General features: G+C 39.8%; 60 protein-coding genes, 1 tRNA gene and 1 riboswitch (2 of these 62 cut by a window edge). Of the genes, 48 read left to right on the top strand and 13 right to left on the bottom strand.

Annotated features, from left to right (window positions below; all coding sequences use genetic code 11):
* Positions 1-2276 carry the 5' portion of a cation-translocating P-type ATPase gene (locus I6G50_RS08650; protein WP_197908586.1) on the bottom strand. The gene continues 331 nt to the left of window position 1, outside the view, so only the first 2276 of its 2607 coding nucleotides appear in the window; the start codon lies at positions 2274-2276; its stop codon lies beyond the left edge, outside the window.
* A gap of 133 nt (positions 2277-2409) precedes the next feature.
* Between I6G50_RS08650 and I6G50_RS08645 the strand changes: the two genes are divergently transcribed.
* From I6G50_RS08645 to I6G50_RS08625, 5 genes are all read left to right on the top strand, one after another.
* Positions 2410-2886, top strand: a complete 477-nt coding sequence (locus I6G50_RS08645) for a DUF536 domain-containing protein (protein WP_003136122.1) — start codon at positions 2410-2412, stop codon at positions 2884-2886.
* Between the two features lie 207 nt (positions 2887-3093).
* Positions 3094-4104 carry a type I glyceraldehyde-3-phosphate dehydrogenase gene (gene gap, locus I6G50_RS08640; RefSeq protein WP_003136123.1) on the top strand — a complete coding sequence of 337 codons (1011 nt, stop codon included), beginning with the start codon at positions 3094-3096 and terminating at the stop codon, positions 4102-4104.
* A gap of 173 nt (positions 4105-4277) precedes the next feature.
* The gene (locus I6G50_RS08635) at positions 4278-4619 is read left to right on the top strand and encodes a zinc ribbon domain-containing protein YjdM (RefSeq protein WP_003136124.1); all 342 of its coding nucleotides are present in this window, start codon (positions 4278-4280) and stop codon (positions 4617-4619) included.
* Between the two features lie 114 nt (positions 4620-4733).
* Positions 4734-6740, top strand: coding sequence for an ATP-dependent DNA helicase RecG (recG, locus tag I6G50_RS08630; protein ID WP_197908585.1), 2007 nt, complete (start codon positions 4734-4736; stop codon positions 6738-6740).
* Between the two features lie 2 nt (positions 6741-6742).
* Positions 6743-7447, top strand: coding sequence for a hypothetical protein (locus I6G50_RS08625; RefSeq protein ID WP_197908583.1), 705 nt, complete (start codon positions 6743-6745; stop codon positions 7445-7447).
* Positions 7448-7733: 286 nt separating this feature from the next.
* Here I6G50_RS08625 and mnmE read toward each other — a convergent pair whose 3' ends face one another.
* Complete coding sequence (mnmE, locus tag I6G50_RS08620; RefSeq protein ID WP_081167440.1) at positions 7734-9098, bottom strand: tRNA uridine-5-carboxymethylaminomethyl(34) synthesis GTPase MnmE; 1365 nt, start codon at positions 9096-9098, stop codon at positions 7734-7736.
* Between the two features lie 134 nt (positions 9099-9232).
* On the opposite strand from mnmE, the gene I6G50_RS08615 reads away from it, so the two are divergent.
* From I6G50_RS08615 to rpiA, 4 genes are all read left to right on the top strand, one after another.
* Positions 9233-9943, top strand: coding sequence for a pseudouridine synthase (locus I6G50_RS08615; protein WP_197908581.1), 711 nt, complete (start codon positions 9233-9235; stop codon positions 9941-9943).
* Between the two features lie 2 nt (positions 9944-9945).
* On the top strand, positions 9946-10671 hold the full coding sequence (locus I6G50_RS08610; RefSeq protein ID WP_197908579.1) for an ABC transporter ATP-binding protein: 726 nt from the start codon (positions 9946-9948) through the stop codon (positions 10669-10671).
* Positions 10661-11752 carry an ABC transporter permease gene (locus I6G50_RS08605; protein WP_197908577.1) on the top strand — a complete coding sequence of 364 codons (1092 nt, stop codon included), beginning with the start codon at positions 10661-10663 and terminating at the stop codon, positions 11750-11752. Before I6G50_RS08610 ends, I6G50_RS08605 begins: the two co-directional genes overlap by 11 nt.
* Positions 11753-11826: 74 nt before the next feature.
* The gene (gene rpiA / locus I6G50_RS08600) at positions 11827-12498 is read left to right on the top strand and encodes a ribose-5-phosphate isomerase RpiA (RefSeq protein ID WP_197908576.1); all 672 of its coding nucleotides are present in this window, start codon (positions 11827-11829) and stop codon (positions 12496-12498) included.
* Between the two features lie 43 nt (positions 12499-12541).
* On the opposite strand, the gene I6G50_RS08595 is transcribed toward rpiA, so the two are convergent.
* On the bottom strand, positions 12542-12994 hold the full coding sequence (locus I6G50_RS08595; protein WP_197908574.1) for an NUDIX domain-containing protein: 453 nt from the start codon (positions 12992-12994) through the stop codon (positions 12542-12544).
* 118 nt (positions 12995-13112) lie between these two features.
* Between I6G50_RS08595 and mreC the strand changes: the two genes are divergently transcribed.
* The 6 genes from mreC to I6G50_RS08565 all read left to right on the top strand — a co-directional run bounded on the left by mreC (position 13113) and on the right by I6G50_RS08565 (position 19311).
* Positions 13113-13970: a rod shape-determining protein MreC gene (mreC, locus tag I6G50_RS08590; protein WP_197908572.1), complete on the top strand. Its 858-nt coding sequence runs from the start codon at positions 13113-13115 to the stop codon at positions 13968-13970.
* A 2-nt stretch (positions 13971-13972) separates the two neighbouring features.
* The gene (gene mreD, locus I6G50_RS08585; RefSeq protein WP_003136136.1) at positions 13973-14476 is read left to right on the top strand and encodes a rod shape-determining protein MreD; all 504 of its coding nucleotides are present in this window, start codon (positions 13973-13975) and stop codon (positions 14474-14476) included.
* A gap of 145 nt (positions 14477-14621) precedes the next feature.
* The gene (locus tag I6G50_RS08580) at positions 14622-15974 is read left to right on the top strand and encodes a CHAP domain-containing protein (protein ID WP_197908570.1); all 1353 of its coding nucleotides are present in this window, start codon (positions 14622-14624) and stop codon (positions 15972-15974) included.
* Positions 15975-16158: 184 nt separating this feature from the next.
* Positions 16159-17370: a coiled-coil domain-containing protein gene (locus I6G50_RS08575; protein ID WP_197908568.1), complete on the top strand. Its 1212-nt coding sequence runs from the start codon at positions 16159-16161 to the stop codon at positions 17368-17370.
* 210 nt (positions 17371-17580) lie between these two features.
* Complete coding sequence (gene dnaJ / locus I6G50_RS08570; RefSeq protein ID WP_197908567.1) at positions 17581-18711, top strand: molecular chaperone DnaJ; 1131 nt, start codon at positions 17581-17583, stop codon at positions 18709-18711.
* 72 nt (positions 18712-18783) lie between these two features.
* Positions 18784-19311, top strand: coding sequence for a YqeG family HAD IIIA-type phosphatase (locus I6G50_RS08565; protein WP_003136140.1), 528 nt, complete (start codon positions 18784-18786; stop codon positions 19309-19311).
* 172 nt (positions 19312-19483) lie between these two features.
* Here the strand turns inward: I6G50_RS08565 and zwf are convergent, their stop codons facing one another.
* A complete protein-coding gene (gene zwf, locus I6G50_RS08560) occupies positions 19484-20971 on the bottom strand; it encodes a glucose-6-phosphate dehydrogenase (RefSeq protein ID WP_081167469.1) in 1488 nt (495 codons plus the stop codon).
* Positions 20972-20994: 23 nt separating this feature from the next.
* Positions 20995-21174, bottom strand: coding sequence for a hypothetical protein (locus I6G50_RS08555; protein WP_003136142.1), 180 nt, complete (start codon positions 21172-21174; stop codon positions 20995-20997).
* A gap of 110 nt (positions 21175-21284) precedes the next feature.
* On the opposite strand from I6G50_RS08555, the gene I6G50_RS08550 reads away from it, so the two are divergent.
* The 6 genes from I6G50_RS08550 to I6G50_RS08525 all read left to right on the top strand — a co-directional run bounded on the left by I6G50_RS08550 (position 21285) and on the right by I6G50_RS08525 (position 25093).
* A complete protein-coding gene (locus I6G50_RS08550) occupies positions 21285-22130 on the top strand; it encodes a sulfite exporter TauE/SafE family protein (RefSeq protein WP_003136143.1) in 846 nt (281 codons plus the stop codon).
* The gene (locus I6G50_RS08545) at positions 22127-22495 is read left to right on the top strand and encodes a DUF1634 domain-containing protein (RefSeq protein WP_197908565.1); all 369 of its coding nucleotides are present in this window, start codon (positions 22127-22129) and stop codon (positions 22493-22495) included. The genes I6G50_RS08550 and I6G50_RS08545 overlap by 4 nt, the downstream gene beginning before the upstream one ends.
* A gap of 47 nt (positions 22496-22542) precedes the next feature.
* Positions 22543-22625 (top strand) — tRNA-Leu (locus I6G50_RS08540).
* Between the two features lie 235 nt (positions 22626-22860).
* A complete protein-coding gene (locus tag I6G50_RS08535; RefSeq protein ID WP_197908563.1) occupies positions 22861-23700 on the top strand; it encodes an aldo/keto reductase in 840 nt (279 codons plus the stop codon).
* A gap of 291 nt (positions 23701-23991) precedes the next feature.
* Positions 23992-24198 carry a hypothetical protein gene (locus I6G50_RS08530; protein ID WP_003136146.1) on the top strand — a complete coding sequence of 69 codons (207 nt, stop codon included), beginning with the start codon at positions 23992-23994 and terminating at the stop codon, positions 24196-24198.
* 10 nt (positions 24199-24208) lie between these two features.
* The gene (locus tag I6G50_RS08525) at positions 24209-25093 is read left to right on the top strand and encodes an NAD(P)-dependent oxidoreductase (protein WP_197908561.1); all 885 of its coding nucleotides are present in this window, start codon (positions 24209-24211) and stop codon (positions 25091-25093) included.
* A gap of 53 nt (positions 25094-25146) precedes the next feature.
* Here I6G50_RS08525 and argS read toward each other — a convergent pair whose 3' ends face one another.
* Positions 25147-26835 carry an arginine--tRNA ligase gene (argS, locus tag I6G50_RS08520; RefSeq protein WP_081167485.1) on the bottom strand — a complete coding sequence of 563 codons (1689 nt, stop codon included), beginning with the start codon at positions 26833-26835 and terminating at the stop codon, positions 25147-25149.
* 422 nt (positions 26836-27257) lie between these two features.
* Here argS and argR point away from each other — a divergent pair, with 422 nt between their 5' ends.
* The 12 genes from argR to I6G50_RS08460 all read left to right on the top strand — a co-directional run bounded on the left by argR (position 27258) and on the right by I6G50_RS08460 (position 38946).
* On the top strand, positions 27258-27704 hold the full coding sequence (gene argR / locus I6G50_RS08515; RefSeq protein ID WP_081167488.1) for an arginine repressor: 447 nt from the start codon (positions 27258-27260) through the stop codon (positions 27702-27704).
* Positions 27694-28035 (top strand): YlbF family regulator, encoded by a 342-nt coding sequence (locus I6G50_RS08510; protein WP_197908559.1) that lies wholly within the window; start codon positions 27694-27696, stop codon positions 28033-28035. The genes argR and I6G50_RS08510 overlap by 11 nt, the downstream gene beginning before the upstream one ends.
* 112 nt (positions 28036-28147) lie before the next feature.
* Positions 28148-30655 (top strand): DNA mismatch repair protein MutS, encoded by a 2508-nt coding sequence (mutS, locus tag I6G50_RS08505; protein ID WP_197908557.1) that lies wholly within the window; start codon positions 28148-28150, stop codon positions 30653-30655.
* 66 nt (positions 30656-30721) lie between these two features.
* A complete protein-coding gene (locus I6G50_RS08500; RefSeq protein ID WP_232252351.1) occupies positions 30722-31417 on the top strand; it encodes a hypothetical protein in 696 nt (231 codons plus the stop codon).
* Between the two features lie 171 nt (positions 31418-31588).
* Positions 31589-33481, top strand: a complete 1893-nt coding sequence (gene mutL / locus I6G50_RS08495; RefSeq protein ID WP_197908555.1) for a DNA mismatch repair endonuclease MutL — start codon at positions 31589-31591, stop codon at positions 33479-33481.
* A gap of 16 nt (positions 33482-33497) precedes the next feature.
* On the top strand, positions 33498-34460 hold the full coding sequence (locus I6G50_RS08490; RefSeq protein ID WP_003136159.1) for a glycosyltransferase: 963 nt from the start codon (positions 33498-33500) through the stop codon (positions 34458-34460).
* Positions 34460-35050 carry a Holliday junction branch migration protein RuvA gene (gene ruvA, locus I6G50_RS08485; RefSeq protein WP_081167501.1) on the top strand — a complete coding sequence of 197 codons (591 nt, stop codon included), beginning with the start codon at positions 34460-34462 and terminating at the stop codon, positions 35048-35050. Before I6G50_RS08490 ends, ruvA begins: the two co-directional genes overlap by 1 nt.
* Positions 35051-35087: 37 nt before the next feature.
* Positions 35088-36086, top strand: a complete 999-nt coding sequence (gene ruvB, locus I6G50_RS08480; protein WP_197908553.1) for a Holliday junction branch migration DNA helicase RuvB — start codon at positions 35088-35090, stop codon at positions 36084-36086.
* 78 nt (positions 36087-36164) lie between these two features.
* Complete coding sequence (locus tag I6G50_RS08475) at positions 36165-36590, top strand: low molecular weight protein-tyrosine-phosphatase (RefSeq protein WP_042753239.1); 426 nt, start codon at positions 36165-36167, stop codon at positions 36588-36590.
* A 95-nt stretch (positions 36591-36685) separates the two neighbouring features.
* Complete coding sequence (locus tag I6G50_RS08470) at positions 36686-37051, top strand: MerR family transcriptional regulator (protein WP_003136165.1); 366 nt, start codon at positions 36686-36688, stop codon at positions 37049-37051.
* 57 nt (positions 37052-37108) lie between these two features.
* Entirely contained in the window at positions 37109-38449 is a 1341-nt protein-coding gene (gene glnA / locus I6G50_RS08465) for a type I glutamate--ammonia ligase (RefSeq protein WP_003136167.1), read from the top strand.
* Positions 38450-38514: 65 nt separating this feature from the next.
* Positions 38515-38946, top strand: a complete 432-nt coding sequence (locus tag I6G50_RS08460; protein ID WP_197908551.1) for a hypothetical protein — start codon at positions 38515-38517, stop codon at positions 38944-38946.
* Here I6G50_RS08460 and I6G50_RS08455 read toward each other — a convergent pair.
* Entirely contained in the window at positions 38939-39208 is a 270-nt protein-coding gene (locus tag I6G50_RS08455) for a chorismate mutase (RefSeq protein ID WP_197908550.1), read from the bottom strand. The two genes, I6G50_RS08460 and I6G50_RS08455, sit on opposite strands and share 8 nt — an antisense overlap.
* A 267-nt stretch (positions 39209-39475) precedes the next feature.
* Between I6G50_RS08455 and I6G50_RS08450 the strand changes: the two genes are divergently transcribed.
* The 4 genes from I6G50_RS08450 to I6G50_RS08435 all read left to right on the top strand — a co-directional run bounded on the left by I6G50_RS08450 (position 39476) and on the right by I6G50_RS08435 (position 44455).
* Complete coding sequence (locus I6G50_RS08450) at positions 39476-39955, top strand: GAF domain-containing protein (protein WP_003136172.1); 480 nt, start codon at positions 39476-39478, stop codon at positions 39953-39955.
* 9 nt (positions 39956-39964) lie between these two features.
* Positions 39965-40588 (top strand): phosphotransferase, encoded by a 624-nt coding sequence (locus I6G50_RS08445; protein WP_003136174.1) that lies wholly within the window; start codon positions 39965-39967, stop codon positions 40586-40588.
* A 12-nt stretch (positions 40589-40600) separates the two neighbouring features.
* Positions 40601-42259 (top strand): DNA polymerase III subunit gamma/tau, encoded by a 1659-nt coding sequence (gene dnaX / locus I6G50_RS08440; RefSeq protein WP_197908548.1) that lies wholly within the window; start codon positions 40601-40603, stop codon positions 42257-42259.
* A 567-nt stretch (positions 42260-42826) separates the two neighbouring features.
* Positions 42827-44455, top strand: a complete 1629-nt coding sequence (locus I6G50_RS08435; protein ID WP_197908546.1) for a DUF6273 domain-containing protein — start codon at positions 42827-42829, stop codon at positions 44453-44455.
* 47 nt (positions 44456-44502) lie between these two features.
* On the opposite strand, the gene I6G50_RS08430 is transcribed toward I6G50_RS08435, so the two are convergent.
* Positions 44503-45966 (bottom strand): amino acid permease, encoded by a 1464-nt coding sequence (locus I6G50_RS08430; protein WP_197908544.1) that lies wholly within the window; start codon positions 45964-45966, stop codon positions 44503-44505.
* 78 nt (positions 45967-46044) lie between these two features.
* Positions 46045-46220, bottom strand: a riboswitch (Lysine riboswitch).
* 223 nt (positions 46221-46443) lie between these two features.
* On the opposite strand from I6G50_RS08430, the gene I6G50_RS08425 reads away from it, so the two are divergent.
* The 6 genes from I6G50_RS08425 to I6G50_RS08400 all read left to right on the top strand — a co-directional run bounded on the left by I6G50_RS08425 (position 46444) and on the right by I6G50_RS08400 (position 50229).
* Complete coding sequence (locus I6G50_RS08425) at positions 46444-46656, top strand: hypothetical protein (RefSeq protein WP_003134955.1); 213 nt, start codon at positions 46444-46446, stop codon at positions 46654-46656.
* 182 nt (positions 46657-46838) lie between these two features.
* The gene (gene rpsF, locus I6G50_RS08420) at positions 46839-47132 is read left to right on the top strand and encodes a 30S ribosomal protein S6 (RefSeq protein WP_003134954.1); all 294 of its coding nucleotides are present in this window, start codon (positions 46839-46841) and stop codon (positions 47130-47132) included.
* 36 nt (positions 47133-47168) lie between these two features.
* The gene (ssb, locus tag I6G50_RS08415; RefSeq protein WP_003134953.1) at positions 47169-47663 is read left to right on the top strand and encodes a single-stranded DNA-binding protein; all 495 of its coding nucleotides are present in this window, start codon (positions 47169-47171) and stop codon (positions 47661-47663) included.
* 74 nt (positions 47664-47737) lie between these two features.
* Positions 47738-47983, top strand: coding sequence for a 30S ribosomal protein S18 (gene rpsR / locus I6G50_RS08410; protein ID WP_003133134.1), 246 nt, complete (start codon positions 47738-47740; stop codon positions 47981-47983).
* Between the two features lie 101 nt (positions 47984-48084).
* A complete protein-coding gene (locus I6G50_RS08405; RefSeq protein WP_042753102.1) occupies positions 48085-49293 on the top strand; it encodes a hypothetical protein in 1209 nt (402 codons plus the stop codon).
* Positions 49294-49461: 168 nt separating this feature from the next.
* Positions 49462-50229: a metallophosphoesterase gene (locus I6G50_RS08400; RefSeq protein ID WP_197908542.1), complete on the top strand. Its 768-nt coding sequence runs from the start codon at positions 49462-49464 to the stop codon at positions 50227-50229.
* A 26-nt stretch (positions 50230-50255) separates the two neighbouring features.
* Here I6G50_RS08400 and I6G50_RS08395 read toward each other — a convergent pair whose 3' ends face one another.
* The 5 genes from I6G50_RS08395 to I6G50_RS08375 form a co-directional block, all read right to left on the bottom strand.
* Positions 50256-50564 carry a DUF960 domain-containing protein gene (locus I6G50_RS08395; protein WP_197908540.1) on the bottom strand — a complete coding sequence of 103 codons (309 nt, stop codon included), beginning with the start codon at positions 50562-50564 and terminating at the stop codon, positions 50256-50258.
* Positions 50565-50596: 32 nt separating this feature from the next.
* Positions 50597-51445, bottom strand: coding sequence for a MurR/RpiR family transcriptional regulator (locus I6G50_RS08390; RefSeq protein ID WP_003134947.1), 849 nt, complete (start codon positions 51443-51445; stop codon positions 50597-50599).
* Between the two features lie 84 nt (positions 51446-51529).
* Positions 51530-52363: a recombination regulator RecX gene (gene recX, locus I6G50_RS08385; protein WP_197908538.1), complete on the bottom strand. Its 834-nt coding sequence runs from the start codon at positions 52361-52363 to the stop codon at positions 51530-51532.
* 158 nt (positions 52364-52521) lie between these two features.
* The gene (locus tag I6G50_RS08380) at positions 52522-53694 is read right to left on the bottom strand and encodes an MFS transporter (RefSeq protein ID WP_081168430.1); all 1173 of its coding nucleotides are present in this window, start codon (positions 53692-53694) and stop codon (positions 52522-52524) included.
* Between the two features lie 15 nt (positions 53695-53709).
* Positions 53710-54528, bottom strand: coding sequence for an aldo/keto reductase (locus I6G50_RS08375; RefSeq protein WP_197908536.1), 819 nt, complete (start codon positions 54526-54528; stop codon positions 53710-53712).
* A gap of 140 nt (positions 54529-54668) precedes the next feature.
* Here I6G50_RS08375 and I6G50_RS08370 point away from each other — a divergent pair, with 140 nt between their 5' ends.
* The 5 genes from I6G50_RS08370 to I6G50_RS08350 form a co-directional block, all read left to right on the top strand.
* Complete coding sequence (locus I6G50_RS08370; protein WP_003134942.1) at positions 54669-55022, top strand: winged helix-turn-helix transcriptional regulator; 354 nt, start codon at positions 54669-54671, stop codon at positions 55020-55022.
* Positions 55023-55050: 28 nt separating this feature from the next.
* Positions 55051-55443, top strand: a complete 393-nt coding sequence (locus I6G50_RS08365) for a VOC family protein (RefSeq protein WP_197908535.1) — start codon at positions 55051-55053, stop codon at positions 55441-55443.
* 120 nt (positions 55444-55563) lie between these two features.
* On the top strand, positions 55564-57069 hold the full coding sequence (rlmD, locus tag I6G50_RS08360) for a 23S rRNA (uracil(1939)-C(5))-methyltransferase RlmD (protein WP_197908533.1): 1506 nt from the start codon (positions 55564-55566) through the stop codon (positions 57067-57069).
* Positions 57070-57125: 56 nt separating this feature from the next.
* The gene (locus I6G50_RS08355; RefSeq protein WP_003134938.1) at positions 57126-57635 is read left to right on the top strand and encodes a GNAT family N-acetyltransferase; all 510 of its coding nucleotides are present in this window, start codon (positions 57126-57128) and stop codon (positions 57633-57635) included.
* 1 nt (position 57636) lies between these two features.
* Positions 57637-57671, top strand: the start of a protein-coding gene (locus I6G50_RS08350) for an MmcQ/YjbR family DNA-binding protein (protein WP_197908531.1). The gene runs 313 nt beyond the window's last position; 35 of the gene's 348 nt are visible here — the first part of the coding sequence; it begins with the start codon at positions 57637-57639; its stop codon lies off the right edge, out of view.

Genomic DNA, 57671 nt, shown 5'->3' with positions numbered 1-57671 from the left:
ATTTCAACAAAGCGTCCGATATAAAAACCGATGAGTGAGATGATAATGAAAGTTGTGGAAGAAGTTACGATACGTTGGGATACACCACGGGAAAAGAGGCTTTCATTTACATCTATAGGTGGTTTTTTCATTATATATTTATCTGATTTTTCACGACTTAAACCAAAGCCTGGGATACCATCAGCTAAAACGTTGATATAAAGTAGCTGCATACCTGTAAGTGGCAGTCCCCAGCCTATAATCGCACCAAAGAGCATGATGAGAATTTCGGCGATATTTGCAGAGAGGAGATAGTAGATTGTGCGTTTGATGTTGATATAAACGCGTCGTCCTTCGGCGATAGCACTTACGATTGTTGCAAAATTGTCATCAGCTAAGATAATGTCTGAAGCATTTTTAGCGACTTCTGTTCCGGCGATACCCATAGCAGTTCCGACATCGGCTGCACGGAGTGAGGGTGCATCATTGACCCCATCTCCAGTCATAGCTACGATATGTTTCTTATCTTGCCAAGCTTTAACAATCCGAAGTTTATCTTCAGGAGAAACGCGGGCATAGACTGAAATTTTTTCGATTTTATCTTTGAGTTCTTCATCTGTCATATTTGACAGAGTAATCCCATCAATGACTAGATCACCTGGACGATAAATATCAAGTTCTGTTGCAATTGCTTTAGCAGTAAGAGCATGATCACCAGTTATCATTACAGGAATGATTCCCGCTCCCCGTGCTTCAGCCACGGCTTGTTTACTTTCAGGACGAGGTGGATCAATCATCCCGATAATTCCTAAGAAAGTTTGATTTTCTTCAAGAGAATCATAATTGTCGGGGATTTTATCAATAATTTTATAAGAAAGTGCGAGAACACGTAAAGCATTTTCCGCAAATTGGTTATGAATATCGTGAGCTTCTTGCAAATTATGTGGAACAAGTCGATCAAAAGCCCCTTTAGTAATTACAAGGTAGCCTCCATTTTCATCAGAAACAACGACAGTCATTTTTTTTCTTGTAGAATCAAAAGGAAGTTCTACAAGACGCTGAGGTGCATGTGAAGGTTGATAAAGATTGTGTGAGATAAGAAAGTTTATAATGGCTGTTTCTGTTGGATCACCATGTGTTTTCCATTTACCGTCCTCTTGGACGGCGGTTGCGTTTGATACTAGACCAAATTTGTAAATCAAATCCTCTTCTTTATCAGAAAGCTGGTTTTTTTGCCAAATAGCTTCTCCTTGCACCCACAAACGTTGAATTGTCATTTGATTCTGAGTTAGGGTTCCCGTTTTATCAGAAGCAATAACCGAAGCATTTCCTAAGGTCTCAACTGCTGGGATATTACGAATAATGGCTTTTTTGTAAGCCATATTTTCAACACCATACACAAGTGAGAGAGTAACAATAACTGGCAAAGTTTCAGGTACAGCAGCAATCCCAAGAATAACTGCTGTCATCATATTTTCGCTAAAAGGAATTCCCCCATGTAAGAGATTAACAAGAAAGATGATAGCACCGGCACCAAAAGCAATGGCAGCTAAGCGCTTTGCTAATGCGTCAATACGCTTTTGCAAAGGTGTTTTTCCTTTAACCTGGTCTTCTAGAAGCTGGGCGATTTGCCCCATCTGACTGTCCATGCCAGTCGCCACAACGATGCCAGAAGCCGTTCCGTTTAGGATATTTGTTCCTGAGAAAACCATGTTAACTTGATCACCTAAGGGGACGTCTTCTAGTATTTCACGTGAAGCATCTTTTTCTATCGGCTCTGATTCCCCTGTAAGTGAAGATTCATCCACCTGGAGACTGTTTGCTGAAAGCAGCCGTACATCGGCGCCGACCTGCTCGCCAGCGTTCAATTGTATCAGATCACCAACGACCAATTCCTCGGAAGGAATAGTACTTAACTTACCTTCCCGTATAACGGTGGAATTAGGGGCAGAGAGTTTTTTTAAGGCCGATAAAGCTGTTTCTGCACGTTCTTCCTGAAGATGAGCCACAATGACATTAATGATAACAATCAGTAGAATAACAATAGGTTTTGTGTAATTTCCCGTATCTAGAGAAAGGTAAAAGGCAGGGATAGAGACGAAGATTAAAACAAGATTCATCACCTCAAGTATATGTTTTACGAGTTTTTGTAAGATACTTTTCTGCTTTGCTTCCTGAAAGGTGTTCTCCCCGTATTTTTCCCGGTGAATAGATACTTGTTCTTTATTTAACCCATCTGAAATATCGACCTGATAGTATTTTTGGATGGTTTTGATATCACTTTTTTTATAATCCATGAGTCCCCGATTCTATTTTTTTTTGACTATTAATAAAATTTGTTTTATAGTACAAGTATAATATTTTTATTATTCATTACAAAACGATTTGGCATTTAGAAAAAGCTGTATAAATAGCTAAAAATATGATATTATGGTAGATATGGAAACGAAAACGGTAAGCGAACTTGCAGAGCTTTTTGGAGTTACTCGTCAAGCGATGAATAAACGGACCAAACAGCTGGACGAGAAATATGTAGAGAAAAATGAAAAAAATGTTACTGTAATTAATGAAGGCGGGATTCATGAACTTGAGCGTCTTTATGGAAAAGTTGTGACAGCTAAGGCAGAAGTTGTTGATGAGAAAGAAATGACTCAAGAGCTTTCAACATCGCCTTCAGACACAGCTGTTTTTGAGCTGGTTTCAAATCTAATGCAAGATAAAAATGCAGAAATTGAACGTCTCAATCAACAATTGATGGCTAAAGATGCACAGATTGCGGAAAAGGATAAACAAATCAATCGTCAACAGGAGTTGATGGAAAAGTCTCTCAGTGATAACAATCAGTTTTTACTTGAAATGAAAGCTGAATCTGAAAAAGGCTTCTTTGCGAAACTTTTCGGAAAATAAATATAACAGCTTAGCTGTTATTTTTTATTAAAAGTAGACAGATGTAAACGTTTTCCTCTCCGTTCCCACGGTTGTGCACATTCTTCCGGCTTTTATGTTTGCAAATTTTAAAAAAAGTGTTAAAATGTAAGAGTAAGTTAAATGATTAACTTAGTGATAGAGATTTTCTCTATAAACAAAATTTTAAACCTATAAGGAGACTTACTCATGGTAGTTAAAGTTGGTATTAACGGTTTCGGACGTATCGGTCGTCTTGCTTTCCGTCGTATTCAAAACGTTGAAGGTGTTGAAGTAGTAGCAATCAACGACCTTACAGATCCAGCAATGCTTGCACACTTGTTGAAATATGACACAACTCAAGGTCGTTTCGACGGTAAAGTTGAAGTTAAAGATGGTGGTTTCGAAGTTAACGGTAAATTTGTAAAAGTTACTGCAGAAGCTAACCCAGCTAACATCAACTGGGCTGAAGATGGTGCAGAAATCGTTCTTGAAGCAACTGGTTTCTTCGCAACTAAAGAAAAAGCTGAACAACACTTGCACGCTAACGGTGCTAAAAAAGTTGTTATCACAGCGCCTGGTGGAAATGATGTTAAAACAATCGTTTTCAACACTAACCACGAAGTATTGACTGGTGAAGAAACAGTTATCTCTGGTGCATCATGTACTACTAACTGTCTTGCTCCAATGGCTGACGCTTTGAACAAAAACTTCGGTCTTAAAGTTGGTACTATGACAACTATCCACGGTTACACTGGTGACCAAATGACTCTTGATGGCCCTCACCGTGGTGGAGACTTCCGTCGTGCACGTGCTGCAGCTGAAAACATCGTACCTAACTCAACAGGTGCTGCTAAAGCTATCGGTCTTGTATTGCCAGAATTGAATGGTAAACTTCAAGGTCACGCACAACGTGTACCAGTTCCAACTGGTTCATTGACAGAACTTGTATCAGTTCTTGATAAAGAAGTTACTGTTGAAGAAGTAAACGCAGTTATGAAAGCAGCTGCTAACGAATCTTACGGTTACAACGAAGATGAAATCGTTTCATCTGATATCGTAGGTATCTCTAACTCTTCACTCTTTGACGCTACTCAAACTGAAGTTACTACAGCTGACGGCGTTCAATTGGTTAAAACAGTTGCTTGGTACGATAACGAAATGTCTTACACATCTAACCTCGTTCGTACACTTGAATACTTTGCAAAAATCGCTAAATAATTCTGTTATTTAACGTTATAAACAGAGAAGCTTGGCTCCTCTGTTTTTTTATGTCTTTAGATATTGAAGAAATTTGTATAGAAATGAACAGCCTATCTTTTAAGGCAATCCTATAGTTTACAACTATAAAATTAACAAAATAAGAATTAAAAATCATAAAATTGGAGAAAATAATGGAAACACCTAAATGCCCAACTTGTTCAAGTGAATACACTTATGAACTCTCAGATACGACATTTGGATGCTCAGAATGTGGTAATGAATTTACACAGGCTGACTTAGAAGCAGATAAATTTATTGTTCTTGACAGCGTAGGCCAACCTTTAACTGATGGTGATTCAGTAATCATTATTCAAGACCTTCCTGTAAAGGGTATGCCTAAACCGATTAAAAAAGGTACGAAAGTAAAAAATATCCGTATTAATGAATTTGGAAAAAATGAACACTTTATTGACTCAAAAATCGAAGGTTTTGGCGCTATTGGCTTAAAAGGGTCAGTAGTCAAAAAAGCTTAAAATTCAAAATATAGAGGCAATCATTTGATTGCTTTTTTATTTTGAGATTATTTAGGTGAACAATAATAAATTGGATAAAAAGCAGCAATAATGCTTTTCTGCTATAATAAAAATATGAAACTAACAGACAGTATACAATATTTGAAGGGTGTAGGGCCAAAATCCTTTGAGAATTATCAGAAACTTGGAATTTCGACGATTCAAGATTTGTTGCTTTATTTTCCTTTTCGTTATGAAGATTTTGCTGGACGTTCAATTTTTGAATTAATAGATGGAGAAAAAGCGACTGTTATTGGAGAAGTTGTTACTCCGGCCAATGTACAGTATTATGGCTTTAAGCGAAACAGGCTCACTTTTAAGTTGAAACAAGGAGAGGCTGTGGTAGCTGTTAGCTTTTTTAATCAACCCTACTTAGCAGATAAGATTGAGGTTGGCAAAGAAGTGGCCGTGTATGGAAAATGGGAGCAAAAGAAACAACAGCTTCTAGGAATGAAAGTTTTGACACAGGCAGAAGATGGTTTTTCTCCAGTTTATCATCTTACGGCGGGGATGAAGCAGTCTAATTTAGTAAAAGCTATTCAGTCAGCATTTGACAGTGGGCTTTTAGCAGATTTAAAAGAAAATTTACCTGATTATTTACTGGAAAAATATCGCTTGATGTCACGTCAAGAAGCAGTCCGGGCTATGCATTTTCCTGAGGATATGGCTGCGCACAAACAGGCCTTAAGGCGCGTGAAATTTGAAGAACTTTTCTATTTTCAGCTGAAGCTTCAAGCATTGAAAAATAAAGAAAAAGCACAGCGCTTTGGCCGTCGTGTGGTTTTTGAACAGGACTTGATGACGGAGAAAATCAACAGTCTTCCTTTTGAACTCACAGATGCTCAGCTCAAATCTCTAAAGGAAATTCTAGTGGATATGTCATCTGCCTATCACATGAATCGCCTGTTACAAGGTGATGTAGGTTCAGGTAAAACAGTTGTAGCCAGTTTGGCTATGTATGCAGCCGTTCTTTCAGGCTTGCAAGCTGCTATCATGGTTCCGACGGAAATTTTGGCCAGACAACATTATGCTAATCTCCAAAATTTATTTCCCGAATTAAAAATTAGTCTCCTTGTTTCAGGTTTAAAAGTAGCGGAAAGACGTGAAATATTGGAGAGCCTAGCAAGTGGTCAAACTCAGATGGTGGTAGGGACGCATGCCTTAATCCAAGATGGTGTAGACTTTCATGATCTAGGACTTGTTATCACAGATGAGCAACATCGTTTTGGTGTTAATCAGCGAAAAGTTCTACGAGAAAAAGGTCAAAATCCTGATGTGCTCATGATGACGGCTACCCCGATTCCTCGTACTCTAGCCATCACAGCTTTTGGTGATATGGATGTTTCTATTATTGATGAATTGCCTAAAGGCCGTCAACCGATTACCACACGTTGGGTCAAGCATGAGCAACTGACAGAAGTTTTAAAATGGATAAAAGATGAACTGGAAAATCAAGCTCAAGTTTACTTTATTTCTCCTCTGATAGAGGAATCTGAAGCCTTGGACTTGAAAAATGCAGTGGCGCTTTATGAAGAACTTAGTGCTTACTTTGGAGCAGATGCTGGGATAGGTTTGTTACATGGTAAGATGAAGAATGAAGAAAAAGACCAAATCATGCAGAGCTTTAAGGCAGGTCTCCTGTCTGTTCTAGTTTCCACGACTGTTATTGAAGTTGGGGTCGATGTACCAAATGCAACTATTATGGTAATCATGGATGCGGATCGCTTTGGACTTTCCCAGCTCCATCAGTTACGTGGACGCGTAGGTCGTGGGAGCAAGAAATCTTACACTATCTTGGTGGCTAATCCCAAGACGGATTCAGGAAAAAATAGGATGAAAATCATGTGTCAAACTCAGAATGGCTTCCGCTTAGCTGAAGAAGATTTAAAAATGCGCGGTTCAGGGGAAATATTTGGTGTTCGGCAATCCGGAATTCCAGAATTTTTAGCAGCGGATATCGTCAATGATTACAATATTTTAGAGGTTGCACGCCAAGAAGCACAAGAGGTCTTCAAGCAGCCAGAGCGTCCTGAGTATCAATTAATGTTAGAGGGTTTAGATGTTGATGGAGGTTTTGACTAAATATGGTTGATAAAATAAAGTTAGAGGAACTTATCAAAGAAGTCTGGTCTGACTTTGATACATTAAAAGAGCAAGAAGAAGTGCACAAACTATTAGTTCCTGAAGCCATGCCCTTGCTTTGGTTTGGCAATCTTCCTGCTTACGAGCAGTCTGCCTTAAAAATATTAACCGTTAGTAAAAATCCTTCATATGCCGAATTTGGAGAAAACCATCGATTTGAAGAAGGTTTATCTTATCAGGAGTCCTTAAATCAATATTTTCAATATAATCCAAGTTCGTGGTTTAATAACTTAGACAAGCTGTTAAAGTATTTTGATGGTGGCTATAGAGGCGCGATAAATACAGCCTTACATGCAGACCTGTTCACTCCTATAGCTACTCATCCTGTTTGGCCGGGTTTAACCAAAGAGGAACAGAAATATTTTCCTATGCGATTTGCACAATTGATAGAAATTTTAAAGCCAGAACTCATCTTGACTTCGCTCTCAGCGAAGAATCTAAAAATCATGCTGAATCAGTTTGAAGAAGATGCCATCAAAATTTTTCATGAAGAAGAGCCAGGTAAATCAGCCAAATATATCCAAGCCTATCGCATTAATGAAAATCTACTACTTATCAATGGGAGAAATTTTCAAGGCACCTATTTTGGTGGGATGTCTTCTGAATTTATCACACATTGTTTGCAAGAAATAAGAAAGGTCGTTTAATATGGGGATGATATTAGCATTTTTAGGTGGTGGCTTGTCCTTACTTAACTTTTCTCTCGAATGGAGAAGTCTTCCTTTGCAGGTTGTTTTTACCATAATCTCTCTGTTGAGCATGATTATCTACAACGGAAAGAAAACACGGAAATCTTACACAAGGGATGGAACAAGAATCTTTACATTCGGTTTTGCTGTATGTTTTATCTCTTTCATTGGTTCGGCTTCAATATTGCTAGCCATTTTCATGCGATGGCAATGAAAAAACATAAGGAGTATCTCCTTATGTTTTTTATTTTCCTAAACAGAATTGGCTGAAAAGCTGAGTAATCAACTCATCTGGTGCAGCTTCCCCAGTTATTTCTCCTAAGAGTTGCCAACACCGTGTAACGTCTACTTGGATTAAGTCCACAGGAAGTCCCATAGCTAAACCATTGTTTGCTTCTTTCAGAGCTCCTAAGGCTTCTTCAACAAGTCCGATATGGCGCGCATTAGATAAAGTGGTCGCATCTTTTGCTTCGATTTCTCCAGAAAAGAAGAGCGTACGTATTTGCTTTTCAACTGCGTCTAAGTTTTCATTTTTTAGCGCAGAGATACGGATATAATCCTCAGGAAGCTTTTCGAGCTCAATTTTTTCTGGCAAGTCTGTTTTATTGAGCAGAACTATACGGTTGCTGGATGATGAAACTTCTAAAAGTTCCACATCTTTAGCTGTCAAGGGTGAGGAAGCATCCAGAACAAGAAGAACTAAGTCAGCTTCTTCCAAGGCTTTTTGACTCCGCTCTACACCTATCTTTTCCACTACATCTTCAGTTTCGCGAATACCTGCAGTATCAATTAATTCTAGAGGAACGCCACCAATGTTGGCAAACTCTGTAATCACATCACGTGTCGTTCCAGCAATGTCAGTGACGATAGCCTTTTCTTCACGTAAGAGTTGGTTGAGCAGGCTGGATTTTCCGACATTAGGACGGCCGATAATTGCAGTTCTTAAACCCTCACGGAGAATTTTTCCCCGCTTAGCGGTTGCCAGTAAAGTTTCTAAGAGCTGTTCAAAGTGCGCCGTTTTTTCCAAAAGCATTTGGCTGGTCATGGTTTCCACGTCATCATATTCAGGGTAGTCAATATTAACTTCTACTTGAGCCAATGATTCCAAGATTTCTTGTCGTATGTTGTTAATAAGATTTGAGAGACTACCATCAAGTTGTTTAATAGCAATATTAGCAGCTTGATCTGTTTTAGCTCGAATCAAATCCATTACTGATTCTGCTTGAGCTAAATCGATGCGGCCATTCAAGAAAGCACGTTTTGTAAATTCCCCTGGCTCAGCTAAGCGAGCGCCTGAGCGGAGTAAGAGTTGTAAAATTTCCTGAGTTACAGCGATTCCCCCGTGGGTGTTAATTTCAACAAGATCTTCGCGCGTGAAAGTTTTGGGTGCGCGCATAACAGAGAGCATCACTTCATCGACGAGACGTTCCTGCTCAAAGATATGTCCATAGTTTATGGTGTGTGAAGCCACCGTGTCCAAGTCTTTTCCTTTAAAAACCTTCTTAGCGATAGCAACAGCATCACTCCCCGATAAGCGGACGATTGCAATGGCTCCTTCACCTAAAGGTGTGGAGATTGCTGCTATTGTGTCAAATTCTTTTGTTATCATATAATTATTTTACCTTATTACTAAATTCAATATGCCTTATTATATAACAAGTAGCGATAAAAATAAAGATGAGTCGACTAATCGTCGAAGGGTTATCTTATCTATATTTGAGAAAATTCTAGTAAAATAAAAGTATGAGATTGGATAAATATTTGGCGGAAGCCGGAATGGGTTCACGCAAAGAAGTAAAGTCGGTGCTTAAGACCGGAAAAGTGACTGTGAATGGCAAGGTCATCAAAGATGGCAAGATGCATGTTGATGAGAGTAAAGATCAGGTAAACTATGGGGAGCAGCTCTTAAGCTATCAAGAGTTTTATTACTATTTACTGAATAAACCCGCAGGTGTTGTTTCAGCGACAAAAGACAATATAGATAAGACGGTTGTTCAATTGTTGAAAGCGCAGGATTTTCGAGCGGATATTTTTCCGGTCGGGCGTCTTGATAAAGATACTGAAGGGCTTCTTTTGCTCACAAATGACGGAGCGTTGAGTCATAATCTCTTAAGTCCCAAAAAACATGTAGAAAAAGAATACTTTGCCCAAATACGAGGACAAGTTACGGAAGAAACGATTCAACAATTTGCAGTGGGTCTGACTTTGAAGTCCGGTGAAGCAGTAAAACCTGGCGAACTTTTTATTGAAAAGTCGGACGCGGAAAGTAGTGAGATTCGCCTAATTATCCATGAAGGGAAGTTTCATCAGGTTAAACGAATGTTTGAAGCGGTCGATATGAAAGTAACTTACTTGAAGCGTATTCGAATGGGAAGTCTACAACTTGATAAGACATTGAATCTAGGAGAATATCGTCCTCTAAAGAGTGAAGAAATCAAAAAGCTAAAGGAGTAGCTATGGAAAAAGTTGTTTCTATAAAAAATCTAAGTGTTGGATTTGATGGGCGTGAGGTTCTGGAAAATCTTTCATTGGAATTGTTCTCAGGACAAATCATTGGGCTTATTGGCCCATCTGGTTCAGGAAAATCAACTTTTATTAATGCTCTGTTAGGCATGATTAAGACAGATGCAGGTGAGATAAAAATATTGAATACTCGAATACCAAATCGAGAAATTATGAATGAGATTGGCTTTATGGCACAGTCTGATGCACTCTTTTCTGAACTTACAGGCCAGCAAAATATGGAATTTTTTGGAGCGCTTCAAGGAAAAATTGGAAAGGAAAAAATGAGGCAAGCGGCTGCCACAGTTGGCTTGACGACGGAACTTTCTAAAACAGTAGCAAAATACTCAGGAGGGATGAAGCGTCGTTTATCCTTAGCAATAGCTTTACAGACAGATGCCCCCATATTGCTCTTAGATGAGCCAACTGTTGGTATTGATCCTGAACTACGCCAAACCATCTGGAGTGAATTAAAGCGACAAGCAGAAAGAGGAAAAGCTATTCTGATGACCACTCATGTAATGGACGAGGCCGAACGGTGTGATCAAGTTATTTTGTTGAGAGCAGGTAAATTTGTAGCACAAGGCAGTCCAGCAGAATTAAAAAACGAATTTCATGTGTCGAGTATCGAAGAGGCTTTTATTCAAGCAAGACAGGCAGGTGATTCTTATGAGAGTTAAGGCTATTTTTAAACGAATTTTACTGCAGCGCTTAGGGGATAAACGAAGTTTGGCTTTACTTTTTCTCGCGCCTTTAGTGATTTTAAGTTTATTATATTTTCTGCTTCAAGTTCCTTCAGATGTGAAGTATCGTGTGGGACTAGAAAGCAATAGAGCCGATTTGTCAAAAGTGCTCAAGCAAAATGATAAGTTGGACATTGTTTTATCAAATAATCCTTCGGAGATCAGAGAAGTGATAAATGAGCAGAATTTAGATGCTTTTGTCAAGGCTGATGGAAACAAGATAGAAATAACCTACGCCAATAAGGATACCTCAAAAACTCAGACTATTTCCCAACTTATTACCCAGTCTAGTCAGAAGCTGCATGTTCAAGTGCTGGAAAAACAATCTGAAAAAAAACGAGACGGTACTTTGACAAATACACCTCAATCTTCTGGTTTTAGGATTGAGAACCATTATCTTTATGGTGATTCTTCTCTTAGTTTGTTTGATAATCTTGCTCCTGTTTTAGTAAGTTTCTTTGTTTTCTTTTTTGTCTTTTTGATTTCAGGAATCTCCTTAGTCAATGAGCGAACCAGTGGGACTTTGACCCGAATGTTGGTTACTCCAGTTAGACGTAGTGAAATTGTAACGGGATATACGCTAGCATATGGATTGCTGGCATTTATCCAGACTGGTTTAATCGTATTTTGGACACGCTATGTTTTGCAGCTACAAGTCCTAGGAAACTTTTCTTTGGTATTGGTAATTAATGTATTGATTGCTATTATAGCCTTGTTAGTGGGACTTTTGTTGTCTGCTTTAGCGAAAACCGAGTTTCAGTTTATTCAGTTTGTTCCTGTTGCCATAGTGCCTCAATTCCTCTTTTCGGGGATTATTAATGTCGATACAATGTCTGAGCCCTTGCGCTGGATTGCGCATCTTATGCCCTTATATTATGGAGTTGACGCCCTTCAAAAAGTGATTAAACAAGGAATGGGGCTAGCAGACATAAGTTTTAATCTGATTCTCTTATTTATCATTGCTGCATTATTGTATGTAGCCAACGTTTTTGCTTTAAAAACATTGAGAAAAACTTAGAGCTTCAAATAAAAAGATGGAAAATCCATCTTTTTTGTTATAATATTTAGGAGAGTCTTTGGAGGAATTTAATAATGGATAATTTAAAAAAACAAGTTGGAATTAAAGCGGCGGAGTACGTAAAATCAGGAATGGTTGTTGGTTTAGGAACAGGATCAACAGCAGCTTTTTTCGTTGAAGAGTTAGGACGACGTGTGAAAGAAGAGGGTTTAGAAATAATTGGCGTAACCACTTCAAATATAACGAGTCAGCAAGCAACAGCTCTTGGTATTCCACTTAAGTCCATCGATGAGGTAGATGTGGTGGACCTTACTGTAGACGGTGCAGATGAGATTGATGCCCAACTTAATGGTATCAAGGGTGGCGGCGCGGCACTACTTATGGAGAAAATTGTCGCGACATACTCGAAAGATTATATCTGGATAGTCGATGAGAGCAAACTCTCTGAAAAACTTGGAAGTTTTAAAGTTCCTGTAGAAGTTATTCCTTATGGCTCAGAACAACTTTTCCGTAAATTTGAGGCAGCTGGTTATGCACCAAGCTGGCGAATGGAAGGTCAAAATCAGCTCATTACAGATATGCAACATTACATCATTGACTTGCATATCTCTGAAATTGCCGACCCAGAAAAATTAGCTGAAGAACTTGATTTAACGGTAGGAGTTGTGGAGCATGGTCTCTTTAACAACATGGTGAAAAAAGTTATTGTTGCAGATCAGTCAGGTGTTAAGCTAATTGAAAAATAAAAAAAGAAGGAGTCCCTTCTTTTTTATTTGTTTAGGTACTTGATCAGAGCGTGTTAAGCCATTGCTCAACGCCCCATTTATGAGAGCCACGTTTGAGTTTTTCAATAGCTGTTTGGTTATCAAACCAAAATATTTTGTTAAAGTCTTCGAGAGGAGCTTGATCAAAATGAGCATCTATCGTTTCATAAATATAGGCAGGGTTGCAAAAATATTTATCACGATGAGAGCTATAGAAATACTCATCCGCTTGTCCAAAATAGCGGCCTAAAGTGGCAGTTGCCCCCAATTCTTCGAGGAGTTCTCGTTCTAAGGCGAGTGCGTGGTTTTCATCCGCCTCGATTTCTCCGCCTGGGAGAAAAAAGGCGCCGTTTGGTGCTTGTACAAGGCAAATTTCACTATTGTTTTCACGTGAAACAATACCATAAACTCCATAACGGTACATGTAGTCTACTCCAGTAATTTTTTCGCCAAAGACAGGAATTTCTTGTTGAGTCATGATTGTGGCCCTCCAATATATTTTATAGAAGAAATTTTACTTATATTCTATCAAAAAGTTGACAATTTTGATAAAATAAAGAGGCTAAACAAAGCTCTTGCGAAGGGAAAAATGAACAGTGAAAAAATTTAATCTTAGTAAAATGATTATTATTGCCTTAATTATTGTTATTTCAGCATTTACAGCAATTTTTATTTCGGCAGACAACTTTAAAAATAATAAAAATCCATCTGCGATGACTCAGATTATCAATGACGGGACAGGGGCAGTAGATAGAATAATTGGAGCGCCAATCCGTTTTGTACAGGACAAAGCGAATCAAGTTGGAAATCTCTTGGATACTTATAAACAAAATCAAGCACTTAAAACACAAGTTTCAGAATTAAGTGATTCAAAAAATAATAAAGAAAGTCTAGAAGCCGAAAATAAAGAACTAAAGGCAGCTCTTAAGCTTCAAGAAACTCTAACAGATTATAAGAGTATTTCAGCAAATGTTATCACACGTAATCCATCCAGTTGGGCTGATACATTGGTTATTGACAGTGGAAGTAATCAAGGTATTAAAAATGGACAATTGGTTATGGCAAATGGTGGTATTGTTGGGCGTGTCAGTCAAGCAAACGAAAGTAGCTCAAAAATTTCTTTACTTAGCTCGGAAAAAGGTATTGAAGCAAAAATTCCTGTGCGCTTGGGCAACACAAGTGATCCAGTAAATGGGCTACTTACCAGTTACGATGCAGACCAAAAAGCTTATGTTATAACTTCCCTTGTAGGAACAGGAAATATTGAAAAAGGAAGTCAAGTGTTCACAAGTGGCCTTGGGGGAGATTCACCGCGCGATCTTTTACTGGGCACAGTACTTGAGGTAAAAGAAACAGATCAAGGTTTGAATCGTAAAGTATACGTGAAACCTGCAAGTAGTTTGTATGACATCCGATTTGTCTTTGTTATTCAAGGCATGATTGGAGGAAACTAGGTATGAGCCGTTTTAGCTTTCAATTTTTTAGTCCTTTGTTTCTTTTTTTCCTTCTTTTGCTTGATGGACAGTTGACGCACTTCTTTACAGCTTTATCGGGAGGGAGTGTTATTCCTGTTAGCCATTTACTTTTAATCTTTATGGTTTACACAGTGACTCAGCACCGTCATAGCTATGTCCTTATCGTGGGAATTCTTTTAGGTATTATCTATGACAGCTACTTTCTGGGCATTTTTGGCATAGCAAGTTTAATTTTGCCGTTGATCGCTCTTTTTGTCTATAATATCCAATCCGTTGTCTTTACAAATCGCTGGACACGTTTGTTTACGGTGATTATTATCGTTGCAGCTTTTCAAGTTTTGAGTACCCTTATTGTGGCTTTAGTAGGCGTTGTTAAAGTTGATTTTATTAGTTTTATTGTCCGTCAACTTGCTCCTACTTTAGCTTTAAACATCTTCCTCGCACTCCTGCTCCAATGGCCTTTGGAAAAGATGTATCGCCTTTGATAAGCGGCGTTTTGTAACAAAAAGGTAAAAAATGTATCTTTATAGATATCAAATTGACTTGGATAAGTTACAAAAGAGTGTTATACTTGGGATTATCTTGGCGTTATATTTATAAATCTATAGAAAACGAGAAGAAAAGAAAAGTATGAAAAAGAAATTAGTTACAGCCTTAATGTTATCGACGGTAATTTTATCATCGGGCGCAGCCCTTGGTTCAGTTAAAGCCGATAGCACAGACGATCAAATCGCAAAACAAGATGCTGCTATTAGTGCGGCTAAAAGTTCATCTTCTGCTGCACAAGCAAAAGTAGAAGCGATTCAATCACAAATAGACAGTTTACAATCTAAAAAGACTTCTACAGCAAAAGAAGTTAATAAATTGATGAAAGAGCAAAAAGAACAATCTGCACAGATTGCAAATTTGCATAAAGATATCAAAGAACGCAACACCGCCCTTGAGGCTCAAGCACGTAGTGCCCAAACAAGTGGCTCAGCTACAAATTATATGTCTGCCATTTTGGATTCAAAATCTTTAACAGATGCAATTCAAAAAATGACAGCAATGGCCACAGTTTCTGGTGCCAATAAAGCTATGCTTCAAAAACAACATGAAGATGAAAAAGCTATCCAATCTAAGTTGAAAGACAATGAAGCAAAATATGCTAAAGCGACTCAACTTCAACAAGAGTTGACAGCACAAAGCAACGAGTTGGCAAGCCAAGAAGCCGCCCTCAAAGTTGCACAATTGAGCTATCAATCAACAATTGCTAGTTCAGAAAGTAAAAAACAAAGCTTACTTGATCAAAAAGCAGCCGCAGTAGCTGCACAAGAAGCTGCAGCTAAACAAGCAGCCGCAGTAGCAGCGCAACAAGCTAAAGCAGAAGAAGCTGCACAAGCAGCTCAAAAAGCTCAGGAAGAACAAGCAGCTGCAGCTAAAGTAGAAGATACAAAAACAGCTGAAAAAGAATCTACAGCTGTAAGTGTGCCGGTGCCAGTTGTTACGACAACACCAGCAGCCGCTGCTTCTTCATCAAATAGCAACACAAGTTCTAATACAAATGTAGCTTCAAATTCAAATGCTAGCTCAAACGTAACTACAGATTCAAGTTCAAATTCAAGTTCTAATACAAACACAAACAGTAATACATCTGGTAACTCAACTACTACTCCTCCATCAAGCGCAGCTAATCCATATCCATGGGGACAATGTACTTGGGGAGTTTGGGAGTACTTCGGTGGAAGCATTCCAACATATGCTGGTAATGCTGGTGACTGGGTAGTTTATGCTAATAGTGGACCTGCCGTAGGTACAATTGCTGTATTCCCTCCAGGTAATCAAGGTGCAGGTGGCGTAGGTCACGTTGCGGTTGTAACTGCAGTTAATGGTAGCAAACTTACTATTTCTGAAACAAACTTCTCAGGCCCTAATGGTGGTGGTCTCGGAATTCGTACGACCCGCGAAGTTTCATCTGCAGGTGTAAGCTTTATCCGTCCATAATAATAAAATAAAAAGCGAGTAACTTTCTAAAATTATTCGTTTTTTTGTTCTTTGATAAAAACAAGCAAAGTTCAGAAACAAACTTAAAAGAAACTGTAACTCTAATGTTACAAAGCGACCCTAGGGTCGTGATACAATATAATATATTCACCGAACTAACCTAGGGAGGCAAATTAAAAATTTTATGAAGAAAAAACTTATTACAGCATTGATGCTTTCGTCTGTTGTCCTTACTACAGGCGCACCTTTTGCTGCCGTAAAGGCTGATTCTACAGATTCAAAAATTGCACAGGAAGATTCAAAAATTGCCAGTGCTAAAAGTGAAGCTGCTAAAGCGCAGTCACAAGTGGATTCAATTCAATCACAAGTGAGCACTTTAAAATCAAAGCAATCATCAATGACTAAAAAAGTTAATGAGTTGATGGCTCAACAAAAAGAACAATCTCAAAAGATTCAAAAGTTGAGTGAAAGTATTAAAGATCGTAATACTGCACTTGAAGCCCAAGCGCGTAGTGCACAAACTGATGGTTCAGCTACAAGCTATATGTCAGCTGTATTGGATTCAAAATCTTTGACTGATGCAATTCAAAAAATGACAGCAATGGCAACAGTTGCTGGTGCAAACAAGTCTATGATTCAACAGCAAGAAGCTGACCAAAAAGATATCCAAAGTAAGTTAGCGGATAATCAAAAAAAATATGCTGAAGCGACTCGTCTTCAACAAGAGTTGGACGCGCAAGCAGGTGAATTAGCAGCGCAAGAAGCAGCACTTAAAGTTGCCCAACTTAATTACCAAGCTACAGTGACAACTGCAGAAGGTAAAAAAGAAAGCTTGTTAAGCCAAAAAGCAGCAGCTGAAAAAGCAGCTCAAAAGGCCGCTGCCGCACAAAAAGCAGCAGCTAAAAAATCTGTAGTTGTACAACAAGAGCAAGCAGTGAAAAATAATACTACTGCTGTATCTTCAACGCCAGCTACAAGTAACACAGGCAACACAAGTGGAAATGGTAATTCTTCAACACCGACTCCTACTCCAACACCAGATCCGACACCAACACCAATTCCTACACCGGATCCAACACCGACTCCAGGTAACAGTGATAAGAACCCTTATCCAGCGGGCCAATGTACTGCTTTCGTATGGGATTACTTTAATGGAAACATGCCAACATACATGGGTAATGCTGGTGACTGGGTAGCTTATGCGAACAGTCCCGCAGCAGCGGGGACAATCGCAGTGTTCCCTCCAGGTAATCAAGGTGCCGGCGGCGTAGGTCACGTTGCTGTTGTCCTTTCTGTATCAGGGACTAAAATGACCGTTATTGAAGGAAACTTCAATGGTGGCTGGGGAACAACACGTGAGTGTTCGACAGCTGGCGTAAGTTTCATCCGTCCATAATAAATGATATTCAAATACAAACTTCGGTTTGTATTTTTTTAGGAAATATTTTAGCACTCTACGCTAAAGAGTGCTAATTTTTTTGCCAAAAGTCATAAAAAATGATAAAATATATTATAGTAGCTGTGAATGCAGACTACTCTCAAGGAGCGCAGGGCTGTCGTGCCATGTAAGGCTCCTAATATTCCATGTCAAGAAGGTTTAAATTATATGAATAACACAGAATTTTACGAACGCCTAGGTGTGGATAAAAATGCCAGCCAAGACGAGATTAAAAAAGCTTATCGAAAGATGTCTAAAAAATACCACCCAGATATTAACAAAGATCCGGGTGCAGAAGACAAATACAAAGAAGTTCAAGAAGCTTATGAAACTTTGAGTGATGAACAAAAACGTGCCAGCTATGACCAATATGGTGCAGCGGGAGCCAACGGTGGCTTTGGAGGCGGTCAGGGTGGATTCTCTGGTTTTGATGGTTTCCAAGGCGGTGCTGGCTTCGGTGGATTTGAGGATATCTTCTCAAGTTTCTTCGGAGGTGGGGGTGGACAGGTTAATCCAAATGCACCTCGCCAAGGTGATGACTTACAGTACCGTATCAATTTAACATTCGAAGAGGCAATCTTTGGTGCTGAGAAAGAAATCAAGTACAATCGTGAAGAACTTTGTCATACCTGTGCGGGCTCTGGGGCAAAACCTGGTACACACGCTGAAACATGTCACAAATGTCATGGACGTGGTCAAACACAAGTTATTCGTGATACACCTCTAGGTCGTATGTCAACAAATGTGGTCTGTGATGTTTGTCATGGCACAGGTAAAGAAATCAAATCACCTTGTCCAACATGTCACGGTACAGGTCATGAAAAGCTTGCTCACACTGTTAAGGTAAAAGTTCCAGCAGGTGTAGAGTCTGGTCAACAAATGCGTCTACAAGGTCAAGGTGACGCTGGTACCAATGGCGGCCCATATGGTGACCTCTATGTTCGCTTCCAAGTAGCTGCGAGTGATAAATTTGAACGTGATGGTAGTGAAATCTACTACCAGATGCCTTTGAATTTTGTGCAAGTCGCTCTGGGTGATGAAGTTGAAGTGCCAACAGTTCATGGGAATGTTAAGTTGAAGATTCCTGCAGGTACACAAACAGGAACAAACTTCCGCCTTAAAGGTAAAGGAGCGCCTAAACTACGTGGTAACGGTCAAGGGGATCAGCATGTCGTTGTCAATATTGTTACTCCAGATAAATTAAATGATGCACAACGCGAAGCTTTACGTGACTTTGCTAAAGCTAGTGGTCAAAATGTATCGGAGCACAAAAAAGGTTTTTTTGATAAATTTAAGTAAAAGAACTGTCCTTGGACAGTTCTTTTATATTGGTAATTAGGTAAATCAAGCCTGATTTGATATAATATTTTTATGAAACTTGTGAATTATAAACCAGATTATCTCTTAGAGGCTGTGTATAACTTGGATGTGGAAAACTTGAAAAAGAAAGACATCCGCGCAATCATGGTCGACTTGGATAACACTCTTATCGCCTGGAACAATCCAGACGGTACACCGGAACTGCATCAGTGGTTAAAAACAATGCGAGAAAATGGTATAAAGATTATTGTTGTCTCTAATAATAACCGTGAACGTGTACAACGTGCGGTTGCAAAGTTTGATGTTGACTTCATCTCTAGGGCGATGAAGCCTTTTGCCTGGGGAATTAACAAGGCACTGATTAAGCTTCAGGAGCGGCCCGATCATGTTGTTATGGTGGGAGATCAATTGATGACAGATATTCGTGCCGCACATCGTGCAGGCGTACGAAGCATCTTAGTGAAGCAGCTGATAGCGTCTGATGGCTGGAGTACAAAGTTTAATCGTTGGCGAGAACGACGTGTTTGGCGAAAATTGATTCGAAAATATGGGCCACCTGAATGGAAGACGCGACTATAACTCTGTTATAATACAGAGTTTTTAAATAGCCAATAAGTAGGTTTTCCACTGTTTTTTAAGACTTATCCCAAGTTTTCCACAGTTTTACACAACTTATTAACAAATATGTGGAAAACTGTGAATAAAGATGTGGAAAAAAAAGAAACTCCATCAGGGTGAAGTTTCTTTTTTTTTACATTAATCCTCGTTCTTTATACCATTGATCAGGCTGCCAAATCCAGTGGTTACCATCTTTTTCAAGAAGGTCAAAGGCTTCCTGAGGGCCCATTGAGGCTGCAGGATACTTTGGAAGCTCTTGGGGGGCCTTATCCCAAGCTTGACGTATAACATCAATCAGTTCCCAAGAGCGAGAAACTTCTTCCCAGTGTGAGAAGTTTGTTCCGTCTCCATTAAGGACATCTAGAATCAACTTCTCATAAGCTTCAGGTGAATTTCCCAAAATCGCTGCATCGTGTCGATATCCCAGCTTAATCGGAGTAACATCAAAGCCTTGACCAACTTCTTTGCCGTTAATAGTAAGAGAGAAACCTTCAGTAGGCTGAATATATATTGTGAGGATATTTTCCCCAAGAGTCGTTTCAAAAATATTATTGGGGTCTTGTTTAAAGACAATATTGATACGTGTTCCTTTTTCTGTGAGACGTTTCCCGCTACGTACATAGAAAGGAACGCCATCCCAACGCTCGTTGTCAATAAGGAATTTTCCTGCAACAAAAGTTTCAGTATTAGAATCAGGAGCAACAGAAGGCTCTGAGCGATAAGCAGTATAGCTTTTTCCGTCAATCTTGCCTTCAATATATTGGCCAGGGATAAAGGCTTCCAGAGCCTCTTGCTCGGAATATTTGCGTATGCTATGCAAAGCTTTGACTTTTTCATTTAAGATATTTTCTTGTGTAAAAGTCTTAGGCTTTTCCATGGCAAGTAGAGCAAGGACTTGCAAGACGTGATTTTGAATCATATCTTTCAGTGCCCCACTTGTTTCATAGTACCCTCCACGATCTTCAACGCCGATACTTTCGGCAAAAGTGATTTGAATATTATCAATGTGCTCTTTATTCCAAATTGCCTCAAACATTTGATTAGCAAAACGAATAGCAGATACAGATTGAATCATTTCTTTTCCGAGATAGTGATCAATACGGAAAGTTTGGCTTTCAGCAAATACATCTTTCAGAGCAGTGTTAAGAGACTGAGCTGTTTCTAAATCACTTCCGAAAGGTTTTTCGATAATAACACGTTCGAATCCTTTTCCAGTCAGAATATTTTCAGACTTGAGATGATTGGCAATAATTGAGAAAAATTGTGGAGCCATGGCAAGATAAAAGACCTGATTGCCTCCAGTATTATATTTTTCTCTGAGCTGATCACCCAATTCTTTGAGGGCATGGTAGTGACTGCTGTCGTTCACATCATGGCTTTGGTAGTAGAAGTGGTTAGAAAATGTTTCAAGCTCTTCTTCATTATTGCTTAAGCCGTTTAAAGACTCGATGACTACTTGACGATAGTATTCATCAGTCCAAGGGCGGCGAGCGGTACCAATCACCGCAAAGTTGTCAGCTATCTCACCTTTTTTGTAAAGTTGAAAAAGTGCGGGATACAGTTTGCGCTTTGCTAAGTCACCTGTTGCGCCAAACATTGTAAAAAGTACTTGTTTACTCATAAGTCTCTTCTTTCTATTGATAATCAAACATCATTTTCAGCATAGTCGATATAAGTGTCGACATAGTCAAGATAATCCTTGCTTAATTGTGCCTTGATTTCCTGATATTCAGCTTCTGTATAGTCACGCTCAGCAATTTTAGCACGATAAAAAGGCAAGTTTAATTCTTTTTGAAGTCTTTCTTCAAGCTCTTTACGATTCATAATGATTTCCTTATATTTAGTAAAAGTTACTACTAAGAAAATTATATCACAAAATTACTTATGAGCTCTCCAACTGAGCTTGTTTCCACTTAAAATGTTAGAATAGAAATATGTCTTTATTAACTTTTACACTTTTAATGCTCTTGCTTGGTGTCGTAGCCGGTATAGTAGGGAGCATCTTAGGACTTGGCGGTGGAATTATTATCACCCCAATCATTACATCGTTTTTTGGCGTTGATATAAAATATGCTATTGGAGCCAGTATTGTAGCAGTCATCGCGACAAGCTCCGGAGCTGCTATATCTTATTTAAAAGATGATCTTGTCAACGTTCGTGTTGCCATGTTTTTAGAAATTTTTACTACTATTGGTGGTCTTTTAGGTGCTATTTTAGCTGGTTTATTTAATGCAGCAATACTTAACATTCTTTTTGCGTGTTTACTTATTTTTCAAGCATACAATATGTGGCGCAAACTTCATCAAGGAGAAAAGGTGTTGCAAAATGTAACTGCTGATAAGTGGGCGGAAAAAATGAAACTTAACTCCTCTTATTTTGATAAGCAGACAGGAGAAGAAGTTGCTTATCAAGTAGAAAAAGTGCCCGAAGGTGCTTCAATTATGTTTGGAGCAGGTATTGCATCAGGACTTTTAGGAATAGGTTCAGGTGCATTTAAAGTATTAGCTATGGATACAATGATGAAGATGCCTTTAAAACCATCTACAGCCACATCAAACCTGATGATTGGCGTAACGGCTGCAGCTTCTGCCACAGTTTACTACTTTAATGGCTATGTGGATCCCTCTCTTGCAGGACCTTTGGCGATAGGAATTGTAGCGGGTGCAGCAATTGGCTCACGCATCATGCCCCACTTGCCTGCCCGAACAATTCGGTTAATCTTTATTCCCGTAATTGGTTTAATGGCGCTACAGATGATACTTAAAGGACTTGGATTATGATGGAAGAGAAAGAAAACTTATTAGAAATAGAACTTAGAATTGGAAAGATTCTCAGAGCTGGTGTTTTTGTTAGCTCAGTGGTCATTATTATCGGTTTGTTAATGTTTGTCCTTACAGGACATTCAGGCTATCCTGGAAATACTTATCCACGTGGCTTCTCGGAAATTACAAGAGGTATTGTCGAATTTAAACCTTTTGCGTGGCTTATGGCGGGACTTTTCCTTCTTATTTTGACACCTGTACTTCGAGTACTTGCCTCCATCTTTGCTTTTGCCAAAGAAGGGGATAAACTGTATGTCTTTATAACGTTGATGGTGCTGGCAGTGTTGGTTTTAGCTATTGTTTTAGGACATACAGCAGCGTAAGATAATTCTTGCAAAACGCTACCTAAATTGGTATTATAGGTAGTGCTGGGGGAGTGGTGGAATGGCAGACACGCATGCTTCAGGTGCATGTGCTCGCAAGGGCGTGGGGGTTCAAATCCCCTCTCCCCCATTAAACTTTGAACTTATAAATCTTTTTGTTCTAAGATTTATAAGTTCTTTTTTTATACCGTTCTGTTTAAGTAAACTTGAGTTCTATATTGTGTGACGAAGCTGGGGTCAGCTATTATTTTTAAAATAATAGTAAACAGGGTATTTTATACTTACCTTTAACCTATGTTAGAATAAAATTATACGGAAAAATGCATTTGTTTTCTGTAAAAGTTCAGATATAGGAGGATTTACTGATGAAGACACCTTTAATTACTATGAATGATGGACATCGCATACCATCTGTTGGCTTAGGTACCTACCAGATTCGAGGAGGAGAAGGACTTGATCAAGTCTTGACAGCTATTCAGAGTGGGTATCGTCTTTTAGATACCTCAACGAACTATGACAGTGAGGGTATTGTGGGTGAAGCAATCCGTCGTTCAGGAATACCACGTTCTGAGTTTTTTGTAACGACTAAGCTACCTGGGAAATACCATCCTTTTGATGATGCACTCGCAATGATTCAAGAATCTCTATTTCGTATGGGATTAGAGTACTTTGACTTATACTTAATCCATTGGCCATTGCCAAAACGTGGCCTCTATGTCGAAGCTTGGAAGGCCTTAATACAAGCGCAAAAATTGGGACTGATACGTTCCATCGGTGTTTCAAACTTTGAGCCGGAACATTTAGACAAAATTATTGAAGAAACAGGAGTTACTCCTGCAGTTAACCAAATCGAAATTCATCCTTATTGGGTCCAAGAGCGAATGGTGAATGCTAATAAAGAGCGGGGTATCGTTACGGAAGCATGGAGTCCTTTGGGACGAGGAAATGATGCCATGGAAGAGTCTGTAATAACAAACCTTGCAGAAAAATATGGTAAGACAGCGGGCCAAATTATTTTACGTTGGCATGCAGAACGAGGAGTTCTGCCTATTCCAAAATCTCGCAACCTCGTACACCAAAGGGAAAACTTAGAAATTTTTGATTTTGAGCTGACTCAGGATGAAATTGAACAGATTAATTCCCTGGAAAAATCACACGGACGCATTGATGGTCAAGACCCCAACGAATATGAAGAATTTGACTAAAGCTGATAAAAATTTAAAAACCTAGGATAGGAAAAATACCAAAGAGCTACTCTTCTCTTTGGTATTTTATTATCAACATACAGCATCATATAGTTATTCGTGTGCCTAGCTTTCTCAGAGAGGAACCCTGATATTTGAAATCTGTTGTTTTTTAATAAAACATGATAAAATAAGAAAAACAAAGATAAAGCGATTAGCGAGAGTGCTTGGAAACGAGGGCAAATGAGTTTTTCCCCTCTTATAAGCAAGTTCCCACGCTGAGGCGGTATTTTTTATTGTATGAGGTGAAATATGGTAAGAAGACTAACAAAAGAAGAGTTGCAAGGATACATCGATGCCAATCCTTTGCGTGCTTTGGCAAATATTGGCGAAGAAGTGGGACTGACTCGTGTAGGTATTGAAAAATTGCTCAAAAGCTATAAGCTCGAAGATTATCGGAACCAAAAAATAAAAGCTTTGCGCCGAGCAACAGCAAGACAAAAGAGATTGAGTAAATAAGGAGAAAAACATGGCAAAAATTGGCTTTATTGGTACAGGTGTTATGGGAGCAGCGATGGCAGGACATTTGCTTGCTGCAGGACATGAACTTTATGTTTATAATAGAACAAAGTCAAAGACAGACGATTTAGTGGCGCGTGGTGCAAATTATTGCCCTACTCCTAAAGATGTAGCAGCCGAAGCGGAAATCATCTTTTCTATCGTGGGCTATCCCAAAGATGTGCGTGAGATTTACTTTGGAGAAGAAGGAATATTTAAGGCTAATATACAGGGCAAAGTGTTCGTTGACATGACGACTTCAGAACCAGCTCTAGCTCAAGAAATTTATCAAGCTGCGAACGCCTCACAGGCTAACGCTTTAGATGCTCCTGTATCAGGAGGAGATATAGGCGCAAAAAATGCCAGTTTGACGATTATGGTAGGAGGAGACGAGGAGGTTTATACCCAAGTCTTACCTTACTTTGAAACCATTGGTAAAACAATAGCTTACCAAGGTGCTGCAGGAGCAGGACAACACACTAAAATGGCGAATCAAATTGCTATCGCGGGTACAATGACAGCGATGACTGAGCTCATGGTTTATGCAGATAAAGCAGGTTTAGATGTTGAAAAAGTACTACAAACAGTTGGTGGCGGCTCAGCAGCAACTTGGTCTCTGACTAATTACGCACCACGTATTTTGCGTGAAGACTTTAGTGCAGGATTTTTTGTGAAGCACTTCATCAAAGACTTGGGCATCGCTTTGTCGGAAGCGGAAAAGATGGGTATTGATCTTCCTGCAACAGCTGGCGCGAAGAAGCTCTATGATCGCTTAGCGAAAGATGGTTATGAGAACGATGGAACTCAGGCACTCATCAAACTTTGGTGGCCTGAAGGAGTAAGACCGAACAAATAAGAAGCAAAAAAAAATAGACCTTTAGGTCTATTTTTTATTTTTAAAACTAAAACTTACATTTCTTCTGGAGCTTCCACACCGAGCAGACGCAATGCTTCTTTCAAAACAAGAGAAGTAGCGTTAGCAAGCGCTAAACGGGCCTGAAGACCTTCATTGTCCTCAAGAATACGTACATGGGCATAGTATTTATTAAAAGCTTGTGCCAATGAGATTGAGTATTTTGCAATAATAGATGGTTCATACTTGTCAGCTGCACGTTTGACGATATTACCAAAGTCTTGGAGTAATTTGACGATTTCCCATGCTTCCGCAGGAGTTTCTTCAACGTCTACTTGACCAGGTACATAGTTGGCTTTACGTAAGATTGAGCGGATACGCGCATAAGCATATTGAACATAAGGTCCAGTTTCGCCTTCAAATGAAACCATTTCTTCCAAGTTGAAGTCATAGCCATTATTACGATCAGTTTTTAAGTCGTAGAACTTAACGGCACCTACACCAACTTGCTGAGCAACACGCTCTTTGTTTGGCAAATCGGGGTTTTTATCATTGATTTGTTTGAGCGCACGTTCTACTGCTTCATCAAGAGTTGTTTCGAGTTTAACAACGTGACCTTTACGAGTTGAGAATTTCTTCCCACCTTGAGTAACCATACCAAAAGAAACGTGTGTCATATTGTCAGACCAGTCGTATCCTGCTTCTTTAAGTACTGCTTTTAGTTGTTTGAAATGGTTTTGTTGCTCCCCACCAACGACGTAAAGAGATTTTACAAAGTTGAAAGTTGCTTTACGGTACATCGCAGTTGCCAAGTCACGTGTGATATAGAGCGTTGCACCATCTGTTTTCTTAATCAAAGCTGGATTGAGATTGTATTTTTCAAGATCAACAACCAACGCTCCTTTAGATTCATGCATAAGTCCTTTAGACTCTAAATCTTCAACAACAGCGTCCATCTTATCAGAATAGAAAGATTCGCCTGTAAAGTGGTCAAACTCAATACCTAATTTGCCGTAGATACGGTTAAATTCAATCAAGCTGACATCAGAGAACCATTTCCAAATGCGAAGGGCTTCTTCGTCACCTTGTTCCATTTTAAGGAACCATGCGCGGCCTTCCTCGTCCACAGAAGGGTCTTCTTTGGCTTCAGCATTGATTTGCACGTACAGTTTGAGTAACTCATCAATAGGATTTGCTGTAATTGTCGCTTCATCACCGTATTTTTTATAGGCCGTAATCAAGAGACCAAACTGTTTACCCCAGTCCCCTAAGTGATTAATCTTGATGGTGTTGTATCCCATTTTTTCATAGATTTTTGAAAGAGAATCCCCGATAACTGTCGAACGTAAGTGACCGATAGAGAAAGGTTTTGCGATATTTGGAGCAGACATATCAATCGGAACATTAGCACCTTGGCCGATATTTTGGTCGCCATATTCCTCTTTTTCAGTGATTACTTCGTTAATAACAGCTGTGGCTACAGCTTTTTTATCTAAGAAGAAGTTCACATAAGGACCAGTAGCAACTACTTTATCAAAGCCAGTAGCATCAATGTTCTCAGCGATTTCACCAGCGATGATTTGTGGGGCTTTACGCAAAGTTTTGGCTAAAGTAAAAGCTGGAAACGCGATATCGCCCATTTCTGATGATTTTGGTTTTTCAAGCAAATTTTCGATTTGTTCGAGCTCAAGCGCACCATCGAGTACGGCGAACAAAGATTTTGCTGCTAATAGTTTTTCATTCATGGAATAATTATACCATAATAGAAATAAAAAAGTATAGTGCTTAATATGAGGATTATTCTGTTTTTGAAGGTGATTGAGCCAAATAACTTATAGGATAAAGTGCTTTTTTATTTTAGTGTATATTTTTTAGTTACTCTGTGTGACTTAGTGGGAATAAAAGTAATAATTTCATATATAATGTATTTTTATACATGGATAGATAAATAGGATAAAATAACTATATCCTAGGAAAATACCCTTTATCTGCATGAGTCTTCCGTGTATTTTTATTCATAAATCTTTGTTAGAGATATGATAAATATATTTTATCGCTTAGATTTAGAAATAAAAACGCTATCAAAAATGTTGAAAAAGCGATATAAGTTGATATTTAATCACATTTTCTTATATTTTGTTGAGTACTTTTATGCTATAATAAACGTATGAAAAGAGAAGAACGATTAGCCTTAATTAAACAAATTATCTCTGAAAATAAGATTACGACACAAGAAGAGTTGCAAAGTGTTCTGGAATCAAGGGGGGTAAAGATTACGCAAGCGAGCTTGTCGCGCGATATTCGTGAGTTGCATATTATAAAGAAACGCGAAGATGGCAAGAGTTTTTATGTCTTTTTGACAGATTTCAATGCTCCCTCTCAATCTTTGCTTCACCAATATTTTACTAATTTTGTTCTTAAGGTAGATGTAGCCAGTGTAAATGTAGTTGTACATACCCACTTAGGGGAAGCAGATGTTTTGGCGAATGCTTTTGATGATGAAAAACGTCCTGAGATATTGGGTACTTTGGCAGGAGCAGATACCTTACTTTTGATATGTAAAGATGAGCAAACAGCTAAAACGCTCGCTCAGGAGATCGAAGATGCCCTATAAAGCAAGTAAAGAAAAATTAGTGGCTCACATTCTTGACTTGGACTATGTGCAAACTTTTCAAAAAGCCGAAAGAGTTCTTCAGGCAGAAAAGGAGCTTTTTGAGCAACAGGAGAAGATGAAAGAGTTGCAGAAAGAAGCGATTCTCTATCAAAAAATAGGTAAAATGCAGGCCTTCAAAGAGACATCCAATGCAGCACAAAAAATACACAAATCTTTAAAAAATGACCCTCTTGTCGAAGACTATCTCATCAAAATGCAACCCGTAGATGCGCTCTTACAGCATATAACGGGGGAAATTGAAAGCAAAGTCAACAAGGCTCTAGGAAACTGAAGATAAAAAAATGAAAGGGCGAGATGTCCTTTTTATTCTGTCTTTACCAAAGCCATAGGTTTGTTGTATGTTATAATAATAAGAAAGAATTTTCAAAAGAAAGAAGAATAATATGCCTGAAAAAATTTCACCAGGAATGCAGCAATATCTTGATATTAAAGCTGATTATCCAGATGCTTTCTTGCTTTTCCGTATGGGAGATTTTTACGAACTTTTTTATGAAGACGCGGTTAATGCAGCACAAATTTTGGAATTATCCCTTACATCGCGGAACAAGAATGCTGAGAATCCTATTCCGATGGCTGGAGTACCCCATCATTCAGCAGATCAATACATCGAGCAGCTTGTAAACTTAGGGCATAAGGTTGCCGTTGCCGAGCAAATGGAAGACCCCAAGGCTGCTGTCGGCATAGTCAAGCGTGCTGTAACACAGGTTATCACACCGGGAACGGCTGTTGATGTTGGGTTGACCACAGCTAACAATTTCTTGGTAGCTCTTGATAAAATAACAGAAAAATTCGCTTTGGCTTACATGGATTTGTCTACGGGTGAGTTTAAAGCTACCCAGCTCCCTGATTTTTCTACAGCGATAAGTGAAATATCTTCACTTAAGGCCCGTGAAATTGTGGTAGGTTATGAACTAACGGAGCAGGATAGGCAAGTTTTCGAGAAACAAATGAACCTGATGGTTTCCGAGCAATTTGAGTTTGAAGACATCCAATCGGACTTATCTACACTTGAAAAGCAAGCTGCCTCAAAGCTCTTGTCTTATGTTAACCGGACACAGTTAAGAGACTTGAGTCATCTCCAAGAAGTTGAACATTATGAAATCAAAGATTTCCTGCAAATGGATTTTGCGACCAAGTCCTCACTGGAGCTGACAGCCAACAAACGTGAAGGGAAAAAACATGGCACACTTTATTGGCTATTAGATGCGACTAAAACGGCTATGGGAACCCGTTTGCTTCGGAACTGGGTCGATCGTCCTTTGATATCAGCAAGCCAAATTAAAAAGCGTGCTGACATTGTCCAACTTTTCTTAGATAATTTCTTTGAACGTGCGGACTTAATCGAAGCTCTCAAAGGAGTTTACGACTTGGAACGACTTGCCTCTCGGGTCTCTTTTGGTAAGGTGCTCCCTGTGGATTATTTACAGCTGGAGAATTCCTTGTCGAATGTTCCAGGGATAAAAAATGTTTTACTTGCTATGCAGGAACCGGCTTTAACGCCACTCATTGCGAAGCTTGATGAAATTCCTGAATTAACGAGTCTTATTCGGAGAGCAATTGATGAAAGCGCACAGCGCGTCATCACTGAAGGTGGCGTGATTAAAACAGGCTATAATGAACAGCTGGATAAATATAGAGAAGCTTTAGCCAATGGAACTTCGTGGATAGCCGAGCTTGAAGCAAAGGAAAAAGCTAGAACGGGCATCTCGACCTTGCGTATTGACTTTAATCGTAAAGACGGTTATTACTTTCATATTACTCAAAGCCAACTGGCAAGTGTTCCAGAGCACTTTTATCGAAAAGCTACTTTGAAAAATTCAGAGCGTTTTGGTTCAAAAGAATTGGCTGAAATTGAAGAAATAATGCTCGAAGCACGCGAAAAATCAAGTATTTTAGAATATGAACTTTTTGCACAGGTGCGGACAGAGACAGAACAATACATTTCTCGTTTACAAAAGTTAGCGAAAGCTATTGCCAGCATTGACTGCTTGCAAAGTCTAGCAACCATTGCGGAAAAGTACCAGTACGTTCGTCCTGACTTTACTCAAACGCGTAAAGTCAATATCGTAAAAGGGCGCCATCCGGTAGTTGAGAGTGTACTGGGTGCACAAGAATATGTGCCAAATGATATCAAACTTCCTGAAAAAACAGCCATTCAACTGATTACTGGGCCAAATATGTCCGGGAAATCCACTTATATGCGCCAATTTGCGATGATTGTGATTATGGCTCAGATGGGTTCCTTTGTTCCAGCAGAACGGGCAGAGCTGCCTGTTTTTGATGCAATTTTTACACGTATTGGAGCAAGTGATAACTTGATTTCGGGAGAATCGACCTTTATGGTTGAGATGATGGAAGCAAACCATGCCATTCAACATGCCACAGAGAATTCTTTGATTATCTTTGACGAACTCGGACGTGGTACAGCAACTTATGACGGGATGGCGTTAGCTCAGTCTATTATTGAATATATTCATGATAACATTCATGCGAAGACACTTTTTGCGACACACTATCATGAGTTGACAGACTTAGCTGACAATCTCAACGAATTAGAAAATGTTCATGTTGCGACCTTAGAAAAAGGTGGAGATGTAACCTTCTTGCACAAGATAACAGAAGGCCCCGCCGATAAGTCTTATGGGATTCATGTAGCCAAAATTGCAGGCTTGCCACCAAAACTATTAGAGCGTGCCGATATTATTTTACAAAAGCTTGAAAATAAACCTGTTATGAGTAAAGCTCCTGAAGAAGAAAAAGAACAGTTGAGTCTCTTTTCATTTGAAGATAATCATCAAGAGCTTATTGAAAAGTTAAGAGAAGCAAATGTAGATAACATGACTGCACGAGAAGCTCTAAACTTCTTGTGGGACCTTAAAGACAGGCTGTAAGATTTTGTTTTTTCTAGTAAAATTGCTAAAATTAAGTAAATATAATAAGTAGAGAGAGGAGCGGCCATGGAAGAAGATAAAATTAAAGCTTCAGAAGCGACAACTTCAGAGTCTGCTGAAGAGATAGCAAAGGAAGTGTCTCCAGAAGCAGTACCTGAGTTAGAAGTAGGCGAAGGGGAAGAAGTAGAAGTTGTGGAATCAGAAGCAGTGGAGGAAGTTTCAGAGGTGAAGCCTGAGGAAGAGCTAGACCATCCAGCTGTTGAAACATTCTCAGAAGAGAAAGAAACAGTCCCTCTGGTTGAACCCGTTGTTGAAGCCGAAGCTCCTGTTGAAGAACCCACTGTTGAGCCAAAAGTTTCAGAAAATAACTATGCAGACGAGCCATTTTTGGCAGATCATCACGTCAAATCGAGCATCACCCCTAAGTGGAACTGGGGTGCGATGGCTATGCCCGTATTCTTTGGTATTGCTAATCGTTCATATTTAGGTTTGCTAAGTTTGCTTGCGATTATTCCTTGGATAGGCTGGATTTTTGGTATTGTTTGGGCGATTGTTTTCGGGATCAATGGGGAACGTTGGGCTTTGCAAAATCCAGACAACCGTTACCGTGACGAAGAAGAATTCCGCAAAGTCATGGATGGTTGGAATCGAGCAGGTTTGGTAGCCTTTATCATTGGCGTTATAGCTTTTGTATTTGTGCTCTTGTTCTTTCTTGTTCTTGGTGCAGCTATTTTTAGTAATATGGGTCAGTTACAATATTAATTTTTACTAAGTGAAACAATAAATAAGAGCCTCTACGCATATTTTGGGAGAGGTTCTTTTCATTGGTGAAACGCAGAGAGAGAAGAGCTTTTTGTCTGCCAAAATATGATATAATAGTTACTAATCATGTAAAAAAAACGAGAAGTTACTTTGGTCAGGAGGTCTGAATAAGTGGGAAAAATAATCGAGCTTGATGAAGCCCTAGCTAATCAAATAGCAGCTGGTGAGGTTGTTGAACGGCCTGCCAGTGTTGTTAAAGAATTAGTTGAAAATTCGATTGATGCCGGTGCTTCACGTATCGTTGTAAAAATTCAGGAAAGTGGTCTACGCCTTATCGAAGTGATTGACAATGGTGTAGGAATTGAAAAAGAGGATGTAGCAAAAGCCCTGAAAAGACACGCTACGAGTAAGATTAAAGATAAAGCAGATCTTTTCAAAATACGGACATTAGGCTTCCGCGGAGAAGCGATGCCCTCTATTGCTTCAGTCAGTGAATTCTCGATTGAAACCAGTGTACTTGAAGAAGAGTCAGGTACGCATCTGGTCAGTCATGGGGGCAAGATAGATACACTTGAGCCTGTCGCTAAAAGAGAAGGAACCAAGGTTACTGTTGAAAATCTTTTTTACAACACACCCGCTCGTTTAAAATATATCCGTTCACTCCAAGCAGAACTTAGCCATATCACGGATGTCATCAACCGCCAAAGCATGGCTCATCCCGAAGTTTCATTTACTCTCATTAATGAAGGTCGAGAGTTGATGAAGACCGCAGGTAACGGAGATTTACGTCAAGTGATTGCCAGTGTCTATGGCTTGCCTACGGCTAAAAAAATGCTGAAAGTCGAAGCGGAGGATTTGGATTTTACCGTTTCAGGGTATGTAAGTTTACCTGAGCTTACTCGTGCCAATCGTAATTACATCACTTTAATGATTAACGGGCGCTTTATTAAGAACTTTTTACTTAACCGTGCAATTATAGAAGGTTTTGGCAATCGCTTAATGGTAGGTCGTTTTCCCATCGTCGTACTCTCTATTGGGATTGACCCACAGTTAGCCGATGTTAATGTTCATCCTACGAAGCAGGAAGTCCGTCTTTCCAAGGAACGAGAACTGATGAGCTTGATTACAGAAGCGATTCAAAAAGTTTTTGTTGAAGAAACACTGATTCCAGATGCTTTAGAAAACTTGAGTTCCCGTCTTGTAAAAGCAGAAGGACAGGAAGAAAAACAGCCGCAAGTGAAAGCGAGCAACCTATACTACGATAAGGTCAAACAAGACTTCTTTGTGCACACGCATCAAGTTCGTGAAGAACAGCCCTTACCTGAGATAGAACCCGTTATCCAAGCGCAAGAGGCGGTAGTCCAACCAGCCCCTACGATTTTTGACGGTTTTAAAGAAGATAAAAAAAGAGAAGTTCCCAAAGAAGTAGAAGAAAAACATGCCTTTCCTGATTTAGAGTATTTGGCGCAACTGCATGCGACCTATCTACTTTGTCAAGCTGAGGATGGCCTTTATATTATTGACCAGCATGCGGCTCAGGAGCGCATCAAGTATGAATACTGGCGGGATAAGATTGGCGAGGTGAGCATGGATCAGCAGATTTTGCTTGCGCCTTATATTTTTAGCTTACCTAAAAATGATTTCTTGATGTTATTGGATAGGAAAACGGTCCTAGAAGAAGCAGGAATTTACCTTGAGGAATATGGTGAAAATCAGCTGATTCTACGGGAACATCCGACTTGGCTTCAAGAGAGTGACTTAGAAGACACTGTCTATGAAATGATCGATGAGATTCTTTTGACGAAAGAGTTTTCCGTTAAGAAGTATCGCCATGACTTAGCAACGATGGTTGCTTGTAAGAGTTCTATTAAAGCCAATCACCCGCTAGATGGGGCATCAGCGCGGGCCTTAATCGCAGAGCTTGCGACTTGTGAAAATCCATATTCATGTGCGCATGGGCGCCCAACGATTGTTCACTTTAACAGCGGAGATATGGAAAAAATGTTCCGTCGCCGTCAAGAAACTCACCTCTCGAAAGCAGCGAGCTGGAAAAATTTAAATTAAAAAATAGGAAAAAATAATGACAACTTTGTATATGGTAGTCCCTTGTTATAACGAGGAATTGGTGCTTGATGAAACATCTCGTCGCCTTGAAGAAAAATACGCAGACTTAAAAAAAGCTGGAAAAATTGATGGAAAAAGTCGTGTTGTGTATGTAAATGATGGCTCCCGTGATAGAACTTGGGAAAAAATCCAAGAAAAGCATGCGGAAAACCCAATGTTCAGTGGGATTAATCTTTCACGTAACAGAGGGCATCAAAATGCACTTTTGGCTGGTTTGATGCAGGTTAAAGACTTAGCAGACGCGGTAATTTCGATGGATGCAGACCTGCAAGATGACATTAATGCTATTGACGCGATGCTTGAAGAATATGAAAAAGGATATGAAGTAGTCTATGGTGTGCGGGATAACCGTGATACAGACACCGCCTTTAAACGTAGCACAGCTATGGCCTTTTATGGCTTGATGAAAAAGCTCGGGAGCGAATCAGTCCCCAACTCTGCGGATTTCCGCTTGATGAGTAGCCGTGCCTTGAACGGTTTGGCTGAATACGAAGAAGTCAACTTATTCTTACGTGGAATGGTCCCTCTTGTAGGTTATAAATCAACAAACGTTTACTACAAACGTGGGGAACGTTTTGCGGGCGAAAGCAAATACCCTCTGAAAAAGATGATAAGCTTTGCGATTGATGGCATCACTTCAACTTCAGCCACTCCTATGCGTTTTATCTTTTGGACGGGATTGACGATGTTTGTTTTAGCCGTTATCGCAGGGATTTATGTTGTCGTCCGTCACTTTATTGGCGGTTTTCCAACCACAGGTTGGGCTTCAATCATGGTTGCCATTATTGGTTTAGGCGGCATTCAGCTACTTGCTCTCGGAATTATTGGCGAATATATCGGTAAAATCTTCCTTGAAGTTAAAGCGCGCCCACGCTTTATTATTCAGGACTTTATCAATAAAGAGGGTGATGAAAACTAATGTATGAATACTTTCAAGGCCAGTTGGTCAAGATTACCCCTACCTATATTGTGGTCGATGTTGCTCATGTGGGCTACTTGATCAATGTGGCAAATCCTTACGCGTGGTCAAATAGGATGAACCAAGAAATCAAAATATATGTACATCAGGTGATTCGTGAAGATGCTCATACTTTGTATGGCTTTACCGATCAGGCAGAAAAAGCCTTATTCTTACGCTTGATTAGTGTGTCAGGGATTGGTCCGAAGTCGGCTCTAGCCATTATCGCAGCAGACGACAATGCAGGTTTGGTCAATGCTATTGATAGTAGTGATACCAAGTATCTCACAAAATTTCCCGGTGTGGGTAAAAAAACAGCCATGCAAATGGTTCTTGATTTAGCTGGGAAGTTTGATGCGACAGCATCTGCCGAGCTGGTGAGTGTCTCAGCTGATAATAAAAACCAAGAACTTATGGAAGCTATCGAAGCCTTGCAAGCTCTGGGTTATAAAGCAACCGAACTTAAGAAAATTCAGAAAAAGCTAGAGGCTGAAGCAGGATTGACCAGTGAGGAGTATATCAAAGCTGCTCTCAAATTAATGATGAAATAAAATCCGTGATCCACGGATTTTTGCTATAATAAAGACAATGAACGAAAATTTATCTGCAACACCACTTGAAGATGAAGCAACTGTTGAAAAATCTTTACGTCCCCAATTTTTCAACCAATACATCGGTCAAGATAAGGTGAAAGAACAACTCGAAATATTTATCAAAGCAGCAAAGCTACGTGAGGAAGTCTTGGATCACGTACTTCTTTTTGGTCCTCCTGGACTGGGGAAAACAACCATGGCTTTCGTCATTTCAAATGAACTAGGCGTGAACATTAAGCAAACTTCAGGACCTGCGATCGAAAAGCCTGGTGATTTGGTTGCCATCTTAAATGAGCTGGAGCCTGGCGATGTTCTCTTTATTGATGAGATTCACCGTATGCCTATGCAAGTGGAGGAAATCCTCTATTCTGCGATGGAAGATTTCTATATTGACATTATGCTAGGATCGGGAGATGGGAGTCGCTCGGTTCATTTAGACTTGCCACCATTCACCTTGGTTGGGGCGACTACTCGTGCGGGGATGTTGTCTAATCCTTTGCGTGCGCGTTTTGGGATTTCGGCCCATATGGAATATTATACTGAGCAAGACTTGGAAGAGATTGTCAAGCGCACAGCAGACATATTTGAGGTTGAGATTGTGGAAGAAGGAGCATTGGAAATTGCTTTACGCAGTCGAGGGACTCCCCGTATTGCAAACCGTTTGCTGAAACGTGTACGCGATTTTGCCCAAATTATGGGCGATGGCCGTGTGGGTAAAGAAATCACAGACAAGGCTCTCCAAATTCTTGATGTAGATAATGCAGGTTTGGATTATATTGACCAAAAGATATTGCGTACGATGATTGAGATGTATAATGGCGGCCCTGTAGGCTTAGGTACTTTGGCCGTGAATATTGCTGAGGACCAAGAAACGGTGGAGGATATGTATGAGCCATACCTTATCCAAAAAGGCTTTATTATGCGGACCAAGCAGGGTCGTAAAGCTACCCCTAAAGCCTATGAACACTTGGGCTATCCTTATCAAGATAACTAAAAAAAATGCTCTCACATGAGCATTTTTTCTTTGTCTTATTTTGATTTTTACATCCAATCGTTGTGCTATAATAAAGACATGGAAAAAATAGTATTTGTTTGTTTAGGAAACATTTGTCGCAGCCCCATGGCTGAATTTGTGATGAAAGACTTAGCGGAAAAAATGGGTCAACACTATGAAATAGAGAGTCGAGCCACATCAAGCTGGGAACATGGGAATCCCATTCACCCAGGAACACAGAAAATATTGAGTGAGCATGGCATTTATTTTGATCCAGACAAAGGCAGTCAAAAAATTTCATCGGAAGATTTTCGATATTTTGACCAAATTATCGCGATGGACGAGTCAAATGTAGCTGATTTGGAGAAAGTTGCGCCAGAAAACCAAAAACATAAAATAAAAATGCTTTTGAATAAACCAGTGCCAGACCCTTGGTATACAGGGGATTTTGAGGAAACTTTTGCGCTAGTAAAAGAGGGTTGTTTAAGGATTTTAGAAAAATAATAAAACTCATGTTATAAAATGTTACATAAACCTTTGACAAGTGCTAAAACTAGGTTTATAATATTGCCATAGAGTTGAAGTTGAGGAGATGACGGGTGAAAGAACGTGAATTGAGACACTCCCTAGCAGTACTACCAATCGGTACTGTTATGAAACTAACAGGATTGAGTGCAAGACAAATTCGCTATTATGAAGAACAAGGTCTGCTTTTTCCAGAACGTAATGAAGGAAATCGCCGGATGTATTCTCTTAACGATGTTGAAATTGCATTTGACATTGCGGACTTACTTTCTGAAGGAAATAATATCGCCGATATCAAGCGTATTTATGCCCAAAGACAGAAAAAAGCAATGAAAAATCTTTCTATCAGCGAGGTACACCTTGCTTTAGAACGTGAATTTGCTCAACAAGGGCGCTTTGGACATCAGACATCAACCAACTTTAATCAGCCGCGGATGTAAGAAAAACTTACATCATTGAAAATCGGAACACCGTTTATTCTTAAGAAGGAGCCAAATATGGTAATCACAGCAGCAAACATTCGTCGCGACGTCAAAGAAAAAAATATCAAGTTTCTCCGCTTGATGTTTACCGACATTTTAGGAACTCTCAAAAATGTTGAAGTCCCAGCAACGGACGAACAGCTAGAAAAACTTTTTGACAACAAGATGATGTTTGATGGCAGTTCAATTGAAGGTTTTGTTCGTATCAACGAATCAGACATGTATCTCTATCCTGATTGGGACACATGGATTATTTTCCCTTGGGGCGATGAGTATGGTAAGGTTGCGGGCGTTATCTGTGATGTTTACACCGCAGAAGGTCTGCCTTTCCCAGGAGATCCACGTGGAGTATTGAAACGTAATCTTAAAAATATGGAAAAGCTAGGCTTCAAAAAATTTAACCTTGGTCCTGAACCTGAGTTTTTCCTTTTTAAACTTGATGAAAATCAAGAACCAACCTTGGAAGTAAATGACAAAGGGGGCTACTTCGATCTTGCTCCTACAGACTTAGCTGGAAATACGCGTCGTGAAATCGTTAATGTTCTCACTGATCTAGGTTTTGAGGTTGAAGCAAGTCACCACGAGGTAGCGGTTGGTCAGCACGAGATTGACTTTAAGTATACGGATGCTTTGAAGGCTTGTGATAATATCCAAATCTTTAAGCTTGTCGTAAAAACAATTGCGCGTAAACATGGTTTACATGCAACCTTTATGGCTAAACCTAAGTTTGGTATCAATGGCTCAGGTATGCACTGTAACATGTCACTTTTCACTGAAGATGGTAAAAATGCTTTCTTTGAAGAAGCAGGAGATATGGGCCTCTCTGAAGCTGCCAATTACTTTATCGGTGGTTTACTGAAACATGCTTATAACTACACAGCCATTACTAACCCAACAGTTAACAGCTACAAACGTTTGGTTCCAGGTTATGAAGCTCCTGTTTACATCGCTTGGGCTGGACGTAATCGTTCACCATTGATTCGCGTACCTGCATCACGTGGGATGTCTACACGTGTAGAGCTTCGCTCAGTGGATCCATCAGCAAATCCTTACTTGACAATGGCGGTTCTCCTTGCCTCAGGTCTGGATGGTATTGAACATAAGATTGCTGCACCAGAAGCTGTTGAAGCAAATATTTACGTCATGACTGAAAGTGAACGTAAGGCACATGGTATTACAGACTTGCCATCAACTTTACACAATGCTGTCAAGGCACTTCGTGAAGATGAGGTTGTTACTGGGGCCTTGGGCGAACATGTTTTGGTAAACTTTGTAGAAGCAAAGAAAATTGAATGGGCAAGCTATGCACAATTTGTCAGCCAATGGGAAATTGATAACTATTTAGAACTTTACTAAGAAGATAGAAGCACCTGTGAGGTGCTTTTTTTGTATTTTATGCGTAAAAAGAATACACTAGACTTATGGACACAAAAGAAAATTTGAAAAATATTATAGATAAAATAAACTATGGTCAGGTTGCAAAAGTTGCCATGTTAGAACGGGGCGCTTATGCGGTTTCTGGCCCGCACGAGGAGACTACAAATAATGCTCTTTTTGATGATTTTGCGGCAGAATATTTGTCTGATCAAGAAGATCTAACGGTAGTTCAACGTAAAGACGTGGAGGTGGCCCTCAATCAAACAGACTTTACAGAGTACATTGATGGTTTAAAAGCTGCTAAACATATCATCTTTGTCGAATGTTTAGAGCTGGGAACGACGGAGATTAAAGGCTTTTTGAATGCTTTAATCGCAGCGAACATGTTGGAAAATAGTAAACTTGTGCTTCTGGACTTACCACAGTTAGAATATATGGCTTTACACACAAGTTTGAAAGGAAAAATCGCTATTTAAAGCGATTTTTTTCTTGGTAATCTCTGGAGCATCTCATAATTTCGGTATAAATAGATTGGATAGAAGATTTGTAGTGGGGATTTTCTATTTTTTTTTCGATTTTCTCTAGAATATACTTTTCTCTTTTTGGATCCAAAACACGAATATTTTCTTTTTCCTTAGCGCTGATAACTTTCTCAACAAGGGACATACGTGTTTCTAAAAGTTCAATAATTTGTTCATCTATTAAATCAATTTCTTTACGAATATTTTCTAAAGTCATGAATTTATTATGGCATAAAAGCTTCAAAACAGCAATGATTAAAAGGAAATCATACAGATAGATACCCTACAAGATTAACCAAGTATTAGGATATCCCACCGTCAGAATTTATATTGATCAATTTATGGAAAAAATTGAACAGTGTGAAATTATAAAGAAACATACAGAGTTAGGGAAGAGAAAAGCGAAAGTTCTATTCAACACGAAATAAAAGTAAAATTAGTTGCAAGTGTTGACTCTATTGTGGGTTAAGTTTATAATTATAAGATGAATACAAGCGAAAAAATCGAAGGATACGAACTCCTCAATATGCAACTGAAAGGTTTACTTTCAGAACAAAATTATACATTGTCTAATCTGTCCAATGCCTCAGCGCTTTTAAATGACTTTTTACCTGATCAAGTTTTTGTAGGTTTCTATCTTTATAATGGAGAGCAACTTATTCTTGGCCCTTTTCAAGGTGGGGTCTCCTGTGTAGAGATTAAGTTAGGGGCAGGTGTATGCGGAGAGTCTGCGGACAAGCGACAAACTTTAATCGTTGATAATGTCAAAGAGCATAAAAACTATATTTCATGTGACAGTCGTGCCATGTCTGAAATAGTCGTTCCCATCGTAAAAGATGGCGAACTTAAGGGCGTACTAGATTTAGATGCCTCAGTAACTTCTTTTTATGATAATATTGACCAAAAATATCTTGAAGAATTCTGTCAAATTTTGTCAGACATGACGGATTGGAAATTTTTTTGAGTGGGGTAAATGATGAAAGAAACAGTAAATAAATTTATTGCAGCGAGAACTTCTAAAGATGAATTTGTAGCAGTAGGTTTTAATGCTTTAGCTCGTCCTAAAGAGTTTGCTCAGGACTTAGGCAACTTCATATACCAACTGCATAAGTTAGATCATACTGGCGCTGAAAGTATAGAGTTAACATTGCCAGTCATTGAAGCTGAGTTTTTTACACTGCTGGATCAGATGAAAAGAATTGCACCAGTGGAGGAACTCCGTATGTACTGGAACAAGGCCAGCAAAAATCCATGGTCTAAAGCTCCTGTTACTCTGCACGGAAACTTAAATTTGGAAACAGTCTGGGTAGCACAGGACAAGTTTGCGGGTGCGGTTGAAGTAGAAGAAGTACGCGTGGGGGATCCTGCAATTGATTTGACTATAGCTTGGGAAATTTTTGATGACAAACAACGAAAAATATTTTTCTCTGCTGTGGAAGCAGACAAAGCAACAGTAGTCCGTGCACGAGTTTGGGCTGTCTATAAGGCGATGAAAAACTATAATTCACCAGATATTGATCAGTCCATCCTTGCTCGTGATGTTCTTTTCCGTATCAATGAAGAACTCGGTCTTGGCACGCAGCCAGATCTTTATTAGAAGGAATGAAAAATGGCTTATCAAGCTCTATATAGAAAATACCGTAGCCAAAGATTTGATGAAATGGTTGGTCAGGAAGTCGTTGCTACGACCTTAAAAAATGCCATTGTAAACGGTCAGATTTCGCATGCTTATCTCTTTAGCGGTCCTAGAGGGACAGGGAAAACTTCGGCAGCCAAAATATTTGCCAAGGCCATTAATTGTCCGAATCAAAAAGATGGTGAGCCATGCAATAACTGTGACATCTGCCAAGCAATCACCCAAGGAAGCCTAGAAGATGTGATTGAGCTGGATGCCGCATCAAATAATGGTGTAGATGAAATTCGTGAAATACGGGATAAATCCACTTATGCAGCGAGTCGAGCAACTTATAAAGTTTATATCATCGATGAAGTGCACATGCTGTCGACAGGAGCTTTTAATGCCTTGCTGAAGACTTTGGAAGAGCCGACTGACAATGTGGTATTTGTTCTGGCAACAACAGAACTTCAAAAAATACCAGCTACCATCATTAGCCGTGTTCAAAGATTTGCTTTCAAAGCAATCACGACAGGAGATATCCGCCAGCATCTGGCTGAAGTTTTAGCAGATGAAAAAATCAGCTTTGAAGAGAAAGCTCTAGATGTTATTGCGAAGTCAGCTGAAGGTGGGATGCGTGATGCACTGAGTTTGCTTGATCAGGCGCTCAGCTTTTCAGATGGTAAGCTGGAAGAAAAAGATGCTTTACTCGTCACAGGATCTATTGCAAATGAAGCTTTAGTTTCTTATGTTTCGGCACTTGCTGCATCAGATGGAACCACAGCCCTTAATGCTTTAGAAAAGATTTTTCTTGAAGGCAAGAACATGCTACGTTTCACTGAGGATCTCCTTACTTACTTCCGCGACTTGCTGCTCAGTGAAGAGAACAAAATCCCACGTGATCGCCTTTATCAGTGGATTAATATTGCGATTGAATCTTTGAAAATTATCAAAGAAACAACACAAAGCAAGATCGCTGCGGATGTGATGACGATGCGCTTCGTCGATGCAAGTGGACATACTGCTGTCGCCACAAACGAACTTTCAGGGGATGTAGCACAGGAGATTCAAGCCTTAAAAGCAGAGGTCGCTGAACTTAAAACGAGATTAGCAAATGCGAGTTCTACGGTCAGTGTTTCGACGGTGAGTCAAGAAGTCCAAGTGAAGAGACAGACGAAAACCCGAACGGTCACAGAAAAATATACTGTCAATCAAGACCTCGTCTTCAAAGCTTTGAAAGAAGCGACAAATGAAGCACGTCAAGCTGTAAATGGTGCTTGGCCAGAGATTGTTTCAAGTTTTACGAAGCCATCTGAACGAGCTTTGATCAATAATACCGCTCCAGTAGCAGCATCAAGTAACTTTGTAGTGGTTACCTTCCCGCATGGTAATTTAGCCAAGCGCGTGACCGAAAATGAAGACTTACAGCTCACCTTTGGAAATCTTATGTCCTCTATCTTAGGTTTTTCTCCAGAAATCATTGCTCTGGCAGAACAAGACTGGCAGTCTGTTCGACAAGAGTATGTCATGAACCTGAAAAAAGGCGATAAAAAGATGGAGGAAACGGCGGATACCGAGCCCGATAAAGAAGAAGAGCTCGTGAGTAAAGCGAAAGAATTTTTTGGAGAAAAAGTCAAAGTCATAAATGACTAATAAAAAATGCCCTATCAAAGACGGGGCTTGGTTATTTGCTCTTTCTGAGTACGAGTTGGAAACTTTGTTTAATCCTCTTTATTGATAAAGCACACCCGTAATGCGGGTGTTTTTTTGTTGCTGATTTAGTAATTAAAGCAAGCGCTTATGTAACCTATATGAAATCATTTTAACCTTAGAGAAACAAATGTTAAAATATTATGAGAGAGATTCTTAGTTTATTTTAAAAGACTTGACGGGGTAAAAGTGATGACTTATAATTGGCCAGCACAGCACAGCACAGCACAGCACAGCACAGCACAGCACAGCACAGCACAGCACAGCACAGCACAGCACAGCACAGCACAGCACAGCACAGCACAGCACAGCACAGCACAGCACAGCACAGCACAGCACAGCACAGCACAGCACAGCACAGCACAAGCGGTAGACACCCGCCTCTTTTTACTTGCACCTAAACGCTCGGGACCTCTGGAGCGCTTTTTTCGTGGCCCGCCCAAAGCGAGAGACACGAAAGTTTGAAGTCAAAAGATAAAAAAGATAAATCAAGAAAGAAAGGGTATCACTATGACACCAGAAAAGAAAAAGAACCGGAGATTACGCAATTATGTCCTTCTCTCCCTCCTCTTGCTCCTCATCGGAGGCACCTATGCCTTTACCGCCTTTAACCAGCGGGCCATCAATGACCGAGAAAACCAAATCGAGATTAACGTGGGTGGCCGTGTTCACGACTACTATAACCGCGACACCGAAAACAAAGATGTCTTTGTCGAAAACTACGGCGAACGTCCCATCATGGCCCGTATCCGTTTGACGGAGTTTTTAGAAACCCGACAAACAGGTCAAGACAGCTGGACTCAGCTTGTAGCGGGAACAGAGCGTAACAACTTGGACTCTTGGACCACATGGATGCCCAATGCCACCAATATCAATGACCGACTCAACACCGACCCGTCCAATGCTTTTGACCGCTACGCCCGCCTGACTTTTGGCTGGAGCCGTGAAGGACGAGATGCGCCATGGTACATGCCAACCTTCAACCATGACAACATGGACCAGATGACAGCCGCCGCAGGTCATGCCCGGGACTACATCGCAGGAGGCGGTGCAACAGACGGCACGACCGATGGTGCCACGCACCCCGGAGATGGGACCGACGATTACTGGTCAGAAACAGACAGCTTTGATAATACCGCAGGCACGTGGCCGGGCGAAACGATTACCAATGATGCGGCTCAAAACCTCCACCAACAACGTGCCCCAATGACCATCGAACAGTGGGCGCAACTCCAACCTTACCAACAGATTGGTGACTTCTGGGTCGTGGACCACCAAACAGGCTGGGCTTACTGGGCCTCGCTCCTAGAACCGGGCGAAGCGACTTCTTACCTGCTGGATGCGGCAGAGATGACGGCGGCTATCGAAGACACGGTCTTTAATGGCTCTTACTATTATGGTATCCATGTGGAGAGCGGACTGGTCAGTCCCGACAATAGTGACGACTTCCTCCCTGACGGACATGACCGCTTAGCCGACTTCCTCACAGGTATCCGTAACAATGCCATGGATGGAGAAGGCTCGAACCCTCGTGCAGATATTGACTCTCCACCTTCTGCTTTTAACTTTGGGGCTATGCTTCCGGGACGTGTATTTACTATGTCTGGTCAACAATACCGCTATCTAGAAGATATGGGCAATGGTAATCATATGATTATCCGTAATAATGCCATCCGTAATGTGTCGTGGAACGACCAAGAAGCGGAACTTACTTCTTGGTATAGCATTCTTGACAGTGCTGTCCAAGACATAGTTCAACCTATCTCTAATAACTTTACGACGGGAGAAGTTGCGCATGCCTCGGTTAACTTTACAGGAGGACCCAGCTGGCTTCCTACTAACTTAACAGGACCAGTTGCGGACGATGTTACTCAAGTTGTCCCTGCAGGAACAGCACGCGCCTTTGCCCTTTCTCTGGCGGATGTGACCCGTTTATCTGGGGAAGGTTTAGCTTTTCCGTATCATGCGCAACGGGCTTCCGCTGCTTCAAGTTGGTGGTGGCTTCGTACTCCTGTTCCTAACATGCAAGCTTGGCTTGTGGGTACCAACGGTCACTTGATTGGCGGCCATGCTCGTACGAATAGCTACGATAATGGCGGAGTCCGTCCAGCCCTCATCATCAACCAACCTACAAGCTAAAACAACATATGAAAAAACACCTATTCACATAGGCGTTTTTCTTATTACTAGTCAATATGACGACTGAGGTCCACTTCTTCGAGGGGGATAATCTTGGTCTTTTTGATGATTTTATAAGAGAAATACAAGATCAAAAAGAGCGGTAAAGCCAAATAAGTAGTGATAACACTTTGGGCGTTCATGGTGATGGTCGTGATTTGGCCGATAACGATAATGATAGAAAGAATCAAAGCAATAATGGGACCGATCGGGAACCATTTGGCATGATAGCCAAGCTCCGATAGTTGATGTCCTTGCTTAATAAAGGCACGGCGGAAGCGGAAGTGGCAGATCGCAATACCGATCCAGGCTAAGAAGCCAGATAAACCAGAGGCAGCTACAAGATAGAAGTAAATTTCTGTACCGAAAATACTTGTCAAGAAAGCCAGAAGTCCAACCGCCACAGTGGCTAAAATGGCATAGATGGGTACACCGTTGCTTGTGTTTGTTTTGGCGAACACTTTTGGTGCGTGTCCTTCTTTTGCCATACCAAAGAGCATACGTGATGCCGCATAGAGCCAAGAGTTGGCTGAAGAAATCACAGATGTTAAAATCACAGCGTTCATAACAGAAGCGGCAGCAGCCAAGCCCGCCCGCTCAAATACTAGAGTAAAGGGAGAGACGGTGATGTCACTTTGCGAAGCTGCACGCAGCAGGCTCGGATCTTTAAAGTAGACTAAAGCACCAATAACAAAGATTGATAAAAAGTAGAAAATGATAATACGCCAGAAAACTTGTTTAATCGCAGAAGGCACATTTTTTTCAGGATTCTCAGACTCTCCCGCTGCTATACCCACAATTTCCGTTCCTTGGAAAGAGAAGCCAGCAATCATAAAGACGGCGATCATCCCTCCGATACCTCCAACAAAACCATGGTTGCCACCTGCAGAAAGATTGCGGGCGACGTCTGGTTTATAACTCATCACTCCAAAAATTGTTGCCAAACCAATGATAATAAAGGCAACAACGGCGATGACTTTAATAGTAGCCATCCAGAACTCCGCTTCACCATAAGCCTTGGCAGAAATAAGGTTGACTAAAAGAATCAAGGCAATAACGATGGTCGACCAAATCCATGTCGGAACATGAGGCAACCAAAACTGCATGATTACTCCAACCGTAGCCGCTTCAACAGCCACGGTTATTGCTGAGTTGAACCAATAATTCCAACCCATGGCAAACCCAAATGCTTTATCCACATATCGATCGGCAAAAGACGCAAATGAACCAGATACAGGTAAGTAAGAAGCCATTTCACCAAGGGAAGTCATCAGGAAGAAAACCATCAGACCAATAGCGACATAAGCTACTAGCGCTCCGAGTGGTCCAGCTTGGGATATCGTAGCACCTGAGGCCACAAACAAGCCAGTACCTATCGTTCCACCCAAGGCAATCATCGTTAAATGACGATGCTTAAGTCCTCGTTTTACCTGTGTGGATGGCGTGGGTTCATTTTTTGAAGTATTGTCCATTACTTCTCTCCTAAATTTATAAATATTAATACAAAAAAAAGCAATCCCTAGAGATTGCTAAACGTCAGAAAGAAATTTCATCCGAATAGCGCATCGTGTCTCTATGAGAACACGACAGTTTAACAGGTATTTCCTGCAAAACCAAGAAAAGAAAGCGAGCCTTCCTTTTCTTTCGGCAACCGCTCCTGGGTCAAATATCAAAGCTTACTCAGGCTCCACTTGACTTATTATTGGTTGCGACCTCTATCGTTTATTAAGTATTTATGAATATTTTAGATTAATTTGAGAGGGATGTCAAGGAAGAGCTTAAGGAAAATGTATAATTATACATAGCCTTAATTAAAAATTACAAATATCTAATGTTAAAGAAATTGATAAAATGTAATGCAAAGCATTTGTTTTATAAGTTGAAAAGCGTTATAATAGTGGTATAGATGAGCGCGCTTTCATCTTAATTATATCGGGAGGTGGTTTGTAATGGCATTTACCCCAAAATATGTATCTCCAACTTACGCGGGAGAAAAAATTGTATGCGTAACCCGTAGCCAAGAGGGTGAAGTTTCACACTTATACCAGCGTTTTGATACGCACTGTAAATTACATTTTATCGTGAAAAAACTGGGCTATTATCAATCGAAAGAAGGTGAATATCGCTACATTCCAGCTAATATGCTAGATGTTGTGGCCTGACAATATAAAAAAAAGAGGAGTCTTCTGCATTGCAGAGGATTATTTTATTTTTAGAATTAATAGAGGAAAGAAAGGCAACTTGCAAAAAAGTTGCAAATCTGATAAAATATATACTTGTGAGTAAAACTCATAACTTACACAGGCTCCAACCTGTGTCATTAGTCCAAAAGGAGGAAAAATCAATGACAAAATACGAAATTCTTTATATTATTCGTCCAAACATTGAAGAAGAAGCAAAGAAAGCTCTCGTTGAACGTTTCGATGGTATCTTGACTGACAACGGTGCTGCTAATCTTGAGTCTAAAGACTGGGAAACACGCAAACTTGCTTACGAAATTCAAGATTTCCGCGAAGGTATCTACCACATCGTAACTCTTGAAGCTGCTACTGATTCAGAAGCTTTGAGCGAATTTGACCGTCTTGCTAAGATTAACGGCGACATTCTTCGTCACATGATCACTAAAGTAGAAGCTTAATTCTAATTTAGCTGGACAAAATTAAAGGAGAACATCATGATTAATAATGTTGTTTTGGTCGGACGCGTTGTGCGTGATCCCGAGCTGCGTTACACACCGCAAAATACTGCGGTTGCTACATTTACGATTGCTGTTAATCGCCGTTTTAAAAACGCGCAAGGCGAACGTGAAGCTGATTTCATCAACTGTGTCATCTGGCGTCAATCTGCTGAAAACTTGGCAAATTGGGCTAAAAAAGGTGCTTTGATTGGTGTGACAGGTAGTATTCAAGTACGAAATTATGAGAACAAAGAAGGTCAACGTGTTTACGTGACTGAAGTATTGGCTGATAACTTCCAAATGCTTGAAAGCCGTGCCGCACGTGAAGGGGGAGGCGGTTCATATTCTGCACCCCAACAGCAACAATCACAAAATCGTCCTTTTGCTGAATCTAATAATTCATCAAATAATTCAACACCTGATTTTGGTCGTGATGCAGATCCATTTGGTGGCTCACCGATGGAAATATCAGATGATGATCTTCCATTTTAATCTGGTCGAGCACACCGGAAAGTACTAGATGGAAACCATCTAGTAAAAAACAATAATATAAGGAGAAACACACTATGGCTTTTCAAAAACGTGGTGGCTTCAAACGCCGTAAAAAAGTTGACTTTATCGCAGCTAACAAAATCGAAGTTGTTGATTACAAAGACACTGAACTCTTGAAACGTTTCATCTCAGAACGTGGTAAAATCTTGCCACGTCGCGTAACTGGTACTTCAGCTAAAAACCAACGTAAAGTGGTTACAGCTATCAAACGCGCACGTGTTATGGCTCTCTTGCCATTCGTAGCATCTGACGAAAACTAAGAAATAAGCAGACACCTTTAGAGGTGTCTTTTTTGTTACTTTGTTTTACAAAAAGGATACTTTGTGATACCCTAGACAGAGAAAGTTTTAAGGAGTTGGAAATGAAGCAGAGTTCAAAAGTGATTTGGGGAATAATATCTATTTTTTCTTTATTCGTCTTATTCGGGTTAGCAAAAGGAGATAGGGTAGCTGCAGACAGCCCTCAGAGTCAACCGATTTATCGTCTTTATAATACACGAAATATGGAGCATTTGCATACATCTGATGCAAATGAGAAGAATAAACTTCCCAAAATTTCTAAAGACTGGAAATATGAAGGAGTGGCTTGGGCGGCACCAATGTCAGGAGCCAAAGTTTACCGTGTTTATAATCCTAAGTCAGGTGAACACTTGTATACAAAAGATAGCTATGAAGTAAAGGTTCTCACCACTAAACATAACTGGAAAGCAGAAGGGATAGCTTTCTTTTCTGGAACAAGTCAAGACAAGCCTGTATACCGTCTGTATAACCCTGCTGCAGGGATAGGAGCCCATCATTCTACAATGGATGCCTATGAAAAGAAAAGCTTGGTAGCTCGTGGTTGGAAGTATGAAGGGATTTCTTGGTATGCTTTACCTAAAGATGGGAGTCGCCCTTCACTGAACCTTCCTCTCACAGGACCAAAAACAGCCTTCATTTCCGGAAATGTTAATTTGACTGGAGCTGGAACAGGCTATCAAGCGAAGTTTACCCTTAATGGTTCGGGGGAACATGCTATTAGTTTTGGTATCCAAGTAGATAAGCACTCAGGATTCCAAGCAGGAGGAGCTGCAGGGAAACCTGTTTATATGAGTGAGAATATCAATGGTGCATCGCATGATTACACTTCCTACGGGCCACCAGCTTCACTCAATACATGGACGAGAATTGAGATAGCTTATTATGCAGCGTCTAAAACTGTAGGTTTTTATGTAGAAGGCCGATTAGTAGGTACTGCTTATGCTCCAGAGTTTGATAAAAATTATGTGATTACTACTTGGGGTAACCATCTTATTGCTAATGTAGGAGGTTCTGCTCGCGTAAGAGGAGACAAAGTAAATGCACAATTTACTGATGTACAAACAAGTGATAAGGGTATGATTCTTTGGAATGATGTGGATAATAACTGGGTAGGTCTTACTGCCAAGTGGACAAATGGAGATATTAATTCGTCTAACTTTACAGTTACTGGTACATCAACTTTACCAGTAGGATTGAACTGGGATACATATTGGAAAGCTGGACTACCTACAGCAGACGGTGTGGCGCAAGTATCAGTCCGTGTCCCTTAATTAAAAAGATAGGTTTCTCGCCTATTTTTTTCATATATATCTATATATCTATATATATAGATAAAACAGTGCTAAACGGTCAACCAAGAATGGCTTAACTATGCACATCTATCCCGTGTAAAATGTTATTAGGAAGAATAAAAAATATGAATGTGGTAAAATAAAGCAATGACATGGATTATAATTCTACTTTTTAGTCTTTTACTTTATGGAATTTTTATCGAACCGCACTTTATGCGTGTGCGGGAAGTGAAAATTTCCGAAGATAAAGGAATGAAAATTGCACATTTTACGGATACACATTTTAACTGGCATACACACGCGCGTCGTTTTTATAAATTTTCAAAGCACATTCAAAAGACTCAGCCAGATTTGATTTTATTTACTGGTGACTTGTTTGATAAAGTAGATTGGGCACAAAGCCACGACGTGACAAAGACAAAAGAAGTTTTAACGAATTTAAAAGCACCCTTAGGCAAATTTGCCATTTTGGGGAATCATGATTTTTCTGAGGCTGGCACATCAGACTATGTAAGAACTTTCCTTGAAGAAGCTGGCTTTACTGTACTGACGAATCAATCTTTAAAAACGGGATTTTTTTCACTATCAGGGCTTGATGATTTACGTGAAGGACAGCCTTTCTTTGGTCTTCTACCTGAAGAAGCTAACTTCTCTCTTTTGATGATACATGAACCCGATACGATTTTGCAGGTTGAACATCCTGAAAAGTATGATTTAGTTATTGCGGGGCATAGTCATGGCGGACAAATCCGTCTTGGGAATTTACGCTTACGAAATGACGGCTCCAAAACTTATGATTCGGGTTTATATGAGTTAGATGAAGGTGTAAAACTTTTTGTTAATGCGGGTATTGGCTTGACTTTCCTACCTATAAGATTTGGCGTCCCACCAGAGTTAGTATATTATGAAATATAAAAAATCTCCAGAATTCTGGAGATTTTTTAACGTTCATTTGAAGCGATGATTGTTTCTTTACCATTGTTGTCCACAGCATGGAAATGACGTGGCCAAGAAGGATTGAAAGGATATTGAAAATCAACAATAATGGTTAAGGGATTTTTGAGTTGTGAAAATTTCACAGAAAGCAAACCATTTTGATTGAGTAATTCAAAATTGATAAGGGGCTCAAGGGGGATTACACCTTTTAGCTGATTGTCAATGATGAACCAAAAACTGTCAATAATCTCACCAGGGATACTAGAGATGGTGCCATAACTTGCATAGCGCCCTTTTGTTTCAGTAAATGCCATTTTGGTCCTCCTAAATCATTAACTTTAATTCATTAATTTAAACGCGTCTGGCTGATGACTTCTCGTATATTTTCCAGAGAGTCTTCTATAGTGTCTTGGGCTTTCATGCCGTACATCAAAAAGATGGCATCTAGAAGGCTAATCTGAGAAACAGTTGAAGCAACAGCTTCGGGTCGGTAAGATATTTCCTCAGAAATTGAGATAAGGGCTAAGTCGCTCTTTTTTACCAATGCGGAATTAGCAAATGATGTTATCGCAATTACAGGAACTTGGTTATTCTTCAAAATATCGACAATCTTTAATGTGTCCTTGTTTTTTCCAGTATGTGAAATAACAAAAGCACAGTCGTTTTTAGTGAGCTTGGAAGCGAGCATCTGTTGATAATGAAAATCCTGATGGTATACCGTTTGGAGTGGCATGCGCAAGAATTTATGATAGGCAATCAGGGCCACAGCATTTGAGCCACCTAAGCCAAAAAAACCACAGGTTTTGGCCGAAAGAAGGATTTTCATGACTTTATCTAGATTAGCACTATCAATAAGTTGCAATGTAGCATTCAGTGAAGAGATATTACTCGTAAAGTTTTTAGCAAGAATGTCTTTATAACTGTCTTCAGGTGAAAGCTCGCTGAAAAAATTATCGGCTTTAAATTTTTCTGTACTATGAATAGCCAACTTCAAATCTTGAAAGGAATCAAAGCCAATTTTTTTAGCAAAGCGTGAAATCGTTGCGGTAGAAACCCGAGTGTTTTTGGCAAAATCCTGAATAGACAGGCGCGCAGCACTATCCATATTTTCAATCAGGTAATTTGAAATCGCCTGATCAGATTTGCTGAGATTGTCGTAATAAGAGTTTATTCGTGTGATTAGAGATTGTGTCATATGCTTACCAGTCCTGCTTTTATTATATCATAACACACTTTTGAGGAACAAAATGAGAACCGTATAGTGCGTGAAGGGGGAGCATCATGCTTCATCAAAATCGTAGTTGCGAATGGCACTGGAAATATCGCCAAAGTCAAAACCTTTGCGTGCCAATGCTTGTGTGATACGTTGCTTAAGCTCGTATCCTTCATACTTCCGACTATACTTGCGTTCAGTTTTTTCTAGCTCAAGGTAAAGAAGTTCTTGTTCATTCTCCTCATCTGCTTCAAGTTCGAGACTATCTAGAGCAATAGCACTTATGTTATATGAAAAGCCTTTAGTGGTAAGACCTTGGGTGATCTTCTGCTTGAGCTGTTGCAGGGTTAGGCGGTCCGATTTTTGGCGTACAATTTTCTCAGCAAGTTTGACGGCTACGTCTATTTGCTTTTCTTCGTCAAATTCTTGTGAAAGAACTTGATCGATCAGTTGCAGATCTAACCCCTTCAAATGCAACTTTTGTTTAATCTGGTAGGGTCCAGAACTGGCTGTGCGCACTTTTCCTTGGATATAGCTTTCGATGTAGGCTTGGTCATTAATCAAACCATTCTCCGTGAGATAGGCCATAACCTTTCTGACTTGTACGCCATGAATATCATGTTCATAAAGATATTTTTGAACTTCAGTGGAAGTTCGTGCTTTGAAAGAAATAAAGTAGAGAGCCAAGGATTTACCTTGAGCAAAGTTATCAAAGTCTACTAATTCCGTAAGTTCTTCTTTCGTTAATTCCTTATCACGAGTAAGCATAAACTTGACGATGGTATCTTCACTGACATAGATTTTATCTTTGGGTTCATCCCAATCTGCAAGACTGAGAGCTTCTGTGAAGGTTATTTTATAAAGTCTTTTGAGTTTTGTAATTTCCTTGATTTTTATCATAGTTCTATTATATCAGAGTGCTTAGAGAAGTTACACTAGCTTTTACTAAGGATGATAAATAGCTTGGTGTTTGTCTGTTAGAAGCAGTGTAAGCAAAAAAGCTCTAGATTTCTAGAGCTTTTTGCAGATCTAAGATAGGAACAGTCAAGGTTTGCTGACTATATGTCCTCTCTCTTAGCAAGAATAAGAAGCAGCATGGCAAGTAAAACAATCAAGATACCTGCGATTGGTGTGAAGACCAGACTGCTTATCTTAGAAACTTCTCCACCAGCAAAAGAACCCAGCGTAATACCGATATTAAAGGCAGAAATATTAAAAGCAGAAACAAGAGTAATATCTTTCGGGGTGAATTTTTCAGCTAATTGTACAACATATAATTGTAGTCCCGGAACATTCATGAAAGCAAATAAGCCGAGTAAGAGTGTGGCGAGCAGGCCAAGCCATTGTGAGGCCATCAATGCACCGATAAAGAGAATGAAGAGGCTAAGTGTGAGAGCACCGAACATTTTGAGTAAAACAGATAAAATATTTTTATTAGAAAGATGTCCACCTAGCGTGTTGCCGATAGCTACCATCACGCCATAAGCAACGAGGATAATAACGACAGTGCTGGATGTAAAGCGAAAAGTATCTTCTAGCAAAGGGGCCAAGTAAGTATAGGCTGCAAATGTCCCACCATAGCCAAATGCCGTGATGAAGAAAGCTGTAAGGATATATTTATTATGGAAAATGCGAGAGAAACCACTCAAATTAACTTTTCCAGGGATAGGGAGATCCGCAGGAATCAAGACACTGCTTGCAAATAACCCAATCAAGCCGATAATGGCGATGAAGATAAAGGACATATGCCATGTAGAATGCTGCCCAATAAAGGTACCTAAAGGCACACCGATAACAGTAGCTACCGTCAGACCGGTAAACATCAAGGCAATAGCGGAAGCCCGCTTTTCAGGGCGCACTACATTCGCTGCGATAAGTGTAGAAACGGACATAAAGATACCATGAGCTAAGGAAGCTAAAATCCGCCCCACTAAGAGCAGGCTAAAAGTTGGCGCAAAAGCAGAAAGCAAGTTCCCTAATATAAAGAGCAACATGATAGCCAGCATCAAGGTTCTTCTGTTCCACCTCCCAGTGACGATAGTAAGTAGAGGCGCCCCAATGGTAACACCCAAGGCATAGAGGGACACGGTAAGCCCCGCTTGCGAAAGGTTGATGTTGAATGTGCGAACAATCATAGGCATCAGACCAACGCTAATAAATTCGGTTGAACCAATCGCAAAAGCATTAATTGCTAAAGCCAATAATGTTAAGCTTGGTGAGATTTTTTTCATAAAAGGTTCCTTATTTTAAAAATTAAATGTATCTGGATCTGGTCCGACACGGAGATTTTCATCAAGTTGATTCAAAGCTTCCATATCTTCTTGATCAAGTGTGAAATCAAAAACGTCTCGGTTAGCAAGCATTCGCTCGACTTTAACTGATTTCACGTTCACCAAGATTCCTTGTTCCAAGTGCCAGCGCAAAATAATCTGTGCAGTCGATTTATTGTGTTTTAAAGCGATGTTCTTGATAGTTGCATTGTCTAATAATTGACCTTGCATTAAAGGCGACCAAGCTTGCGTTTTGATGTCGTGTGCATCCAAAAATTGACGGAGTTCTTTTTGGGCTAATTTGGGGTGTAGTTCGATTTGATTCAAAACGGGAACAGTTTGAGCATAGGTGAAGAGACGTTCTAAGTGATGTTTTTGGAAGTTACTTACACCAATCGCTTTTACTCGACCGTCTTTATATAAGTCTTCCATGGCTTTCCAAGATGCCTCAAAGCCATAATCTGTACCCGGCCAATGAATCAAATAAAGGTCAAGATAGTCTAATCCTAGTTTTTCTAAACTTGCTTCAAAACTTTGGATTGTTTCGTCATAAGAGAGGTTGCTGCCCCAGAGTTTTGATGTGACAAAAATGTCTTTACGTGAAAGTTTAGCTTGGCGAAGGCCTTCTTTGATACCTTGCCCTGTACCTTCCTCATTACCATAAATTTGGGCAGTATCGATTAAACGATAGCCATTGAGGATACCGTTTTTAACTACTTCAGCAGTGTCTTCATTCGGAATTTGAAATACGCCTAGCCCTAGCTCTGGAATATCAATGTTATTGTTAAGTTTCATTGTCTTTTCTCCTTGTATTTAAATTTGACAAAAAATAGTATATAATAAATATAACTAAATAAATAGTACCTACTTTTTTGTTATATACATACATAAAAGTAAGTTTTGTTTAAATTATGAGTTTGTGAGGTATATTTTTTTTGGAAAAAATTTATAATATTGGTGTAGAAGCTACGATGGATGTCATTGGTGGAAAATGGAAATCCATCATTTTATGTAATCTCAGACATAGTCCCAGAAGACCAGGGGAGCTTAAACGAAATATTCCCGGGATAAGTCAAAAAATGCTGACACAACAGTTGCGGGAGCTAGAGTTAGATAATATTATCGTTCGTAAAGTTTACAACCAAGTTCCTCCTAAAGTAGAATACTCAATCAGCCCTTACGGAGAGAGTTTAAACTATATCTTGGATAGTCTGTGCAGTTGGGGAGAAGAGCATGTCAAAGCTTTAAAAGAGCAAGGCGATGATGTCTGCATCTTAGAAGCAGATTAAGTAAATAGAGAGGCATGAGGGAGAGTTTATGTATAAACCGCATTTTAACAACGTACACCATATAGCCATTATCGGAAGCAACTATGAAAAATCACGGAAATTTTATGTTGATATTTTAGGTTTTCCTATCATTAGAGAAAATCGTCGTCCTGATAAAGAAGATGTAAAAATCGATTTGAAAATGAATGAAGAAGCTGAGATTGAGCTATTTATCAAACCTGATGCGCCTGAACGCGTGTCGTATCCAGAAGCGAAAGGTTTGCGACATCTGGCGATAAAGACGTCTCAGATTGAAAAAGATATAGAATATTTAAAACGTCAAGGAGTGAAAGTAGAAGAACTTCGTGTGGACGAAATTACCGATAAAAAGATGGTTTTCTTTTATGATCCAGATGAATTACCTATTGAGTTACATGAATAATAAAAAGTCCCAGTTCAATAACTGGGACTTTTTATAGGTGCTTTGTTTGTAGAAAAAACCTTTTCGTCTCTAAAATAATTATATATTGCTATATACATCAGTTTACCGTATAATTGGGGTATGATTAATCTGAAAATTGGACAAAAAATCCCACTCAATATTGAGCGTATGGGTATCAATGGCGAAGGAATCGCCTCTTACCACGGACGCTTGGTTTTTGTACCCTATGCACTGCCTACAGAAGAAGTTTTGGCAGAAATTACAGAAAATGCTCGTAATTTTTCACGTGCGAAGGTTGTAAAAATAAATAAAAAGTCAAAATACCGTGTGAAACCAGAAGATCGTGTGTATCACGAATTAAGTGGTTCTCATATTATGCACTTGGCTTACCCACAACAGTTGGAGTTTAAACGTGATTTATTGCGTCAATCTCTCGAAAAATATCGCCCAACAGGCTGGAAAAAATATGAACTGTTACCAACCCTAGGTATGGAAAATCCTTTGCGCTACCGTAATAAGTTACAGTTCCAAGTACGCCGCCTTAATAATGGTGATGTTATTGCCGGTCTTTATAAAGAAGGCACACATCACTTGGTTAACTTGGAAAACTGTTTAGTTCAAGATGAAGTGATTCAAAATATCGCTAATCGTATTTGTCGTTTGATCGAAAAATACAATCTGCCTGTTTATGATGAACGTAAAGTGATGGGTATCCGTACGATCGTTGCACGCCGCAGCCAAAAGACAGGTGAAGTCCAAATTATTTTCGTCACATCTGCACGTATTACTTTGGATGGTCAAGTTTGGCCTGCGCCACGTGAGGAATTATCAAAACGTCAACGTAAAGATTTAGTGAAAATGGATAACATTTTGTCCGACTTGACAGAAGAGTTCCAAGAGATTGTTTCGATCTCTGCAAACTTCCATCCGAAGAAAACAAGCGAAATCTACGGAGACCGCACACAAATGCTTTTCGCTGAGAAAGAAACAATCACTGAAGGCGTTTTGGACTATGACTTTGAGTTATCACCACGGGCTTTCTATCAGTTGAACTCTGAACAAGCCAATGTACTGTATGGTGAAGCTGTTCGTGCGCTTAACCCGAAAAAGGATGATCGTGTAATCGACGCTTACTGTGGTGTAGGTACGATTGGTTTTGGTGTAGCGAAAAAAGTGAAGTCGGTTCACGGTATGGATATCACACCAGAGTCAATCACAGATGCTAAAGCCAATGCTAAACGTCTTGGATTTAAGAACTGTCATTATGAAGTAGGTAAAGCTGAACGTATCATTCCAAACTGGTATAAATCAGGACACAGAGCGACAGCTCTCATCGTTGACCCGCCACGTACAGGCTTGGATGATGCTTTGTTAGAAACGATTACGACTTATACACCAGAAAAGTTGGTTTATGTTTCTTGTAACGTTTCAACTTTGGCAAAAGACCTCGTTATTCTTTCACAATTTTATAGTATCGAATATATTCAATCTGTTGATATGTTCCCACATACAGCACGTACAGAGGCTGTCGTTAAAATGCGTAAGCTTGCTAAACCTTTAGCTGCACCTTTCCGCGCTGAAAAGCCAAAGCAACAATACGATAAACCACGTAAAAGAAGAAAATAACGAAGTTTCATTGATAAGACTTGAGACCCAGTTAATTTTAGATTAAGAGGAAGAAGATGATTTATTTAAGAAAAGCAAACTTGTCAGATGTAGCAGATATTATGCCTATTATTACGCAGGCGCGTGAATTTTTAGGTAAATCAGGCAGTGACCAGTGGCAAGCAGAATATCCCGCAAAAACGGATATTGAAAACTTTATCGGAGAAGATGTGGGCTATGTGTTAGTTGTTGATGAAACAGTGGCTGGTTTTTGTGCGGTTATCACAGGTGAAGATACGCAATACACAAAAATTTATGATGGTAGCTGGCTGAATGATAATCTAGATTATGTGACTGTTCACTGTCTGGCGCTCTCTGACCAATATCGTGGTCGAGGCCTTACTAAGTATCTTTTCTCTAATATTTTTACTTTGATGTATGCGCGAGGTTATCGTGACTTCCGAGTAGATACACATCCAGCTAATTCAGTGATGCAAGCTGTCTTTGAGCGTGAAGGTTTTGAGAAGCGTGGCATGGTTTTCTATGAGGGAGATCGTTTCGCTTATCAGCTTCTCTTAGGAGAATGAAATGAACAAAGAAGGCTGGCTTGAGTTTTGCTTGTC

The organism is Lactococcus garvieae (genome assembly GCF_016027715.1).
GTDB classification, from domain to species: domain Bacteria; phylum Bacillota; class Bacilli; order Lactobacillales; family Streptococcaceae; genus Lactococcus; species Lactococcus garvieae_A.
The sequence above is the reverse complement of the archived record's forward strand: the minus strand, read 5'-3'. Positions and strand labels throughout refer to the sequence as shown.

Excerpts from the sequence above, each read along its gene's own strand:
- I6G50_RS08645 (WP_003136122.1), top strand. The coding sequence starts at position 2,410 with ATGGTAGATATGGAAACGAAAACGGTAAGCGAACTTGCAGAGCTTTTT.
- gap (WP_003136123.1), top strand. The coding sequence starts at position 3,094 with ATGGTAGTTAAAGTTGGTATTAACGGTTTCGGACGTATCGGTCGTCTT.
- I6G50_RS08635 (WP_003136124.1), top strand. The coding sequence starts at position 4,278 with ATGGAAACACCTAAATGCCCAACTTGTTCAAGTGAATACACTTATGAA.
- recG (WP_197908585.1), top strand. The coding sequence starts at position 4,734 with ATGAAACTAACAGACAGTATACAATATTTGAAGGGTGTAGGGCCAAAA.
- I6G50_RS08625 (WP_197908583.1), top strand. The coding sequence starts at position 6,743 with ATGGTTGATAAAATAAAGTTAGAGGAACTTATCAAAGAAGTCTGGTCT.
- mnmE (WP_081167440.1), bottom strand. The coding sequence starts at position 9,098 with ATGATAACAAAAGAATTTGACACAATAGCAGCAATCTCCACACCTTTA.
- I6G50_RS08615 (WP_197908581.1), top strand. The coding sequence starts at position 9,233 with ATGAGATTGGATAAATATTTGGCGGAAGCCGGAATGGGTTCACGCAAA.
- I6G50_RS08610 (WP_197908579.1), top strand. The coding sequence starts at position 9,946 with ATGGAAAAAGTTGTTTCTATAAAAAATCTAAGTGTTGGATTTGATGGG.
- I6G50_RS08605 (WP_197908577.1), top strand. The coding sequence starts at position 10,661 with ATGAGAGTTAAGGCTATTTTTAAACGAATTTTACTGCAGCGCTTAGGG.
- rpiA (WP_197908576.1), top strand. The coding sequence starts at position 11,827 with ATGGATAATTTAAAAAAACAAGTTGGAATTAAAGCGGCGGAGTACGTA.
- I6G50_RS08595 (WP_197908574.1), bottom strand. The coding sequence starts at position 12,994 with ATGACTCAACAAGAAATTCCTGTCTTTGGCGAAAAAATTACTGGAGTA.
- mreD (WP_003136136.1), top strand. The coding sequence starts at position 13,973 with ATGAGCCGTTTTAGCTTTCAATTTTTTAGTCCTTTGTTTCTTTTTTTC.
- I6G50_RS08580 (WP_197908570.1), top strand. The coding sequence starts at position 14,622 with ATGAAAAAGAAATTAGTTACAGCCTTAATGTTATCGACGGTAATTTTA.
- I6G50_RS08575 (WP_197908568.1), top strand. The coding sequence starts at position 16,159 with ATGAAGAAAAAACTTATTACAGCATTGATGCTTTCGTCTGTTGTCCTT.
- dnaJ (WP_197908567.1), top strand. The coding sequence starts at position 17,581 with ATGAATAACACAGAATTTTACGAACGCCTAGGTGTGGATAAAAATGCC.
- I6G50_RS08565 (WP_003136140.1), top strand. The coding sequence starts at position 18,784 with ATGAAACTTGTGAATTATAAACCAGATTATCTCTTAGAGGCTGTGTAT.
- zwf (WP_081167469.1), bottom strand. The coding sequence starts at position 20,971 with ATGAGTAAACAAGTACTTTTTACAATGTTTGGCGCAACAGGTGACTTA.
- I6G50_RS08555 (WP_003136142.1), bottom strand. The coding sequence starts at position 21,174 with ATGAATCGTAAAGAGCTTGAAGAAAGACTTCAAAAAGAATTAAACTTG.
- I6G50_RS08550 (WP_003136143.1), top strand. The coding sequence starts at position 21,285 with ATGTCTTTATTAACTTTTACACTTTTAATGCTCTTGCTTGGTGTCGTA.
- I6G50_RS08545 (WP_197908565.1), top strand. The coding sequence starts at position 22,127 with ATGATGGAAGAGAAAGAAAACTTATTAGAAATAGAACTTAGAATTGGA.
- I6G50_RS08535 (WP_197908563.1), top strand. The coding sequence starts at position 22,861 with ATGAAGACACCTTTAATTACTATGAATGATGGACATCGCATACCATCT.
- I6G50_RS08530 (WP_003136146.1), top strand. The coding sequence starts at position 23,992 with ATGGTAAGAAGACTAACAAAAGAAGAGTTGCAAGGATACATCGATGCC.
- I6G50_RS08525 (WP_197908561.1), top strand. The coding sequence starts at position 24,209 with ATGGCAAAAATTGGCTTTATTGGTACAGGTGTTATGGGAGCAGCGATG.
- argS (WP_081167485.1), bottom strand. The coding sequence starts at position 26,835 with ATGAATGAAAAACTATTAGCAGCAAAATCTTTGTTCGCCGTACTCGAT.
- argR (WP_081167488.1), top strand. The coding sequence starts at position 27,258 with ATGAAAAGAGAAGAACGATTAGCCTTAATTAAACAAATTATCTCTGAA.
- I6G50_RS08510 (WP_197908559.1), top strand. The coding sequence starts at position 27,694 with ATGCCCTATAAAGCAAGTAAAGAAAAATTAGTGGCTCACATTCTTGAC.
- mutS (WP_197908557.1), top strand. The coding sequence starts at position 28,148 with ATGCCTGAAAAAATTTCACCAGGAATGCAGCAATATCTTGATATTAAA.
- I6G50_RS08500 (WP_232252351.1), top strand. The coding sequence starts at position 30,722 with ATGGAAGAAGATAAAATTAAAGCTTCAGAAGCGACAACTTCAGAGTCT.
- I6G50_RS08490 (WP_003136159.1), top strand. The coding sequence starts at position 33,498 with ATGACAACTTTGTATATGGTAGTCCCTTGTTATAACGAGGAATTGGTG.
- ruvA (WP_081167501.1), top strand. The coding sequence starts at position 34,460 with ATGTATGAATACTTTCAAGGCCAGTTGGTCAAGATTACCCCTACCTAT.
- ruvB (WP_197908553.1), top strand. The coding sequence starts at position 35,088 with ATGAACGAAAATTTATCTGCAACACCACTTGAAGATGAAGCAACTGTT.
- I6G50_RS08475 (WP_042753239.1), top strand. The coding sequence starts at position 36,165 with ATGGAAAAAATAGTATTTGTTTGTTTAGGAAACATTTGTCGCAGCCCC.
- glnA (WP_003136167.1), top strand. The coding sequence starts at position 37,109 with ATGGTAATCACAGCAGCAAACATTCGTCGCGACGTCAAAGAAAAAAAT.
- I6G50_RS08460 (WP_197908551.1), top strand. The coding sequence starts at position 38,515 with ATGGACACAAAAGAAAATTTGAAAAATATTATAGATAAAATAAACTAT.
- I6G50_RS08455 (WP_197908550.1), bottom strand. The coding sequence starts at position 39,208 with ATGACTTTAGAAAATATTCGTAAAGAAATTGATTTAATAGATGAACAA.
- I6G50_RS08450 (WP_003136172.1), top strand. The coding sequence starts at position 39,476 with ATGAATACAAGCGAAAAAATCGAAGGATACGAACTCCTCAATATGCAA.
- I6G50_RS08445 (WP_003136174.1), top strand. The coding sequence starts at position 39,965 with ATGATGAAAGAAACAGTAAATAAATTTATTGCAGCGAGAACTTCTAAA.
- dnaX (WP_197908548.1), top strand. The coding sequence starts at position 40,601 with ATGGCTTATCAAGCTCTATATAGAAAATACCGTAGCCAAAGATTTGAT.
- I6G50_RS08435 (WP_197908546.1), top strand. The coding sequence starts at position 42,827 with ATGACACCAGAAAAGAAAAAGAACCGGAGATTACGCAATTATGTCCTT.
- I6G50_RS08430 (WP_197908544.1), bottom strand. The coding sequence starts at position 45,966 with ATGGACAATACTTCAAAAAATGAACCCACGCCATCCACACAGGTAAAA.
- I6G50_RS08425 (WP_003134955.1), top strand. The coding sequence starts at position 46,444 with ATGGCATTTACCCCAAAATATGTATCTCCAACTTACGCGGGAGAAAAA.
- rpsF (WP_003134954.1), top strand. The coding sequence starts at position 46,839 with ATGACAAAATACGAAATTCTTTATATTATTCGTCCAAACATTGAAGAA.
- ssb (WP_003134953.1), top strand. The coding sequence starts at position 47,169 with ATGATTAATAATGTTGTTTTGGTCGGACGCGTTGTGCGTGATCCCGAG.
- rpsR (WP_003133134.1), top strand. The coding sequence starts at position 47,738 with ATGGCTTTTCAAAAACGTGGTGGCTTCAAACGCCGTAAAAAAGTTGAC.
- I6G50_RS08405 (WP_042753102.1), top strand. The coding sequence starts at position 48,085 with ATGAAGCAGAGTTCAAAAGTGATTTGGGGAATAATATCTATTTTTTCT.
- I6G50_RS08400 (WP_197908542.1), top strand. The coding sequence starts at position 49,462 with ATGACATGGATTATAATTCTACTTTTTAGTCTTTTACTTTATGGAATT.
- I6G50_RS08395 (WP_197908540.1), bottom strand. The coding sequence starts at position 50,564 with ATGGCATTTACTGAAACAAAAGGGCGCTATGCAAGTTATGGCACCATC.
- I6G50_RS08390 (WP_003134947.1), bottom strand. The coding sequence starts at position 51,445 with ATGACACAATCTCTAATCACACGAATAAACTCTTATTACGACAATCTC.
- recX (WP_197908538.1), bottom strand. The coding sequence starts at position 52,363 with ATGATAAAAATCAAGGAAATTACAAAACTCAAAAGACTTTATAAAATA.
- I6G50_RS08380 (WP_081168430.1), bottom strand. The coding sequence starts at position 53,694 with ATGAAAAAAATCTCACCAAGCTTAACATTATTGGCTTTAGCAATTAAT.
- I6G50_RS08375 (WP_197908536.1), bottom strand. The coding sequence starts at position 54,528 with ATGAAACTTAACAATAACATTGATATTCCAGAGCTAGGGCTAGGCGTA.
- I6G50_RS08365 (WP_197908535.1), top strand. The coding sequence starts at position 55,051 with ATGTATAAACCGCATTTTAACAACGTACACCATATAGCCATTATCGGA.
- rlmD (WP_197908533.1), top strand. The coding sequence starts at position 55,564 with ATGATTAATCTGAAAATTGGACAAAAAATCCCACTCAATATTGAGCGT.
- I6G50_RS08355 (WP_003134938.1), top strand. The coding sequence starts at position 57,126 with ATGATTTATTTAAGAAAAGCAAACTTGTCAGATGTAGCAGATATTATG.